Origin of the sequence: Allocatenococcus thiocycli, from assembly GCF_921292965.1 — a bacterium.
GTDB lineage: Bacteria > Pseudomonadota > Gammaproteobacteria > Enterobacterales > Vibrionaceae > Vibrio > Vibrio natriegens.
The window spans coordinates 1-54,738 of the sequence record NZ_CAKLCK010000003.1; the positions used below are offsets into that span (position 1 = coordinate 1).

Here is a 54,738-nt window from a genome sequence, read left to right on the forward strand (position 1 = left end):
CCAGACGCCAAATTTTTACTCGAATCGTATTGCCGCCGGCTTATCAGAAGGTTTATCCAGCGTTGGTTAGTCAGTGCATTATCGTTATGCTCGGCTCTGCCGTCGTATCTCAGATTTCAGTCGAGGAACTGACCTTTGCGGCGAACTTTGTGCAGTCCAGAACCTTTTTAAGTTTTGAATCTTATGCTGTTACTGCACTGATTTACCTTGTCCTTGCGATCTTAATGCGTCAGTTGTTTGCATTGATCAAAGCTCGCGTATTCAAAAACCCAGCGCTGTAGGAGAAGACGATTATGATGCAATTTACAGACTGGGACATTCTGCGCAACTTACTACTTGCAGCACGTTGGACCGTACTGCTATCCATTATTGCCTTTATAGGTGGTGGTTTGGTGGGGCTTGCCCTTACCTTACTCAGAAGTATGAAGAACATTCATCTTGGGAAAGGCATTCAACTTTATGTGGAGCTCTTTCAGGGAACACCACTTCTGATGCAGCTCTTTATGGCGTTTTTCGGTTTATCTCTGTTGGGGATAGAGGTTAGTGCGTGGTCCGCCGCTGCGTTGGCGTTAACGCTATACAGCAGCGCCTATTTTCATGACATTTGGCGCGGTTGTATTGAGGCGTTACCTAAAGGTCAGTGGGAAGCGTGTCGTACTCTGGGTCTCAATTACATGCAGACCATGCGCAATGTCATTATTCCTCAGGCTTATCGAATTGCCATTGCACCGACGATTGGCTTCTCGGTTCAAATTGTTAAAGGCACCGCGCTTGCTTCGATCATCGGTTTTGTCGAGTTAACTAAAGCCGGAACCATGCTGAATAACGCGACATTCCAACCATTTAAAGTGTTTGCCATGGTCGCTGTACTTTACTTTGTTATCTGTTTCCCTCTGTCATTATTGGCTCGTCATTTGGAGAAAAAAACCTATGTCTCTCGTTAGTGTTGATCAAGTACATAAGTACTATGGTGAAAACCATGTTCTCAAAGGTGTGGACATGAAAGTTGAGGCAGGTGAAGTTGTCTCTATTATTGGCCGCAGTGGATCTGGCAAGAGTACGTTACTGCGTTGTATGAATGGCCTGGAAACCTATCAGGATGGCGCGATCATCGTAGACCGTCAGGCCGTAGAAGATGATGACTATAAGCTGCGTCTTCTCAGTCGAAGTGTTGGTATGGTATTCCAAAGTTTCAATCTTTTCCCTCATATGACCGTGGGTGAGAACGTGATGTTGGCGCCAAAACTGGTATTGAAAAAGGACGCTAAAGCCTGTGAAGCTCAAGCGAGAGAGTTACTCGAAAAGGTTGGCTTAGCCGATAAATTTGATGCTTATCCAGCGAACCTATCTGGTGGTCAGCAACAGCGTGTTGCCATCGCGCGTTCTCTAGCTATGAATCCAAAGGTGCTGTTGTGTGATGAAATCACTTCAGCGCTCGATCCAGAGTTAGTTGGTGAAGTATTAAAAGTGCTAGAGCAGCTAAAGAAAGAAGGAATGACGCTGATTCTGGTTACTCACGAGATGAACTTTGCTCGAGAAGTTGGCGATAGAGTCGTGTTCATGAACCAAGGGAAAGTGTGGGAAAGTGGCCCAAGTGAAGTAGTTTTCGATGATCCACAAACCGAAGAACTGCGTAGCTTTTTATCTGCCGTGAAGTAATAAACAGGCTCTATTTTCTAACCCACCAAACAGCGGTTTTGGTGGGTTACCTTCCTTTTAAAAAGCGCTTATCGAAGTGGGCGAGCGTAGGGCTTAATTTCGAACACTAACTATCGTTAAAGAAAGTAGTGGATTGAACAATAATTGTACAAACAAACGGCGATCACAAACAAAGTACTTTGATTTGCATCAAAATGTAATAGTATAACGTTACGTTTGTTTCACTGTTTTTGTCGTGCATTACTTCCATCATCTTAAACTAAAGAAATTGTTGCTTCTTGCGATGCTCTTAATCCCTTTGGGGTTGAGTACGCTCTCGCTTGCGCACTCGATGGAAACGGATCAAAACGTTCACGAACACCATACCTGTGAAATCTACGAAGCAATTTGTCATGCTTTAAGCTCACAATCTTCGCTGAGCATACTCTCTGATAAAGCGCAGTGCTATCAGCGATTCGATATCCAGCTCACGACCCTTACCTCTTCAGAGTTACCCCGAACACGCTCGCCACCTCAACTGGTCTAACGCTTTCTCCTTTTCGGAGAATCCAACACTTTTTAACTTGATACCCCAATAACCTCGCAATTTTTGTCAGGGTGAGTTGATGTCGGCTTGCGCTTGTAAAAAGTTCACGGCGATGCATCAGCTATGTGCAGTTGTTATTTGGGGAAAATAGCGTCTAAAAAATACGTTAGGGATCGTTATGACCGAAATATCTTATGCTTCTATCGCAAAAAAGAAGAAGCTTATTCGTGGCCTGATTTTGGCTTCCGTAGTTGCAGCGGGTGCTGCTATCGCATTAAGTAACCTAGACACATCACCGGCGCAGGTTACACCAAACAAGAGTAATACATTATCGATTAGTGGACCTTGGGAGATCTCCAGCTTAGACCCTTCAAAACAGGGATATATGTTAATTCGTATGCAGGTAGTAGAGACCCTGCTCAACGTTGATGGTAAGGGGATTATTACCTCTGGATTGGCAACCAAATGGCAAAGCAGTGAAGACGGCTTATCCTGGCATTTTACATTGCGCGACAACGTAACGTTTCATGATGGTTCTAAACTGGACGCTGAAGCGGTCGTTCGCAGCCTGGCTATTGCTCAGCGCAAACACGGTACACTCAACAAGGCAGAGATACGCGGTATTTCCGCGATTAGTGACAATGAGATTCTAATCGAATTGAGTCAACCTTACGCTGCATTTGCCTCACTGTTGACCAACTATTCTAACGCTATCTTGTCGCCTGCATCTTACGAGCCTAACGGAGCCGTAAAAACACTTTACGGTACGGGGCCATATCAAATGGAAAGCTTTGCACCGCCGCACAAGTTCTTGGTTAAAAAGTTTGATGGTTACTGGGGGGAAGAAGCAAAAATCGATTTCGCCACATACTTAACGGGCCATCGTGCAGAAAGTCGTTTGCTGCAGGCGAAGTCTGGCGAAGCCGATATCGTATTCAATCTTGAGCCATCCATGTTAGGGCAGCTAAAAAGTGGTAATGAGGTTCAAGTTCACAGTGACCTGATCCCGCGAACCATGTTGGTAAAAGTAAATGCGGGTCATCCATTCCTAAATGAAGCGAGAGCCAGAAAGGCATTAAGTATGGCAATTGATCGAGCGTCGATTGCAAAAAATGTGCTTGGTGTACCGGGTTCGGAAACCACGCAAATCATGCCAAGTTCCATGTCTCAGTGGTTTATTAAAGACGCGAAAAACGACGATTTCGATCTCGATCTGGCGCGCTCAACCTTGGCTGATTTAGGTTGGAAACGCGGAGAAAACGGCACTCTAGAGCGGGATGGTGTGCCGTTCAAACTGACGATGATCACCTATGCCGATCGACCTGAATTGACCACGGTCGCAACCGCGATTCAAGCGCAATGGGCCAAGCTTGGTGTTGACCTAAAAGTCGATGTCACAAACTCAAGTATGATCCCAGCGGGTCATCAGGATGGCTCACTAGAAACGGCATTGATCGCGCGTAATTTTGGTTTCATCGCTGATCCGCTACCTATCATCAGCTCTGACTTTGCGAACGGAGGCGGCGACTGGGGAACGATGAATTGGGAAAACGCAAAGGTAGACAGTACGATTGATCGCTTACTTCACAATCACGATGCGACACGTGCATTTGAGCTAAGCCAGATCGTCGCGCAAGAAATTCATCAGGATGCACCAGTGATTGCGATTTCTAGCTACAGCCAACATACCTCGGTGAATAAACGAGTTAAACACTTTAGGTTTGATCCGTTTGAGCGCAATTACTTCATCAACCAGATGGAAATTAACTGATGCTTCTGAGGATTTTAAGAAAGCGACTTTATCAACTGATTCTGGTGGCTTGGGGAGTCGGTACGCTCACATTTGTACTTATGCGAAGCTTACCGGGAGATATGGCATATCTTATTGCGGCCAGTCGTTATGGGCAGGATAACGTGGATTCCGCAGCGGCTGAGCTGGTGCGTCAAGAGCTCAATTTAGACCAAGGATGGTTCAGTAGTTATGTCAGCTGGTTGGGTGACCTGCTACAGCTTAACTTAGGTAATTCCCTCGTCAGTGGTCTACCAGTGAGTGAAGCGGTTGTACATCAGCTTGGGCACTCTATGCTTCTTGCTGGAGTTGGTATCACGCTATCTGTATTGATAGCGCTTCCGCTAGGAACCTGGTCCGCGAAGAAAGGGAGACTGGTTAATTCTCTTGTCGTGTGGTTCTCGACCTTCACCCGTGCGATGCCTGTGTTTGTATTGGGTCTGTTGATGATCCTCATTTTCGCTATCAGTTGGAAATGGTTCCCTGTTGCGGGTTTTGGTACTTGGCAGCATTTGGTTTTACCAAGTATTACTTTAGCAATTAGTTTAGCGGCAGTCTCGAACCGAGTTGTGCATAACAGTGTACGCAGCGTTCTACGCTCTCCTTTCTATATATTCTCGCGCGTCAAAGGCTTAAGTGAAACGCAGACTTTCTTCCGTCATGGCTTACGTAACATGGCAGTACCAATCGTCGCATTTGTTGGCATTCAACTAGTCAGTGTGATTGAAGGCATCATTATGATTGAGTCGCTCTTCTCGTGGCCGGGTGTTGGCCATGGTCTCGCACACGCGATTTTTGCCCGCGACATTCCGGTGATTCAAGGCTGTGCACTGACGATGGGTATTCTGTTTGTGCTCCTCAATAGCATTATTGACGTGCTGTGCTACTGGATTGACCCAAGAGGTCAGCAAGAAAAATGATGAAACAATTTACATTAAATCAAAAGCTCGGATTATTACTCTTACTGGGCTTGTTTGGCTTTTCTTTGTTTGTGGGATGGCTATCTCCGTACTCTATTGATGAGCAAAACCTTTCGATCCGATTATTGCCGCCAAGCAGTGAACATTGGTTTGGTACCGATCACTTTGGTAGAGATATGATGACACGCCTTGCGAGTGCCATCGGTTTGTCTTTCGCATTGAGTGTGTTTTGTGTCATCAGTTCATCGACTCTGGGCGTTTTGTTAGGTGTGTGTTCTGCATGGGCAGGCGGCCGAGTAGAGCAGGGGCTCGATATTGTCGTCAATATTTTACTCGCGCTACCTGGGTTAGTTTTAGTTCTTCTGTTGTCAGCCATTGCGCCGGGATCATTCTTAGTCATGTATCTGGCGATTTCACTGGTTCAATGGGTTGAGTATTACCGAGTAACAAGAGCGATTACTCGCACTGTCATCGATAGCCCGGAGCGACAAGTGTCGATGATGATGGGATTTGGCAAATGGTATCAATTCAAACGTCATATCTGGCCGGCACTTTCAGCATCAATCTTTACGATGGCGGCGTTTGGCGGAGCAAATGCCATTTTGATGATGGCTTCTATGGGATTCGTTTCCGTGGGTATTCAGCCACCTTTAGCAGAACTTGGCCTAATGAGCGTCGAGCTGTTCCCGTTTTATGTGGATGCGCCTTGGGTTTTAGCTCAGCCATTACTGGTTGTGGCGTTGTTGGTATTGGGCTTTCATTTATTAGCAGGAGCGAGCCGTGAATCTCTTAATTCAACTGACTGATCTGTCTGTCAAAGCGAAAGACATCGAGCTTCTCCAGCCGCTGTCGCTAAAGCTATATCAAGATAAACCGGTAACGATTCTTGGCCAAACGGGCTCAGGTAAAAGTTTGCTAGCTCAGGCAGTGGTAGGTTTATTGCCGAGCTCACTCCAACAATATGGAACAGTAGAAATATTTGGAAAAGACCATGACAGGGATTCTCTCACAAACCTTTGGGGAAAAGAGGTCATTATGTTGCCGCAAGAACCATGGCGGGCGCTTGATCCTCTGATGCCTGCTTATAAGCAAGTTGCCGAAGTTTATGAGTGCCTGCATGGATTGAGTGAGGAGTCTGCCTTTCATCGAGCCATTGACGATTTAGACAATATGGGACTAAAAAGCAGCGCTTATAAACGGCCCGGGCAACTTTCTGGCGGTATGGCACAGCGTTTGGCTGTCGCTGCTGCTACGGCTGGTGGTGCAAAAGTTGTGTTTGCTGATGAACCCACTAAAGGGTTGGATGTCAGCCGCCGCAACGACATCGTTAGACTTTTACTTCAAAGTGCTCAAGGAGGAGGACTGCTGACGATCACTCACGATATCGAAGTTGCGCGTCAGATAGGCGGTGACATCATCGTGATGAAAGAAGGTGTTGTTGTTGAGCAGGGAACGGCGGACCAAGTGTTGAATCATCCCCAGCACGTCTATACGCAAGCTTTGATTGCCGCCGATCCAAAACATTGGGTTGCAAGGGCAAAGTACTTAAGTGAGTCGATGCCCGTGTTAAACGTTGAGAATCTTGCCATAGGACGAAACGGCCATGCTTTATCACGAGAGATTAACTTTACGATACATACGGGTGAAGTGATTGGTGTTGTTGGTGATAGTGGCTGTGGTAAGAGTACTCTGGGAGATACATTACTTGGTTTATTACCACCCGTTGAGGGTAAAGTTGCCAAATTATCTCCGAATACAAAGCCGTATCAATGGTTGAAGCTATTTCAAGATCCTCCGGCTGCGTTTACTTCTAGTGTGACGCTTGGTGTGCTATTGGATGATTTGGTCAAGCTGCACAAAATCGATAGGGACAAAATCGCACCATTAATGAAAAAGCTAAAGTTCGCTCCCGAGTTGTTAGAGAGAAAAAGTACTGAAGTTTCTGGCGGAGAATTGCAGCGCTTTGCCATTCTCAGGGCTTTATTATTGGATCCGATATTCTTGTTCGCAGATGAGCCAACATCAAGGCTCGATCCCATTATTGCTCAAGAGGTGACTGACTTATTGGTAGATTTGGCAAAAGAACAGGGATGTGCGTTGCTGCTCGTCAGTCATGATCCAAACCTGATTGAAAAGTGCTGTGATACCGTTATCGACTTGAACTAATCTGCAAACCTAAATCTTTAATGCGCCTTTTATTCTAAAGGCGCTTAGTATTCACTCTACTTACTTATCCTTTTTTACTCCTTAATTCCCTCACATTGCCTCGTTAATTTGTGTGGCGATAGTTTAAATAATTCTTGTGATGTTTGAGTTTAATTAAGGATGTTTCTTGTGAGCATGCTGATTAAATTTACCCCAAATTGGTAAGTTAAATTAAATATGAAAGCGGTAAAAATCTCGTGTATTAGTTATTTATTGATAACGTCAGCCCAACCTCAAGCTGCTTTGTATCAGGTAATAGAAGTGACGCCCGATACAAGTTACAGCTATGAAAGTGCTTATGGTGTCGCGATTCAACCGTCCACAGTCACCGGTGAAAGTGACAACTGCTTTGAATCATCTTATGTAGAAGGGGATGGGATCTCTTGTTCAGCGTATACATTGGCGGGAGAGACTCGCCTTGTTGAGCCAAGTGAAGGGAAGGCCGTTGATGGATTGAGTTATCGTGAAGAAACGCCATTTGGTATTGATAACCGCTTTATGTATGTCCAGGAACAAGGTGATTTTGAAGACTACTGTGATGCACAGTTACTGTATGGCACCTGTGAATCATGGGCGGCTTTACATTGGGCACAGTGGAGTGACGAGCTAAGCGGTAGCACAGAGCCCAATTCAATCGCGTTTCTCGGTGACTATGATACCGGCACTGCCTACAACGAAAGCTACAACATCGTAATCAACTCCTTAACTGAAGACGCTGAACCAGTGGGTATTCTGCATGACTTGGGAAATGTAACCAGTTATCTGCGTAATTACACCCAAGCTTTAGACGATACAAACCCAATTACGGATTCCTATCTGCAGTCGAGAGCGTGGAAAACAGACGGCGATTACACGGTAGGTAGTGTGTCGACAAGCGCATCAAATGATTACGGTGACTTTTACTCGTCAAAGGCGGCGCTGTGGAGTTCGTCTTTAGGTTCGTTAGTTGAGCTGGATTGGGCAAGTTCGGTGTCTGATACCGCGGTATACAAAAACAGGACTGCACAAGGGAGCCTCCGCGATTTCGTTATTGTTGACAATACGTTATATAGCGTTGGCTACAACACTTACCTACATGATTCTTACTACTATTTCATGGAAGCAACGGTATTTTCTGTTGATTTAGATAGCGATGTTTTTGACGCAGATAACTGGGAAACAAAGAAAATCTCCGGAGCTGGCGTCGAAAGTGACGATGATTATATTTACAGCAATACCTTACTAACTGGTGTCAACAGCAACTTAGTCGCGATTGGTGAATCCAAGCGTTCTGGTAGTTATCCGTACGAAAATGCCGCATCAAACAGAATGTATGTTGTCGATGATATATCAGAGAATTCCCTATCGGCGACCTACTTGAGTGGTGGTATATTCTTTGACGGTGTTGGAGGCAAAGCGCGAGCAATTAATAACTTCAATGAAATTGTTGGACAAGTGGACGCTGAAAATACCAACGAAAGTAGTGGCAAACCAAGACGAAAGCGAGGCTTTATCTACCCATATGATGGAGAAGGCACCAGTGATACACGTAGCGCAAGGTTAAGTGATCAAGCTTGGTGGTTAGATGATTTGACCAATGGCGGAGACTATTCAGACGATAACAACTATTACCGAATTATTGATGCGTCTGGAATAAATGATGCGGGCGTAATATCCGCGACCGCTTTAAAGTGTGAATCCGGATACGATGACACCAGTCACTTCGCCACCTGTGGTGATGAAGAAGAGGATGAACAAGTGGTAGCCGTTAAACTGGTTCCTATCGTTGGCGCTACTGCAGATGATATTGAAGAACGAAGTGATGAAGCGGAAGAGACAACCACAAGCCGTTCCGGAGGAAGCTTAAACTATTTCGGATTGCTTATTCTCTTGGCTTTATTTGGATACCGTACTTTCGCCAACAGGTCATCCCGACGTACTAGAACACAGTAAATATTGTTCCATCTTGTTGCTTGGCTAATTTCATTTTAGCCACTTTAAAGCGAGCTCAACTTTGAGTTCGCTCTTTTTCGTTTCACTGTTTCTGCAAATCAAAGCAGCCAATCTCCCTTGCCCCATTTATTTCGCATTACTCCATAATCTACTCACATTTTCCCGATACATTGAGCGTCGGTTTAATAGGGCAGTCGTACGCATAAATAGTATGAACTGACTAACTGGAGAGAAAACATGAAAAAATTTGTACTAGTCGCAACGACAATATTGATGACTTTCGGCTCATTGTCCGTATTCGCAGACGATCGACCTGCGCCTCCACCGAATGGCGACCGTCCAGAGCCACCATCGTTTAGTGATATTGATACTAACGGTGATGGCGTTTTGACTAAGGACGAGCTTCGAGGTCCGTTCCTTGAAGACTTCGACAAGCTTGATGTTGATGGAAGTGGTTCGCTTACGGAAGATGAATTACCGACGCCACCAGAGCCTCGATAAAAGTCGCTTCGTTAGTTTGACAAGCTAACAGCAGCAAGGTGAGTTACGTGATATCACACTCAGTAATGGTGACTTAAGATAGAATCGGTTATTGTGGAAAAGCATTAAGCGTTGTAACTCACCCATTGAACAAAAGTATTATCATCACATCCCGTAGGTCTGCCGTGCGTATTTCTCTGTTTCAAAAGCTGTTTTCTGCGTTACTCCTAAGTAGTGCTCTGGTTATAGTGATCATGGCACTACAAATTAACGCCAGTTTTAAAGATGGATTTCAGCGGTATTTGAACCAGGAAGAAATAGCCAAAGTGGGATTAATGGCGGAACGCGCAAGCCAATATTATTCTCAATCAAAAGATTGGTCGCGGTTTGAAGATTCTCCCCATTGGTGGGAGGATTTTCTGATGTTGTCTGGTGAAATGCCGCCACCGAGAGACGACATGCTTCCGCCGGGAGATCGCCAACCATCGTTGCATGCAAAGCCCTTTAAAGACCCGATGATGGCACCATTGAGCGCTAGGTTAAATTTGTTAGATGCTGATGAAAGAGTGTTATTTGGTCATTATGAAAACCTGGATGTCAAAGAAGGGATGCATCTACACAAAGTAGAAATTCTCTATGAAGGTAAAGGAGTCGGCTATATTTCTATCTTGCAAAGTGATTCTTTCAACAATCATTTAGCTGATCAATTCTTAAAGTCTCAAACCACGAACCTTATGATCATCAGTGTTGCTGCTATTTTCGTCAGTTTACTTTTTGCTGTTGTGTTTGTGCGTTATCTTTTGACGCCTTTGCGCGCGCTTCATCAAGGTGCGAATGCGGTACGAAATGGCAACCTCAGCTATCAGATTGAGTACCACAGCAATGATGAAATTGCCGATGTAACCCAAGCATTTAATCACTTGGTCGACTCGCTGAAATCTCAAGAAGAGATGCGAGAACGCTGGCTGTCGGATATTTCTCATGAGTTGCGCACACCATTAGCAGTGCTCAGAGGGGAGCTTGAAGCGCTTCAGGATGGCATTCGTCGTCCTGAGCCAGCCTATATTCAATCCCTCCACCAACAAGTACTTACGCTCACTCAGCTCGTGGAAGACTTACGTGCTTCTGCAAAAGCAGACATCACGGTTCGCTTGCAAACGGAGTCTGTGAACGTGAAAAGTGGCGTCGAAAATGTCTTGGTGAGCCATTTAAATCGCTTCGAGAAAAAATCGCTGAGTCTGGATGTGGACTTTGCTATAGATGCAAACTTAAATATCCAAGCCGACAGACAAAAGCTGAGTCAGGTACTGAACAACTTATTGGAAAACAGCTTTCGCTATACAGACTCGGGAGGGCAGGTAAAAATCTATTTAGGGCAGGAACAAAGCTCAGTTTTGCTTGCCATAGAAGATAGCTCACCAGGTGTACCAAACGATGCACTACCAAAACTTTGTGATCGACTTTATCGCGTGGATCAATCGCGTAGTCGAGCTTTTGGTGGTTCAGGACTTGGATTATCAATATGTAAAAGCATCATTCAGGCTCATAACGGTGACCTAAAACTGGAACATTCCAAACTGGGTGGCTTGAAAGTTTCTGTGCGTTTACCAATCGAATAGAGCCCGTTTACCCGTTATACGTCTTTAGGATAAATAAGAAAAACCATGATACTAATTGTTGAAGATGAACCTTCATTGGCAAACGTTGTTTCCGACTATTTAATTCATAACGGATTCGAAACCCATATTATCGGTGACGGCAATCAAGTGATCGAGTGGGTTAAGAAACACAACCCAGAATTGATCTTATTGGATCTGATGTTGCCGAATCGAAACGGGTTAAGTATCTATCGAGAGTTAAGAACCTTCAGCGATATTCCAACCATTATGGCGACGGCGAAAGTCGAAGAGATAGATCGATTACTGGGTTTGGAACTCGGCGCCGATGATTATGTGTGTAAACCATACAGCCCACGCGAGCTGGTGGTACGCGTCCGCAACGTATTACGAAGATACAACGCTATCAATACACCAAAAGGCGACGACGAGGCTGCCCCAATGATCATTGATCAAAGCCAAATGAAAGTGTGGGTAGATGGTGAGTTGATCACGCTAACATCGGTGGAGTTTAAGTTGCTCTCTTATTTTCATCAGCATGAAGGCCAAGTGTTCAGCCGCGAGCAATTGATGAATAAAATCTATAACGATGAGCGGATAGTCACGGACCGTACGATTGATACACATATCAAGAACTTACGCAAAAAGATATTTGCCGTTAACTCCGAGTTGGACTGCATTAAGGCCGTGTATGGTGTGGGCTATCGTTTCGAGATTGCATAAACCTGGCTTAATCTAGGAGAAGGGTAAACTAACCTTGTCGATTATTCGTGCAACGACGTTACGTTATCGTCAGGATTTGGTGAAATCCAATGGCTTGAGCCTGTTTAGACTGTTTCTATCTCAGGCCCGAGTATAAAATTTAATGGATTACATTGGATAAATAAGAGCTAACCATTGAAGACGAAAATAAAAGCAAAAATCTTTGCCTTATCCGCTGCGGCATTGCTGCTTAACGGGTGTGCCAGTTACAGCATCACTGAACGAGATATGAATCAATATCTCCAAGACAAAGCGACAATTAACCAATCCGTTGGGGTTGAAAACGTCATGTATGCAAAAGTGTCAGTCGATGATCTAGAAGTAAAAATTGGCCGAGTAGACAATGACCGTATTTCGGTGTTTGCTAACACAACGGCGGATGTACAGTTTTTAACTCAACGAACGGTAGGCCTAGATCTCGACCTTGAATTTAGCGCGATTCCTAAATACGACCAAAAAACAGGTGAAGTGTTTCTGCAGTCACTTCGTCTGGAGAAGTTTGAAGACAAAAGCAATTTACTGACACCGGAAATTAGCAATCTTATTAAACCCGCTGTTTCGATGATCGGCTACGCACTGTCAAATCAACCAGTCTATAAGCTAGAAAGTGATAAAGTGCAGTCCATACTTCTAAAGTCGGCAAGCCCTAATTTAGTTATCAAAAACAATCAATTAGTGATTGAGTTGTTTGATTAATCTCGCAAACTAACATGATCTGCCGTGACGGTTCTAAAATAAACTGTTACGGCAGTGAGCAAACTTTATTTGTCGTCGCTCTTGCGCAAATTCGTGTCTAATTCAAGACACAGCACTCTCAACGCTTCAATACTTTCTGCCGTCATACTTGAGCGCGACTCTAGCTTTGCGGTCAATTCTTGCGCATCTTCCTGTAGCTGACTGCCTTTGGATGTCAGTGAAATGACTTTCTTACGCTCATCTAACTCAGAAACTTTTCGGGTTAATAAACTCTTTGATTCCAATCGTTTAACAATCGGTGTCAACGTCCCTGAATCCAAATGAGTATCCTGAGAAAGTTCTTTCAAGCTCACGTTGTTTTTACACCAAAGTGAGTGCATCACAATGTACTGAGGATAGGTAAGATCGTATTCGTCGAGCAAAGGACGGAAAGCACGTACCAACGAGTTGGTCGCCGTGTACAAAGCAAAACAAACGTTATCTGATAATTTCTCGGCCATAGATGAGTCCAATTTTGAGCAAGACGACAATATTAACAAATTCTGCGTCATTTAAAATCCATTGTGCACAAATTATTTTTGAGCAAAGTGGTTGCTTTACTCTCGAACTCAAGTTAACTTACTCGCAAATTGTTTGTGCGCAAACTAAATTGCGATGCAATCAATCTGATTATCTAAGAGGTGATAACTGTTTATTACGAACGGTTAAACGCACATTGAAGCAAAAGTAAGAGAGAGCAATATGATCAGCCAACAAATCCATTTAGCATCACGCCCAGTTGGTATGCCAACAAAAGAAAACTTCAAATCTGTTGAAGTAGAGTTACCAGCAATTCAAGAAGGCGAAGTGTTAATTAAAAATACGTGGATGTCTGTTGACCCATACATGCGCGGTCGCATGTACGATAGAGAGTCATACATTCCACCATTTGAAATTGACCAGGTTTTGGAAGGCGGAGCCATTGGTGAAGTCATCGAATCAAGAAATGACAACTTCCCAGTCGGCTCAAAAGTCAGCAACATCAGTGGTTGGCGTACGACTTTTATCAGTGACGGCACCGATTTAACCTTGTTACCAGCAGTTGTTTTGCCAGATCAACACTTCCTAGGTGTTATTGGTATGCCTGGTTTAACGGGTTGGGTAGGTCTGTTTAAAGTCGCTCAACTTAAGCCGACAGATACCGTTTTTGTTTCCGCAGCATCAGGCGCGGTCGGTAGCGTGGTTTGTCAGATTGCCAAACTGCATGGCTGTAGAGTGATTGGTTCAGTAGGCTCAGATGATAAAGCTGAAATGGTAAAAGCAATGGGTGCAGATGCGGTTATCAACTACAAAAAAGTTGACGACTTGACGCAGGCACTACGCGAAGCTGCACCAGAAGGTATTGATGTGTACTTTGAAAATGTGGGTGGTGCGCATTTAGAAGCGGCGCTGGAAGTTATCAACCCATACGGTCGCATTCCGGTCTGTGGCATGATTGCAGACTACAATGCTGACAAGCCTCAACCGGGACCAAGCAACTTACTGCAAATCAACACTAAGAAGCTGACGATGCAAGGCTTCATCGTAATGGATTACTGGGATCTTGCTGGTGAGTTCGTTGAGCAAATGGGTCAGTGGATCAAAGAAGGCAAAGTGAAGTCTGAAGAGACCGTATACGAAGGGCTAGAAAACGCTGCTGAAGCGTTCATCGGTCTATTCGAAGGCAAAAACAAAGGTAAGATGCTGGTTAAAATTTAATTAGCTAAAGTAAAACCACTGTCAATTCACAAAAGCCAGTCAGTAAATCTGACTGGCTTTTTTACATCCACTATTTTTGCTCGGGGCAATGGTTAGCCAGTTGTCGCGTTAATAGCACAAACTACATGAAAAGCTTACAAAGTCACGATATCCTAGCGGGACAATAAAGTAGCCTGTGCTCAGGTTCCGAAAGCCCCCATAGGCATACTAGAAAGTTATGGCAAAAAGTGAATTCGAATGAAGTTTATCCATACCTCAGATTGGCACCTAGGCCGACAGTTCCACAACGTTTCATTACTCGATGATCAGCAAGCGGTTCTCGAACAATTGATCTCCTACATTGATGACAACCCAGTCGACGCAGTCGTCGTGGCGGGAGATGTGTATGACCGCTCTGTTCCGCCTACGGTTGCCATCGAACTTTTGAATCGTGTGGTAAAACGAATTTGTACTGAGCTGAAAACACCGATGATTTTGATTTCTGGTAATCACGATGGTGCAGAGCGTTTGGGGTTTGGCTCTGAACAGATGAAAAACTCGGGTTTGCATATCATCAGTAACTTTGAAGATATGCTTTCGCCTGTGGTGATTACGACCAAAGCGGCTGGTGAGGTGGCACTTTACGGCATGCCTTATAACGATCCTGAGCAGGTCAGGTTTGCTTATAAAGAATCGGTTTCGACCCATGATGAAGCGCACAGATTGCTTGTTGAAAAAATTACAGAGCAGTTTCAACCGCAGCAAAGAAGAGTGCTTATCAGCCACTGTTTCGTTGATGGGGCGATTGAGTCTGACTCGGAACGCCCGCTTTCTATTGGTGGTTCTGATCGTGTAAGCCATGAGCACTTCCTGGATTTCGACTATGTCGCACTTGGCCATTTACATCAGCCGCAGAAGAAGGGTGAAGAATACATTCGTTACTCTGGCTCTTTGATGAAATACAGTTTCGGTGAGCAGAACCAAAAGAAAGGTTTCACGCTGGTGGAAATCAACGAGAGTGGTTTTGCGTCTGCTGAGCATATTGAGCTGACCGCTCCGCATGAGATGCGAATTATTGAAGGTGATTTAGAGCAGGTCATCGAGAAAGGAAAAACGGACCCGAAAAGCGAGGACTATCTACTCGTTCGTCTGATGGATAAACATGCCATTTTAAATCCGATGGAAAAACTTCGTGCGGTCTACCCAAATGTTTTGCACCTAGAGAAACCGGGCATGTTGATCGGGGTTGAACAGGAGATGGCACAAGCCAAACTTGCTCGCAGTGAAATCGATATGTTCCGCGACTTCTTTAGTGAAGCGCAGGACAGTCAGTTGTCGCAAGAACAAGAGCGAGCCGTCAACGATATTATCAAGCAATTATCTCAGCTGTAAGGGCCCCAAATGAAGCCTATCAAACTCACCATGCAAGCTTTTGGTCCATTCGCAAAAACGGAAACCATCGATTTCGAGAAGCTTGGTAATAACCCGCTATTTTTAATTAATGGACCAACGGGTTCAGGTAAAACGTCGATTCTCGATGCGATTTGTTTCGCGCTTTATGGTGAAACTACAGGTAATGAGCGCCAGGGTATTCAGATGCGATGTGATTTGGCCACTGCCGATCTGCCAACCGAAGTTACTCTGGATTTTTCACTGCACGGAAAGGTATACCGAGTTACTCGTTCCCCGGAACAAGAAGCGCCGAAGGCTCGTGGTGATGGTATGACCGTGAAAAAGCACACGGCTTCTCTGTATGAGCTGGGTGATAGCGAAAAACTCATTACCAGCAAAACCACGCAAGTTAAGACCGAAATTACCAATATTATTGGCTTAACAGAAACACAGTTTCGCCAAGTGATGGTACTTCCTCAAGGGAAGTTTCGCGAGTTACTTCTGGCAAGCTCTAAAGAGCGCGAAGAGATTTTCGGCCAGCTGTTCCAGACTGACATTTACAAAAAAATTGAGTATGCGCTCAAAGATAAAGCGAGCGCGATCAGTAAAGCGAAGAATGAGTTTGATAACCAGATTCGCGGCGCTTTGCAGGTTGCGGGAGTAAGTTCAGAAGAGGAATTGATTCAACAGAAAGAATCCGTTTCAGAACAACTGGAACAAGAGAAAAAGAGTGAGCAAGCTTGTCTGGAAAAGCTCAACACCATTAAGTCCGAGTTACAAAAAGCGCAGGCATTGTCTGCTGAGTTTACTCGCCGTGAACAAGCTGAGGCATCGCTGAAGTTACATTTAAAAAATTCAGAAGCAATAGACGCGCGTCAGCAACGATTAGAGAAAGCGAAAAGCGCGAGCAAAATCGAGTTGCATTATGTTGCTTTACAGAACGCTAAGACGCAATCACAAGAGTTAACCCAGAAGATTAGTTCACTTAGCCATAACTTAACTGAAGCGACGAACGTGGCGGAAGGAAAAGAAGCTGAGCTCAAAACCGCGAAGCAGAATGCTGAACAAGTGCCTCAATTGACGCAATTGCAGTTTAACCTCGAAGGAATGAAAGAAAAGCTGATTGAAAAAGTGGACTTGGAAGCAAAAATCGCCAACGGGTTACAAGAGAAACAGCAATTTGAAACAAAACTGCAGCAATACATCGCTTTAAAAGAAAAACTAACGCAAGAAGCACAGCAGGGCCAAAAAACGCTTGATCAAGCCCGTGTTGATGTCGCGTTAGTGGCCAGTGTCGACGCTGAAATTAAGCAAAAGCAACGCCTTTTACAAGATGTTCAAAAACTTTCTGGTTTGAAGCAAGAGCTTGCTAAGCATGATGCTTTGACCTCCAGCAAGCAACAAAACCTTGAGCAAGCTAAACAGGCCTATGTCTTGGCACAACAATCAGCTGATCGCCTGGAGCTAAAATGGCACAACGCGCAAGCGGCAGTTTTAGCCCAAAGGCTGCAAACAGGGGAAGCGTGTCCGGTTTGTGGTAGTTGTGAGCATCCTCATCCTGCACAGTTTAGTGAAGAAGAGGTGACAAAAGAGCAAGTTCAAACGGCTCGTGCTCAAGAGCGTGCTGCGCAAACGTCATACAACCAGCTTAGTAACCAACTGGAGCAACACTATGTTGTTGCTCGACAATATCAAAAGCAACTGGATGACCTCTTAGAAGAGCTTGGTGAACACGCTACGACTGAAGCGGTACAAATTCAGGCAGAACTTCAATCCGCTCATGAAAAATTACAGCGTTTGACAGCCATTGATATCGCTCAGTTAGAGAAAAACGTCGAGCAGCTTAACCAGCGCTGCGTTGTTGGCGAAACAAAGATCAATGAGCTGCAAAATCAAATGGCGGCGAATGAATCAACAATCAAGGCAAATCAAGATCAGCTCAGTAAACTGTTGGCAAACATAGACCCGAAATATGGCTCGGTAGAAGTTTTAGAACAGGAAATTATTCAAACCAAAGAGCAGATTCAGCGCCTTAATAAGAGTCTGGAAAGTGCACAGTCGCAGCTTCAACAAGCGATGTTAGCCAAGTCGAATATTGAAAGTCAGCTAACCACGAACAAGCAATGGTTAGCGGAGTCGGAGCTTAAACTCAACGAGGCAAAATCGAACTGGCAAAAAGCACTGGGCGAAAGCCGCTTTAAGGATGAAGAAAATTATCTTCAAAGCAAAGCGACAGAACAAGAACTGCAATCGTGGCAGCAAGAAATCGATCAATTTAAGCAAACTCAAATCAAGCTTGAGCAAACACTTAGTGATCTTAAACTAGCATTACAAGATATTGAAAAACCAGATATTGAAGTTATTAATGTCAACTTAAACATTCAACAGCAACACTATGTTGAATCGAGAAACAAGCTTGATTCTGTCAGGTCAATTTTTGAACGACTGGAAAAAGTGCGCATTGATATAGCGAGTTTGCATGACAAGAACAGCAAGCTAGAAGATGAGTACAAAGTCTTTGGTACGCTTTACGATGTGGCGAGTGGTAAAACAGGCAGTCGTATCAGTTTGCATCGTTTTGTACTCGGTGTGCTTTTAGACGATGTCTTAATCCAATCCTCGCAACGACTAAGTTTGATGAGTAAGGGCAGATACATTCTGGCACGTAAGACAGAAGGGTTTAAGGGCGCAGCAGGCCGAGGGCTTGATCTCGTCGTTGAAGATGGCTACACCGGTAAAATGCGAGACGTTGCGACGCTGTCTGGTGGAGAGTCTTTCATGGCTGCACTGGCTTTAGCGCTTGGTCTGTCTGACGTGGTGCAGTCATACAGCGGTGGTATTCGCTTGGATACACTGTTCATTGACGAAGGTTTCGGTAGCCTGGATCCTGAATCTTTGGATCTTGCCATTCAGACCTTAGTCGACCTCCAGCAAACAGGGCGCATGATCGGTGTAATTTCTCACGTCTCGGAACTTAAAGAACAGATGGCGCAACGCATTGATGTGGAGCCGTCTCGTGTTGGTTCTACCGTTTCCGTTAAGTCTCACATGGCGTTAGCTGACTAATTACCGTATCAATCCAATCTACAAGTGCTTTGCTGCTAACATAGTCAACAAGCAGCAAGGCACCTCTTCTCTACTCCTCGTTCCATAATTCTTCGTTAGCTAAGACGAATATTCAGTGACGGTTAATTAGTCGATCCAAGAACTATATACAATATTAATGACTTAGAATTCTGCTTGATAAAAATATTAATAAAATATATGCAAATGGTTGTGTCACGCATAATCTGGAACTATATATTATACGTGTTTCATAGCACGTATCTTCCCGATTAAGTAGTCAGATTCGGGTTCATATTTCGCCTGAAAAGGAGCGTAATTATGGCCATCGGCGACGAACTATCCAGCATAGATTTTGAATCTATGATCGGCGGTCCACTCAATGCAGTGGTTCGCGCTCAAGCCCAATCAGCACAAACATCCGTAGACTTTATCAAGTCTGTCGGCTTTGAAGCTGAGAGTAATGAACCAACGATGATCACCTTCAGTTATATGAAGGCGATTGAAGTCAAGAACGAACAGGGTGAAGTCACAGGCACAGAGCCTAAAAAGTACGATCTTACCGTCCCTATCTTAACGATGTTACCTATTCCATTTATTCGCGTGGAAGAAACAACGATTGCATTTAACGCCAAAATTAATTCAGTCCAGCAATCAACGACATCTTCTTCACATGACCTTAATACCAAGCTATCAGTAAAAGCGGGTTGGGGGCCTGTATCGGCCAAGCTTAGTGCGAGTTACTCTTATAAGAAATCCACATCTAGCTCATCAAAAATTGAACGAACTTACAGTATGTCCGTGAATGTTCGTGCCGTTCAAGATGAATTGCCCGCAGGCACAGAGAAGTTGCTCGGTATTCTTGAAAACTCCATCACAGAGGTTGAGTCACAGGCTTAGAACAGTCTATGACGAGTTCGATAACAAATAGGGAGGTTGTATGTCTGAGTTAAGTGAAGTCTTGGGTGCGCTGATGATCAGTCTGGTCCATGCGCGCAGGCTTGCCGATGAGGAAACGGCTGCGGTTGCCGAATATTATAAGGATCATCCTCTGCTAGAAGGAATGAGTCTCCCGCGAGTGCGGGTTCCGGAGCTAACCATTGATATGCCGTTAACCATCGACAAACAGGTCCCTGCGAAAGTTGCAGAGCTCGACAGCCCGCGTGTTTTACACCAAGCGCTGATGGCTCAGCTAACCAAGTCACTAGACGACGAAGACATACTTAGCCGAACTAAAACCTTCCAAAACAACTTCGATAAAGAGCTCAAACTCGCTCTGGAAAATATAGCCGAGCGTCAACGCAGTGGTGACGTTCGGATTACCAAAGAAAGCCTGGTGCGCGCGGTTGATGACGCATTTCAAAAAGCGCTCAAAAAGACAAGCTCTACGCAGGAGATTCCTTTTGACAGGCTTGAATCAGTGAGCAAGCAATTACGTCATCGCATAGCAGCTATCGCGTTAAAATCTCAATCTATCCCAATCACATTAAAGACCAGCGTGGTCAGTTCTGAAGTCAAAGAAAGCGCGACGCCACTCAATGCGATTCGCTTAAACATCACTATACGTGAAGAGGGTCTGGAGTGGGCAACGAGCATTGAAAATGGACGAACCAAAAGCAAGCTTATGCCGGAGTGATTATGGAGTCGGTACTGAAAGAAACCATCATCGCAAGGCTAATGCTGTTACCACAACTGAGTGATAAATACCTCGCGCAAGACCCAAGCTATGTAATGGATGTCGCCCTCTGGCTAAAGCAAACCGAGCAAAAACTTGAGCCACTACGCTGTCCGCTTGTTTCGACTCTAGCATCATTACGCGGATTGTTAGAAGCCTGCGACGATGGTTATCAAGACGATAGGATAATGAATTCAAGCCGGAGTAAGCGCAAAGGGAAGCGCGCGTTGGCTGCGTCATTGTTAACTCGAGCTGATACAATTCTTAACGCGGAGTTGCAACGTATAGACAGCAACTTTGCAGAAGTGAATGAGAAACTGGCGCAGCTTATTGCCTTAGTATTTGCAAATCAGCCTTTGCCTATCGTGCAAAATATTACCTCTGCATACCTAAACTCAATCTGGAAAACACTTGGTGAACATCAGGAAACCAAATCCATGTACTTATACTTGCAAGCGCGTATCAGCGCGACCGACAGGCGCTACCTACTAAGTCATTTGCTAATCAACATGATTCCTGAAACCGATTAGAGCTTTAATACGTGAAATGTACTCCTAATGGAGCCTTGCTGTGAGTGAGCTTATCGGTTCTATTGTAAAACCACTAGTTATTGGCTTTAGCCTCATCATATTGTTGTTGCGCGTTCAAAATGTCACCCAGGTTAGATTCAATCCAGTCGACCAATTGTTCGACTTTGTGTGCGACCTCCGTTCCTTTGTCTGTCAGACAATATTCAACGTGAGGCGGCACGACTGGATGCGCGGTACGTAATACAAATCCATCAGCCTCTAATGCTTGCAAGGTTTGGGAAAGCATTTTCTCGCTGACACCTGTAATTTTTTTTCTAAGTTCACTGAATCGATGTGTTCCACCGAGTAATGCGAACAACACAAGTACGCCCCAACGGCTGGTCACATCTTGCAATATACTGCGAGAAGGGCATTCCTTCGCGAGTACATTTCCTCGGCTAAACTTTTCCGATAGCAAATTACCCATAGTTTCGCTCATAAATTCAATAACCTTTATTGGAAATGTCAAAATAATTCATACTTACTAAAAAGTACGTACTTACCAAAAGTAAGTTAGTGTGGCAGATTATACACAAACAAGCTTTTCATTAACAGACGAGGAAAAGTACAATGATTGCAGTTACAGGCGCTACTGGCCAATTGGGCCAATTGGTCATCAAACATTTATTGAACAAAGTTGAGCCTCAGCAAATAGTCGCTCTAGTTCGAAACATAGAAAAAGCAGCATCACTGACATCTTTGGGTGTCCAGGTTCGTCAGGCCGATTACTCAAAACCTGAGACTTTAGAATCTGCATTAGACGGCGTGGCTAAATTACTATTGATCTCGTCGAGCGAGGTAGGTCAGCGTGCTACTCAACACAAAAATGTTATTGATGCTGCGAAGAAAGCTGGCGTAGAGCTACTTGCATACACCAGTCTTTTGCATGCTGACACTTCGCCACTTGCTTTAGCTGAAGAACACGTAGTGACAGAAGCGTATTTAAAACAAGCTGACGTCCCTCATGTGCTTTTACGCAATGGATGGTATACAGAGAACTACTTAGCTAGCGTTGCACCAGCACTGGCCAATGGTGGCTTTATTGGGTGCGCTCAAGATGGAAAAATTAGCTCTGCGGCTCGCGAAGATTATGCCGAAGCAGCGGCAGCGGTGTTGACCAGTGAAGCTGAGCAAAGTGGTAAAGTATATGAGCTGCCCGGGGATGAAGCTTATACCTTAAGCGAACTGAGCGCGTTAATCAGCAAGAAGTCAGGAAAGGCGATTCCTTACATTAATATGGAAGAAGCGGATTTTGCAAAAGCACTAGAAGGTGCAGGGCTTCCGGCACCATTTGCCGCTGTGTTAGCTAACTCTGATACTGGTGCATCTCAAGGCGCTTTGTACGACGATAGTAAAACGCTCAGCGCGTTGATTGGTCATCCAACCAAGTCATTAGAACAATTGATCGATAATTATCTTAAATAGACAAAGCCTAAAAAGCCCCAGATTAGGGGCTTTCAAGGTTTGAAATCACTGTTCGCAGAATTTCCCTTCGTGTGGTGATTGTGTAATAGAGTAGTCACCATCCAAGTTGCGATAAACGATCGTGTTCCAAACCACACCATCACCCATTTCAAACTCAATCGCGTAATTCACGCCGCTGACGATTTGTGCATGAACATTGATAATTTGTTTGAACGATGAAGCTGAATCCATTTCTGTCAGTACAAAAGCCATCGCCTTTTGAACGTCGGGTGTAGACTTAAACATTTTCCACCCACCTGGCATATTTCCCTGACTACTGCATACGTCTGCCGAGGTTGTTATTTCTGTCGTCTCTTCGGGACTGTTTTGTTGGCAACCAACAAGCAATACCAACAGTGCACAAGCTGACATTGTCTTAAACTTCATAACAATAACCTCAATTTATATCGGGGCGTATTATAAAAGGCTCCTATGAAGAGAAATGTCTATGTTGTGCAAACTTTCGATAGGTAGGACGTCAAATTGCAAAATAAACAACTGAATTTGTAGGAATATTTGTAGGAACGGTACTTTAATGACCAAAAACATAGGTATGATTGTGATATACCTTCATACATAAGCAAATAGGGTTTATGATCCGTTTTGGATCATATTCAGTAAAATCAGTCACTAACTAATATGGGAACTTGCAATGAAATTAATAAAGTCGCTTCTGTTGCTGTCTGTCGCTGTTTTGTTTGGTTGTACCTCGAAGCCCGAAGGTGTTGATCCAGTTCAGAATTTTGAACTGAAACCTTATTTGGGGAAATGGTTTGAAATTGCGCGATTAGACCATTCTTTTGAACGCGGATTATCCAATGTAACCGCTGAATATGAACTTCGTGAAGACGGCGGTGTGACGGTAATAAACCGTGGCTATTCACAAGAAGAACAAAGTTGGAAGCAAGCGGAAGGGAAAGCGTATTTTGTTGATGAACCGTCAACTGGCCATTTAAAAGTTTCTTTCTTTGGCCCATTTTATTCGTCGTATATCATCTTTGAGCTTGGTGAAGATTATGATTACGCATTTATATCTGGCTACAATCGCGACTATCTTTGGTTGCTATCACGTCAGCCGCAAGTGGATTCAGCAACGCTTGAAAGATTCAAACAAGTAGCCCGAGACAAAGGCTTTGCTGTAGACGAGTTAATTCTGGTTGATCAGACTCAATAGCTCAGACGGTAGATAGAATAACCCCCCTTAATCGGGGGGATATGATAGAACTGTTTAACGCTATTTAATCAGGCGAACTAGGAGTGATCCCGCCGCTCGAATCGATTCGACATTATGGCTGATGACGGTGCCTGAAGCAGGAGCAGTGTACCGTTGTATCTCGTCTCCAAAACTATCATATTGGATTGCCACCAGTTGACCTTGCTCCACCGATTGCAAAATATTGACTTGAGGTAGAACGAAACCACCCAGTTCTGCTCGAACGTTTATTATTTCACGGCCTTCCACACAAGACTGAATCGGCGTTGGAGCACCAGAAAGCAATTCGAACTGTTTAAGAATATTGAAGATACCGGTTACCGTGCGGTCGATCAGAGCTTGATCGGTATAACGTCCTGTCCCAACTTCAACCGTGACAGCTGGTACTACCACGTTGTTCCATGCCGTTTCCAATACACCATTTTCGCCCGGATCATCCAAAATAACGTCTGGATTAATATGGCGCGCCATTTTTAACGAGTCCTCAATACGGAAATCTGCGAAGACATAAAGTGGGTAGGCTGCGCCGCTAGTTTGGGTGTGTAAGTCTATTGCTAAGTCAGCATTTGGCTTTAATAACTGATTCCAAAGCGTGTACAAGTAGCGGTTCGCTTCATTACCGAACTCGTTGCCTGGAAAGAAGCGGTTTAGGTTCGCGCGTGCAGCATCCGGGTCAGGAGAACAAAAATCCCGGCTTTTATTCAACATGCCGCTCAAGTTGATCCCCGGTACGATGGTTACTGTACCAGCAAGGTCAGCGCCAATCAGTTCCCTGGCCGTTTTTTGTGCTGCCAATACTCCGTTGTATTCGTCACCATGAACACCAGCGGTAATCATTAATTTCTTACCAGGTTTCTGACCTTTAAACACGAGTACAGGCAGGTGTTGCCATTGCGAAAGTGCATTGGTTGCAATACGAAACCAGAACTTATGTTCACCGGATGGGAGATCTTCCACATCTAGGGCTTGTATTACTTTGTGTCCTTGAATTACGTCATCGGAAAATTGTGTTGCCATTAAGGTGATCACTCCAAAAAGCATTTGTATTGATGCTTGCTTACTGAATTGGATTCTAATAACCGATAGGGTAAAGAGTACTAGGGGAAAGTGCCAGTAGAATTGTGCAAGTTAACTTTATGTCGCCGTAATTTTAGAGTACATCAATATCAATGAGTTAGTTGTTCCGCATAAAACGCAGCCACGTCTTTCAGATCTTCATCATTGAGCATTTTTAATTGGCTTGCCATCATTTCTGCTAAGGGGCCTTGGCGCTCACTGTTTTGATAGGACTTCATTGCGTTAAATAGATACTGAGCGTCCTGGCCTGCGAGGTTAGGGTAAGTTTCATTGACACTGATTCCCGTCGCACCGTGACAATAGACACAACTGGGTGACTTAATTTTACCTTTGGCTGCGTCACCAGAAGGGTTTGCCATAGTGGCGGGAGCAAAAATAACAGAAATAAACAACAGGTACTTTAACATTAGCGAGCTCTTTATGGTGCGTATACTCGCTGTAGATTAAAGCTTCCCCTAAGGGGAAGCTCAATGATCAAAATCAAGTCAGAGAATAGATTTCAACGCAGATAAGAACGTGGCAACATCTTGTTCTGAAATGTCTTTATGGGTCACAAATCGGATAGGATTCCCCGGCGTGATAATGATATCTTGCTGTTTTAGTTTCTCAGCGATGCTCGCGATATCCACTTGAGGCTGTAACTTAGCAAACACAATGTTGGTTTGGACTAAATCAGGATTGACTGAGAACCCAGGAAGTTCTGCCAATCCTTGAGCTAGCGTTTTGGCATTAATATGATCTTGCTTTAACTGGGGGACTTGCTCGGTAATCGCGAGTTTACCTGCAGCGGCTAAGATACCTGCCTGGCGCATTCCTCCGCCAACCATCTTTCTTAAGCGTCGTGCTTTTGCAATGTACTCTTTGCTGCCGAGAAGGAGAGAACCAACAGGTGCGCAGAGTCCTTTTGAAAGACAAATGGTCATTGAGTCAAAATACTGCGCAATTTCTTTAACAGGTACATCGAGCGCCACTGCAGCGTTAAACACGCGTGCACCGTCAAGGTGTAACTTCAGGTTGTGCTGATTAACAAATTCACGAGCTTCTGCAAGATAGGTAAGCGGTAGAACTTTACCATTTATGGTGTTCTCAAGGCTCAGCAAACGCGTTCGAGCGAAGTGCATGTCATCGGGCTTAATTGCAGCTGCGAGTTTATCAAAAGGTAAAGTACCGTCGGGATTATTCTCGATTGGTTGAGGTTGAATGGAGCCTAAAACCGCCGCGCCACCCGCTTCGTATTTGTAGTTGTGCGCTTGTTGGCCGCAAAGGTACTCGTCTCCGCGCTCACAGTGAGCCATCAAACCTAACAAGTTCGCTTGAGTGCCTGATGTAGTAAACAGGGCTGCTTCAAAGCCTGCTAGTTCTGCAGCGTATTGCTCCAGCTCATTCACTGTTGGATCATCACCGTAAACGTCATCCCCAACTGGCGCTGTAAACATGGCTTCGCGCATGGCTTGAGTCGGTTGAGTTACTGTATCTGATCGAAAGTCCATGAATATCTCCTCTTAATCCCTAAATATATCCGCAAAGTCGAGCTTTGCTTAAACAAGCGATAGTTTTAGCATCGGTAATCGTGCCGTCGATAATTTTTTCTTCTAGCTGTTTTAGTGACAGCGTCACCACTTCAATCACTTCGTCTTCATCACATTCATAGCGATGAGTCGCGGTTAACTCCTGTGCGATAAATAAGTATTGGATTTCATCACAGAAGCCAGCTAAAGGCGTAACTTGTCCGAGCGAAATAAATTTTTGTGCGCTAAACCCGGTTTCTTCTTCCAGCTCTCGCTTTGCACATGACAAGGGGTCTTCAACACCTTCGCGTGTTCCTGCCGGCAGTTCAAGCAACCATTTTTTCAGAGAAGGACGAAACTGATTCACAAGTACGACTTCATTGTTCTCCGTTATAGGCAAGATAACCGCAGCTCCAGGGTGATGAATCGTAGTGTGTGTAATGACCTGACCAGTGGGTAGTTCAACGTCTTCTTCTACCAGTGAGATTTGCTTCCATTTATGAATGGTTTTAGTCATGAAGTGGTAATCCAAACTATTAAGGCTTGTATGAACATTAACGATATTCGTCATCAAACAAAAGTAAAAATCTGTTTACAACCCCATAACTTGGAAAGAGTAAACAATTCTATTGTGTGATTTCCTTGAGCTTGTGTCAGCGAGAAATCATTGCGTTCTGTATCTGAAAGCCATTCTAACACTACAAAAGTGTACATATTTTCAGTGATATGCATCTCATAAATGGAAACTTTGATTGCTCGGCGATGTGGTAAGTAAGCATCTGTTATAAGGGGAGGTAGAATAAATTACACTTGTAACAAAGTGATAACAAATGTATAAAAATAAATATACCGCATCAGTCCAGCAGCCGGAGCCCTCATGATACAACCCTCTTTTGCATCTAATGCCGATAAAGCACTTCTTTCCGAGCGTATCAATAAGTTAGCGAAAGCGTTGACTGATGGCGTTTACGAACGTGAACATACCATCAAACTTTGTCTTCTAGCAGCCCTTGCTGGCGAAAGCGTTTTTCTTCTCGGCCCTCCGGGTATTGCGAAAAGCTTGATTGCTAAGCGCTTAATTCAGGCGTTTGATAACAGCAGCTATTTTGAATACTTGATGACTCGATTCTCGACCCCAGAAGAGGTGTTTGGCCCGCTTAGTATCCAAGAATTGAAAGATAACGGCCGTTATGTCCGTTTGACTGAAGGCTACCTTCCGACGGCTCAAGTCGTTTTCTTAGATGAAATTTGGAAAGCTGGTCCAGCAATCCTGAATACTTTGCTGACAGTAGTGAACGAAAAAACATTTAAAAACGGCAGTGACATCGAACGCGTACCAATGCGTTTGTTGGTATCGGCATCGAATGAACTCCCAGACGAAGACAGCGGCTTAGACGCATTGTATGACCGTATGCTGGTACGTGTGTTTGTTAACCGTATTCAGAACAAACAGAATTTTAAGTCAATGCTAACCGTGGGTACTTCTCAGGAAGCAAAAATACCAGAAGGCCTGGCGATTACCGACGACGAGTATCATCAATGGCAACAACAGTTCGATAAATTGTCGCTGACAGATAATGCTTTCGAAAAGCTGTTCCAGCTCAAGACCATGTTAGAAAGCAAGGTTGAAGCTGAGTTTGGTGATATCGCGAATACGGACATGTATGTTTCTGACCGACGCTGGAAAAAAGCGGTGAAGCTACTTAAAGCGAGCACGTTCTTTAATGGCCGAGATGAGATAAACCCGCTCGATCTTTTGCTTCTTCAAGACTGTTTGTGGAATAGCCCTGAATCTCGTGATGTCGTTCGAAATGTCGTCCAGGAATTTGCATTGAAACACGCTTTCGATCAGCAAGATGCAGAACAAGAAATCGAATACTGTCGAGAGTCACTTATCGACGTGCAACACGAGCTCGAAGATACCTACCGCATGACTCTGACATCAGAAGCCGCAACGGGCATTCTGCGTAAAGAAACCATGCGTTTTGATACGTCTAAAGCGAAAAGTTACAAAGTCGGCGCGGCGGTGAACTTAGTAAAACTAGTGATTTTGCAGAGCAACATGTCGGTATCTGAATCTGAGAAAGGTGACAGTCGCTGGGTGTATGTTCCTAAAGACGAACTAGACCGTGTGATTAAAGACGGCCACGGTGATGTGTACGGTTATGTTAACCAAAACACCAATATGTGCCGCTTGCGTTTTGATGTCGATGCAGCCAATAACCTGGTGATTCGTGATATAGCCAATCGAGGTATTCTTGTCGGCCTAGTGACGCAAGAAGGTTTAGATATGGAACGCTACCAAAATTGGCTTGCTCAGAGTGAAAAAGCAGTGAGTCAGTTAAGTGAAGCAGAACATCACATGCGCAAAGTCAAAGCCAACTTTCACGATGCGCTGCCACACAGTTTTGTCGACCCAGAATTGCCGCGTTTAATGGAATCGAGTCTGCAACAGGTTAGCCAAAGGCTTGAATCTATCCAGGGAGAAAGCGAGAAAATTGTTCAGCGCTTTAAGAACTTACAACAGTTTTTCTCGTAAGGAGGCTTCATGTTAGGTGCAGATGGATTCAACTTGGCATTGATGATAGCAGACTCGGGGATCATCGACAGCGCAGTGAACGATCTTATGGCCCGCTCTCAAGTCATGATGATGGCAGAAAACCGAGGAGTAAAATCCTCCGTGAAAAGTCACCTGTTAAAATGGCGTGGCAATGTTAAGAAGCGTATTACTAAGGTATGTGAAACAGAGCGATTTCAGCAAGAACTCGCTTTGTATCAAGAAGTGATTCACTGGAGTGAAGATGAGTTTTTTGATCGCATCGAAGACGTAATCAAAAAGCTCGAATGGCACTCTGCCTTTTACATGCAAGCGCGTCGTATGATGGAGAAGAACAAAGGGGTCAACAACCCGATGTTCCCACACTATTTTTGTGACCAGTGGTACCAGAGCTTGGCGGATGCCATCAAACAAGCTCAGGTGAGTGAACTGGAAGCGAATAAAGAAAAAGTGCTCAACGATCTTTATCAGCGTATGGAAACCATGCGCAATATGGATAAAGTGACCGAGTCTGGTGATGCGGAAAGCGTAGGTCGATTATGGGATATGGCGTCTGCCAAGTTGAGTAAGACCGACCTTACGGTAATGAAGCGTCATGCGGAGTTTTTGAAAAAGCATAAAGGGTTACAAGAGATCGCTGAGCAACTTGGTCGTATGGCAGGGCAGGTGAATGATCCTGATCTAAATCGCGCTCCGGCTGAAGAATTGCAAATGGTTGAGGAAAAGAGTGACGAAGCGACCGACGACATTGTTGGTATTCACGAAAGTGACGATTTAAATAAACTCCTCCCAAATGAAACCATGTTTTTGGCATATCCAGAGCTTGAAGTTGTGTTCTATAAACACCTTGTCGACAAGCGTTTGATGAACTACCGAACTCAGGGTAAATCTCGTACGCTGCGAAAAGTTAAAGCGCATCGCCCTGATAACAAAGCGGTGGATATCGAAAAAGGTCCATTTATTGTCTGTGTAGACGCTTCAGGCTCAATGAGTGGTTTTCCAGAACAATGTGCTAAGGCAATGGCGTACGCACTGATGCAAATTGCGTTAGCAGAGCAACGTGACTGCTACGTCATCATATTTTCTACCGAGCACATTACTTACGAGCTGACTAAACAAGATGGCTTGCGCGAAGCTGCTGATTTCCTGACCTATAGCTTCCATGGCGGCACCGATTTGGAACCGACCTTGATAAAATCCATCGATCTGATGAGTGGTGACAAGTACAAAAACGCCGATATGGTGGTGATTTCGGATTTTATTGCACCAAAGCAGCAGGATGAGCTACTCGAAAAAGTAAATGCACTTAAAGCAAAGAAAAACCGTTTTCATGCGATCAGTTTGTCCAAATACGGTAATCCGGCGTTAATGTCGATGTTTGACCATGTGTGGTCTTATCATCCAAATGTCGTTGGGCGATTACTCAAACGTGTAAGCAACGGTTAGATAAACAATCAAACATAATAAAGCGGCTACTTGAGCCGCTTTATTTTTGTAGAGTTAGCAACGCATAGAAACAAACGAGAGTGCTAATAAATACGCAAATTGCTCGCGTCTTGATCCAACTGACTTAAAAGGAAGCAAACAAACAGGAAATAGTGGATTTATGTTTGACTATCTTTTCTGAATCCGTAAAGTAGCAACCAACGCAAGGGGGGAGACCTCTTAACGCGTTAATGTGACGGCGCCTTGGCAGAGTGGCTATGCAGCGGATTGCAAATCCGTGGACCTCGGTTCGACTCCGGGAGGCGCCTCCATAAATTATTCAGATATGGCTTCATACTTATCAATATTGGTATTAGCGATATCTCGATGCTAAAAGCATCAACATTAAACCAGCGAAAGCTGGTTTTTTTGTATCTGCCGTTTAGGTGGTGTGATTGGTATAAGTGTGACTCTACTTTCAGCACCTGTTACTTAATCCGCCTACAATACGCTCTTCTAAAGGATTTAATGAAGCAGCATGAGAAACACCGACGATTACATCATTTTTTATCATTTGGTCGAGCAGGGCTCGTTTAGTGGTGCGGCTAAGCAAATGGAGCTGACCAAGTCTGTGGTCAGTAAACGCATTGCGAAGCTCGAGCAGGATCTCGGTGTTCAATTGCTCTATCGTACGACACGTACCATAACCCTGAGTGAAGCGGGTCAGTATTTCTTTGAGCACGCAAAATCCGTCTATCAGGCTGTTGCTACTGCGGAAGAATCAATTGTTGGGTTAGGTAAGGATTTATCCGGCAACATCAAAATTACCGTTCCTACTATTTCTGGCGAATTGATTCTGCCTGGTGTTATTGCTGAATTTAATAACAAATACCCTGACATCAAGATCGATATGGAACTTGATAATCGTTTCGTCGACATCGTGAATGAGCGCTTTGATTTGGCGATAAGAACGGGCGTATTGCCAGACTCCAGTCTGATTGCAAGAAAGCTTGTCGACGCAAACTGGATAGTGTGTGCCTCACCTCAATACCTTGCCAGACATGGCATTCCAAAGCAGCCTACTGAGTTAGAAAAACACAACTGTCTCGTTTATTCTTACCAGGAAACGGGCGCGCGCGAATGGGCTTTCAAAGATGGCGAAGACGTGTATCAAGTGACGGTAGATGGCAATCTATGTATTAATAACTCGTCGGTTCTAAGAAATGTCGCACTTTTAGGGCAAGGCTTAATCTACGTTCCCCGCGTTTTGGTTTATGAAGATTTAAAACAAGGCCGATTAATCCAATTGTTCAAAGAGGAAACGGCAAAGTGTCTCGGTATTTACGCTGTGTATCCTTATACAAGGCAGCAGCCAGAAAAGGTTAAAATCTTTATTGACCACTTATACGCCTGCTTTCAAAGCCAGAGCCACCGCTTTTAATTTCTCTATTTTGGAACATAAACGCAACATACCAATGTGTTGAATGGTGTGTTTGTGCTTCGTTTACACCATTTAAATCTCCTTCCTATTTAGCACGTTACGTGGCTAAGCCAAAATATTCACAAACCTAATATCTTGATACTGCGCACACATGTTAACGATTGGTTTTGTTATTGTTTCTTTTGGGAAACAATCTGTTTCTTTCGTTAAATTTTATATAAACCATATCTAACATTATGATAATTAAAAACATTATTGTGATTGTCTGTCGTTGGATTCAGATTGCTCGAATGACATCGATAGACGCAGGAAAATGGACTGCTTATAGTGAGCCAAACTCAATCAACCCAGTTTGAGTGAGTGAAGCAAAATAACTAGAGATACGGATATGAAACAAAAGCAGCTGATAGAAGAATTTAAAACGATAGTCGGTGAAGAAAACGTCCTGACCGATCAAGTTAAAACTAAGTATTACCGTTCAGGTTTTCGCTCTGGTAGCGGTACAGCGCTTGCAGTCGTGTTTCCTAACACATTATTAGAACAGTGGAACATCATCAAACAGTGTGTCGAGGCTAACTGCATCATCATCATGCAAGCGGCGAAGACTGGTCTGACTGAAGGGTCTGCTCCTAGTGGTAACGATTACGACCGCGATGTTGTTGTTATCAATATTACAAAAATTAAGAAAATTCATTTGCTCGATGGTGGCAAGCAGGCGGTCTGTTTACCGGGTGCTAGCTTACACTCATTAGAAAAATCGCTTAAATCGGTCAACCGCGCACCTCATTCTATTATTGGTTCCTCTTCGTTAGGAGCGACTGTGGTGGGCGGTATCGCCAATAACTCTGGTGGCGCGTTAGTTAAGCGAGGCCCGGCATACACGGAACTGGCGATTTATGCTCAGGTGGATAAGCAGGGTAACCTGAACCTCGTTAACCACCTTGGCATTGAAGGCTTGGGTGAAACTCCGGAAGAAATCCTGACAAACTTGCAGGAAGGCAACTTCGATCCTGCCAAGATCATTCATGATGATCGAATGGCTTCGGATAAAGAGTACGATGAGCGTGTTCGTGATGTTACGTCTGATATCCCATCTCGTTTTAATGCCGACGAACGACGACTCTTCGAAGCCAGTGGTTGTGCGGGTAAACTTGGTGTGTTTGCGGTTCGTGTCGACAGCTACCCAGTGCCTGACAAAGAGCAGGTCTTTTATCTTGGTACGAATGATCCAGCAAAATTAACTAAGCTAAGAAAAGATTTTTTATCGACTTTCGAAAACCTGCCAGAAATGGGGGAATATCTACACCGCGATATCTTCAACATGGCAGAAAAGTATGGAAAGGATGTATTTCTCTCCATCGACAAGTTGGGTACGGACAGATTACCTAAAATGTTCGCGCTGAAAGCGAAAGTAGAAAACTTTTTAGAGCGTGTGCCTTTTGTTAGTAAGTATCTGCCAGATTCCATTTTGTATTACGCAAGTAAGCTGTTTCCGCAACACCTACCTGAACGCATGCTGGACTACCGTGACAAGTACGAACATCACTTGATACTAAAAATGAGCGATGGCGGTATTGCAGAAGCTCAAAAATATCTGAAAGAAGTATGGGCGGTTGAAAGCGATTGTGATTTCTTCGAATGTACCCCAGACGAAGGCAAAAAAGCGTTCTTACATCGTTTTGCGGCGGCCGGAGCGGCGATTCGTTATGAGACCATTCATCGTAAAGATGTGGAAGATATTGTTGCGTTAGATATTGCGCTGCGCCGTAATGACGAAGAATGGTTGGAAACCTTGCCAGAAGAAGTGAGCAAGAACTTAGTTCAGTCGCTCTACTACGGTCACTTTATATGTTATGTGTTCCATCAGGATTATGTGTTCAAAAAGGGCACAGATACCAAGCTGATGAAGAAGCTAATGCTAGAGCATCTAAACAGCCGTGGTGCGAAATATCCAGCTGAGCATAATGTAGGGCATTTGTATGAAGCGGAGAACTCGCTGCAGACGTTCTACCATCAATTAGACCCAACTAATACCTTCAACCCGGGTATAGGTAAAATGGATAAATATAAGCGTAACTGTAACTGCTGCGCTTAATCCATTCCGTTTTTAGTGAGGTCGTATAAAAAGTAGAGCCCCTTCACGTGTTGTCGTGGAGGGGCTTTTTGTTTGTGCTGTCTAGCACCCGGCTTTTTAGGCTAAATAGCCCTCACTGCAGCCGCAGCGACAATACCAGCTGCAATTGCAGGCAGCGGTTTTTTGACGATGAACATCACTACAGTAGTAGAAAGCAGTGCCATGCGCGCCCCGATGTCACCTTCAACGGCAATTGGTGCTAAAAGAGCAACTAACACGGAGCCGGACATGGCAGTGATAAAGCGTTGCACGCGTTCGCTAATAGGAATGAATGACATCACAAATACGCCACCCCATCGCGTCGCTAATGTCACTAGCCCCATGGCGAAAATAATAAGAAGCGTACCGCCCAAACTTGTTTCTATGCTCATGTTTTTTTCTCCTTCCAACAAGCGCCAAGTATGCCACCCGCAAAAGCGCCAACCACCACGTGGCTATTTTCAGGTAGATACCAGTAAGCCAGTAAAGAAGACCCAGCTGCGGCTCCCCAAATTGCGAATATACGTAAGTTTTTAGGGCCAACCACAACCATAGACAGTAAGAAGCATCCCATTACCATATCCAATCCAAGGCTTACAGGATCTTTTATTGCGCCACCGAAGTAGATGCCCATCCAGGTACCGACAATCCAAAAGCCCCAAAGTGCCAAGCCACCACCTACGAGTAAGCCGAGACCCGGTTCTTTTTTAGCAAATGCATTCATTGCCATTGCCCAGTTCGCGTCTGACGCAACCAACATGACACCGTAACGTTTAGCGGGTGGTAGTTGACGTAACCACGGGTAAAGTGTTGCCCCCATTAGCAGGTGACGCGCGTTGATCGCGAAGACGGTGATCAGTACTGGAATCAATGGGACTTCGGCTCCCCACATTTCTAACGTCGCAAATTGAGAAGCTCCCGCGAACACGAGGCCACTCATTAACAATGTAGGAAATGCGTCTAAGCCAGTCTGTACTGCCGCTACACCGAACGCGAGACCGAATATGACCACGAATATGGACAGGGGTAATAGTTGTGTAAAGCCGCTCCATACATCCATACGCGTAAATTCGTGCAGCGTACTCGACGGAGTTTGGATATGTTGTTGATTTTCTGTCATAGAAATACCTAGCCAGCGGGAAAGGGAGTTACCCAAGTAAGATGATTGTTATGTTTTTGTAAAGCGTATCTCTATCATCAATTGTGGCGGTTTTCAAACACAAATGGCGTTTATAAGAAGTTCCTATATTTGAAGTGCCAGCATCACATCGACTCGATGAGCCATTGTGGCTGATTGAAAATAAGTTGTGAGGGAATCGAAGTAACTCTGATGAATGAATTGTGTTCAGTTTGCGCGCGGTTTATACCGGTCGGATCGCTTTTTAAGCACTTAAATCAAAAAGATAAAATTTATTGTTGACCAGATAAATTATTCCGTTAAAGTACGCCTCGTTCTCACGGCAAAGCCCTGAAAGAACAAGGCGACACTAGCTCAGTTGGTAGAGCGCAACCTTGCCAAGGTTGAGGTCACGCCTTTTTATTTATGAGCAAGTGAACCTCGTGTGTCGCTCCAAATTTAAAAGATAACGCAGAAGCGGTATCAAAGATGGTGTTTATCGTACTAAACGGCATCGCAAAGAATTGCGTGCCCTGGTGGTGGAATTGGTAGACACAAGGGATTTAAAATCCCTCGGCGTTCGCGCTGTGCCGGTTCAAGTCCGGCCCGGGGCACCATCAAACAACAGATGTGTGGATTTTAAATTCCGCCGTCGAGCTGACCGGCCGAGTGTCGGACCATCAAGCACGGCCCGGGGCACCATCTAATCTCTTTTTACAGAGAACCAAAAAATATTAAAGGCGCCTTGGCAGAGTGGCTATGCAGCGGATTGCAAATCCGTGGACCTCGGTTCGACTCCGGGAGGCGCCTCCACAATTTAGAAAGCCAGTCTCAAGACTGGCTTTCGTCGTTTCGAATTCTCCAAAAACTTTTCCATTCTTACTCTTCTTAGCACGACGCGATAAACAATCTGAGTAATTTTACTATTACACACGCAGTTTTCTTCAAAACTATAAGTTCAATCAATGGCTTGTTTGATATTTATTGGGTTAATGAGTAACCTTTATCTAAGCAAAATTTAGAGGAATAAAAGAATGGAATCTGTTGCTGATGTATTGGTGGTTGCTATTGTGTTCGGTTCTTTGTTTGGCGGCGGGATAGTCAAACTTATCTTGAACCATAAAAAGGAATTAAGAGCGCTAGAGGTCTCTGAGCGTAATGCCATGAGCCAAGAAGACCAGGACAATCTCAAAAAGCAAGTCGTGGAATTAAAACAGCGCGTTGAAGTATTAGAAAAAATCGTTACTGACAGTAAATATCAATTGGATAAAGAAATCGCATCTTTGTAATTTAGATAATACCGATAAGCCGATTGAGTTCGGCTTTTTCAAGCCTTTCACCTTTCGTCAAAGAAGTCCTTATTACGAATATACTTGCTCATCAAATGATAAGAGAAGGGGCGAAATAGCCAACTTATCAATGAGCGCCCTAATCGAATCATGGTCGGCGTATTTTCGTAAATTCTGCCGTTATATAACCAAAGCATTTTGCCAACGTGCCAGTACAGAAAGGGAACGGGTGGCATGAAAGTGACAATATCGATATCACAACAGATTCGATAGGTTTTGTGTCCCAACTGATATCGTTTCTTGAATGTCCAGTCACCAATAGCAGGTTGGCCAAATGTCACGACGCGTTTGATACTTTTGGGATATTTGCTCTCGATATAATCAGCAAAAACACTGCCGATTGCACCACCAGAAGAATGCCCAGTAATAGTAATGCGTTTGCCTTGCAAAATCAGAGGGACAACGGTGTCTTCTAACCGCTCAATTACACTCAAACCTAGCCTGTCTTCATTTCTGCTTGGCATACTTTCTTGGAATAACAGGTGGTAGAAGCCCGCGTGGATACGATATTTCAGACCTAATTGACGACAACTTTTGGTCCACATTGCGAAGTTTAGTAACCAATCAGAAAGGCTATGAGAACCTTTGATTACCACAACGACCTCTTCGCTCTTTTTACTCCAGAGGACACGAATCATGATTTTTCCGTGCTCGTTTTTAATGACTCTCTGACCGTTAGGATCAAATCCGTAACGAGTTTGTTTAAAAACGCGAGGATATGCCAGATTACATAACACGGCGTAACGTTCGTATTGGTATCGTTTTAATGGTTTCACGTTAACGTTCTTATTCTTGCCCAGCTCAATACTTTAGAGTGAGTTTATGAAGAATACGTGAAAAGCCATGTCACAGAGAAACGAGCGCTATTGAACAATGCTTGTTCAAACTCGATACAAATCCAAAGCGGATGATTCCTGAAGGAATTGATGAAACAGTTTTACATCACTCACGACGGTCTGGCGAGTTTGTTTGTGTTGGTTTTTTATCTCATTGATCAGCGCTTTCAGTGCTTTTCTGTCTTCTTTTCGTTTGGCCGAAGTCCTTCTCAGATGAGAGAAAAAAGCGATTTGTGTGGAGGTATCGTTAAAGTTTCCGAGTTTATCTTGCAGTAACTTAAGTTGTTTAACGTTATCTTTATGCTGTTCTTTTGAATAGAGCGCAGAAAAGCATTCAAGGAGGTAGCGAAGCGATTTGCATTTGATTCTCAATGCGTGAATATCGCTATCCTCACTTGTGTCAGAAATTTTGGTGATAGACTTACTCACTCGGCGAAACTGGGTCACGATCTTATTGTTTGCAAAACTTAGCGGATCAATGTGCTCGGATTGATCTTCGCTGCGTAAAGCGCGGCGAAGGCTATTTTCAATCAAAATTGACGTACTAAGGTATCTTCTACTTGTTAACCAATCTGCCACGCGCTGCTGCTCTTCAAATTGATGGTCTTCTATGATGGTAAACATACGCTCTAATGATGCCTTATGCTCTGGGAGCATGGTGACATAGCGTGCTTTATTCATGATGAATACATCTAGATCACGTAACAAGTTCGTTTTTTTCATTACTAGTTTTAAGCTTGGCTTGAGGAGCTTTCGTTCAAATTGCGGTAAGAGTTCTTTTAACAAAAGACTTAGTGAACGCATTCGTCTCAACGTGACACGGTATTGATGGTTAAACTCTGGGTCTTGGTCAAGGATGACGTCTTTTTCTAAGGATCTCGCATAGAAAAATTCGCTGATAAGAAAATTAGGAAGGATAAAGTTAAGATCAGAATCAGAATATAACGGCAAACGAGACGGTGGCCTTTTAGACATAGTCAGAAACTCCCAAACGCAGACGCTTTAGATAGTTAATGGTATACCTAAATGCAAAATTCTTCGAGATTGGGGAGGCGGACCAGGTGAAAAGCTTGCCTACTTACTATGCTCGTGCTTTACCCTAGCTCTTGCGTATAGTCATGATAAATAATGACTTGGTTTCTACCCTGATGTTTCGCGTTGTACAACGCTTTGTCAGCTTCCTCAAGCATAGCTTCAAAGTTGTCTTGCTGATTAAAGGCTGCGATGCCAATACTAACGGTTAAATTGATCAACTTACCATGAGAAACACAGGGGCTCTTCTCAATTAGCACGCGAATTCTGTTCGCAATTTCTTTTGCTTTTTTAGCATCTGTTAGAGGTAAAATAATGGCAAATTCTTCGCCACCTATTCGACCCAAGATATCGGCCTTTCTTAATCCAGTTCGACACACTTGAGTAAAATGCGTCAACGCTTTATCGCCAACACTATGCCCAAACTTGTCATTGATACTTTTAAAGTAGTCGATATCCAAAACCAAAACGGAAAGCCGCTTTTCTTCTAATAGATTGCAGGTATTAAACTCATTGACACCCATCATCATAAAATAGCGTCTATTTTTCACTTTGGTTAAAGAGTCAGTCGTTGCTTCCTCGAACAACTGGCCTTCATACTCTTCTCGACTGACTTGCTCTTTCTTCAAGATATACATCGTCACCGCTGTAATAAGGAAGGCAAACAAAATCGTTATGAGTGTGATTGTTGGGATGATCGCCTTACTAGGAACGTGAGGTTGCCAAGATAGGTAAGCAACTACCTGACCGGAAGGCGAGTAAAGCGTCTTGTAACTGACAAGCCCATCTGCGCTGTTGCTTAAATTGAGCCGGAAAAGTTGATAGTCGTTTTCAAGTTCACTGAGGTAATCGGTATCAATACGTTTTCCTAACGCTAGATAGGTTCCTTCGCGCGCTTGTTTATTCTGCTCACTGATAAAAGGTCCGCCAACGATGTGATACACATCTTGGCCAATACGGAACAAGCCGTTGGTGAGCTTTTTCTCAGTATTTAGCTGCTTGGAGACAGCCATCATCTCTAGAAGTGGCTGCTTTAAATCGTTATAGTTGATGGTTTTAGCATCGCCGCTTTTAATTAGGTAGACTTCTTGATCCCCACGAGTAATGGCAACACTGAAATCAAAGTCATGCTTATCCATGAGATAATCGCCTGAATTTTTTGCGACCCAAGCCAAGTCACGCTCAACCTCTATTTTTTGGTATGCCTCATCCCAAAAAGAATATTCCTCTAGAGAGTCTCTGGCGTTACGCTTCTCAAGTTGCAAAGCTAACTGGACTCTATGGGACAATTCATCGGCTGCAAGGCTATCTAACGAGTTTAAGAAGTAGACAAGACAACCAAACACAGAAACCACCATCACGAATAGTAGCCAGGTAATAGTGCGCATCAATGACCTAGCCGGTAAGAATGTCCGAGTTTGCAGTTTTGTCATATCTATTGGAGTAGTAGTGTTCTGGAGGCGATCGATCATAAGTTGCTACATTAGCACAGCATGATGTTCATTTACCATATTAATCGGGAGGGTATTGTTCATAACATCTCATGATGCGTATAGAAGGTTTGGGGCCATTGTCACAAGCGATAGGGGATTGTCTTAAGCCTTATGGTTTTATCTTGAAAGGTGTTTGGGCGAGTATCCTGAGTACTATTCTTGGCGTTAGTAGCTTATATGGCAACTTGAGAAAACTGAAAGAGCACAAAAGCTTAAAAATGATTACGTTAAGTTAGCACATTACAGGTGCTCTTTCAGCGATACTAGCCCATCTAACGGCCAAGTGTAATACAAACTAAAAATACTAAGCACGCGATGACTAAGAGGATAAGTTCTTTATTACGCAATGTCATAATAGATCCTCCCTATATTTCAAAAGTGACGGACAAAACAGAAAATTATATATAATTCATGTGTTAAACGTAAAATTACCAATCTCTATAATTAATGTTAGTTGAAAAGTGGGTTTTATTTTTTACTTCGGCGAAGAAATTGATTTAAATCAAAGCAGTAGACAATAAATGTTCGAAATATGATGTTGGTTTACCAGTTAGTCAACTGTTAATTGAGATTACCACTGGTAATCCGGATTATTAATTCTTTTAGATTTTATTAAAGTGGCACATTTAATGACTAGATTAATAGGTTTAAATCTTATTTATGGTACTAATGAGGTATAACTCTGATTTATAAGCCATATTTATCGTTATAAACCAATTAACCTTATTACGTAAATTGACTTATGTTAACACGTTGACAATACTTTTTAACAAATTGAAAGAAGTGACTGTTTAATAATAAGTTGTAAATTTATTTATGCATCTAGGGTCATTACTAGTAATGAGATTCCTCGACAAAGTCGTATCTAAAATCCATTACTGATATATGTAACACTAGTGAGGTGTAAACAACTTATTTTCAACACTTTGGAACGGAACACCTTTCATTTTCGCAGAGTAAGGTTGAAAGTGAAGTAAAAGAGATGAAAGAGTTGGCATTCAAACCGCCAAAGAAAGAGCCACTAATACTACCTAATCAACCTAACTTTACTGACGATGGTAACCTTCCAGTTTTGGGAAGTACAGAAGCAAAAATTGCAATCATTGAGTTCTCAGACTTTCAATGCCCTTATTGCAAACGCTTTACGGATACTGCTTTCAAACAGATAAAGGAAAACTTTATTGATACAGGAAAAGTACAGTGTAAAGTACACTATATTGACACAGCTACCTCCATTTAACACAAACGTTACAGGACCACTACCGTTGGTACTAGACGAAACAACATCTACAATTTTATTTATGTAAACATCATTACCGGTAGTTTCAGCAGGCTCAATCTTAATAGTGTAAATAAATTCATCACCTGGTTCTTGACCTGATGACTTGTTTACAGATTTAGTTGAGTTGGGTGGATCTGGTTGAATAAAGATTGGAATGTTATAGTTGTCGTCACAATTACATTTTGATGGTGCGCCAGGAAACGCATCATTACCGTCCTCACAAACTTCATTTTTACCAGGTTGACGCCAGCTTACACAGTTTGGTAGGTTGAGTTGACCATCACCATCAGTATCTTGACAGAGAGTAGTTACTTCCGCTGAATGAGTGACGACTTCTGCTTGTTCTACATCCAAACAAGCGTCAGAATCTAAGTCACTGGCATTCTGCGAATATTGGTTACTTAAAGTATATATATTACAACTGCCATTTAGTGCGTCTGGACCTCCATCGTTTTGAAAATACAAACCAATGTCATAACGTGCACTTGCAGTTGATACAACCTCAAAATCAGCAGTAAAAGTTACAGATTGGTTAGCGACACAGACATTTGTACCAGCATCAACAGGTTGACCACCAATTGCTGTTACTTCGATGTTTGTAGCCTCAGCGATATTAATGTCGTTAGCGGTACAATTTAGGCTTTTGTTGTAAAGATCTTCCATACATACGCTTTGTATTCCGGGATCTTGAGCTAACGCTGTTTGCCCATAAAGACCTGCCGCACTTATGAGTATCGTGCTGAGCAGCCCTTTATGTCGGCTATATATTGAATGTTCCATCATCTACCTTCTTTTTTCATTGAAAGTTGATATAAGGGCGATGTGAGTATCCAATGATGCCAACACTGGATCCGGCATCATTGGACACACTAACTAATGTGCCCCCGTCCCAAGACAGATGCTCCAAAATGATTAGTACATAGTGACAACTCGAAGCTTCTGTCAGTTGCACACTACAGAGCAAGAAACAAACCAAAACATAACTGGCTGATATTTAAGGAATTAGGGTGTTTAAAAGACTGTATTTTTAAGGTTATGGTGAACAGTTTGTTAACCAGTTGTTGAAATGGTTTGGTTGTAAATTCTAAATACGCTTTTGATTCAACCAGTTAGGATAGAGATAAAACATCACATTAAGTAGGTGTACTGAGTGAACAGGTGTACAGTTGGTTTACAGTTTGGCATGCGACTTCTTAAAACAAGAGATCGGAGGTGTTATATCAATTGCAGATTTGCTGGAATACGAAGGTTGCAGATTAAATTCAGAATAGGCATTCAGATTTCTTTATTTAACTATGTTTAATCGTTGTGCGAATTGTTTGACTATTAAGCCGCAAAGATCGCATTTTAATCACTTGAATAAAAAAGATAAATTTTTTGTTGACGGTTAATCTCAATAGGTTAAAGTACGCCTCGTTCTCACGGCGAAGGTCGTAGAGAAGGTGGTGTTGCCATCGCATGATTGCGTTGCCCTGGTGGTGGAATTGGTAGACACAAGGGATTTAAAATCCCTCGGCGTTCGCGCTGTGCCGGTTCAAGTCCGGCCCGGGGCACCATCAAAAAGATGTGTGGATTGAAAATCCCACCGTCGAGCTGACCGGCCGAGTGTCGGACCATCAAGCACGGCCCGGGGCACCATCTAATCAATTTAGAGAACAAACAATTTAGAAAGGCGCCTTGGCAGAGTGGCTATGCAGCGGATTGCAAATCCGTGGACCTCGGTTCGACTCCGGGAGGCGCCTCCAAAATTCTTAGAACCAGTCTTTATGACTGGTTTTTTTGTACCTGCTGTTTTATGCAGGTGTGCAATTATCGAGTAATGACTATCTCAACTTGTCAGTAAGTTAAGTGAGCTCGATAAACGCGACGCCATTCTTGCCATTCTTCTTTATCTCGTACATGGCAGCATCGGCTTTTTGATATATCTCTTCGAAGTTACCCGTACTTGCCTGGAAAATACACACACCAATACTTAATCCAACGTTCAGTGCGTTTTCATAATCTAGATTTATGATGGACTGCATGGTGGAAGGCACGCAGGTCAAAAGCCGGTCACACAACTCACCCAGTTCTTTTCGAGAGGACTCTTTACATAGGATTACGAACTCGTCACCACCGATTCGAGCAATTTGTGCGTCAGTAGGTGTGAGCTCTTTGAGACTGTTCGCAATGCTAATCAATAAACTATCACCCGCGTGGTGACCCAGTTCGTCGTTGACGGTTTTAAAATTATCCACATCGAAAAAGATGAGAGAGCGCTTAATTGATTGGCAAAGGTCCGCATTTTCTTTGAAGCATTTTTCCATGGCACTTCGGTTTAGTAGCCCGGTAAGAGGATCGCTATTGGCAAGTTTTGCCAGTTGCTGCTCGTAGCGTTTTTCATTAGTAATGTCGATGTGGGTACCCATCATACGAAGTGGGGAGCCATCATCTGCGTACTCTACAATCCGGCCTCTGTCAGAAACCCAACTGTCAGTCCCGTCTTTATGCATCATGCGGTGAACGACTTGGTAGAGATCAGTCTTTCCTGCTAGGTGATCCTCAAATGCACCAACAGCGAGATCGTAATCCTCTGGATGCAGGTTGTTTTTCCAGGTTTCGACCGTGGCAGTAAGTTCGTGAGGCTGATAACCCAACATTTTACCCCACTGCATGTTGAATATCGTCAATGTGCCGGAGGGGATATGTTGTTCCCACAAACAAAGGCCATTGTTATCGAGTGCGGCGTTGAGCTTTTCTTCCAGTCGAGCATTTTGACGTCGGAGATCTTCGTTCTCTTTTTCCAATTGCTCTATTCGCTTTAAGTACTCTTCCATGTTCCGGCTATGACGGTTTTCGGTGCATTCAATATACGAAACATATCGAAAGTTTTCTATTCGGTATCATTGAATAAAGTGGAAATATAAGTGAATAGTTTAGAATATGTTGCTAAATTGGCACGAAAAAGTGGGCTGGAAAGATAAGCGCTCCTGGTGCAAAGTTATGGTGTTCCTTTGCACCGGGACAACTGAGGCTAGCGAGTTAGGGCACCACTTTGCTCAGGTTGGTAGGTAACATTGACTATCTCAATGGTTTTTGTTTGTTTATTTGGCATTGGCCAGTCGAGCTTTTGTCCAATAGCTAGTCCGATTAACGCGCTGCCAACCGGAGCGAAAATTGAAATATCGTCGCTGCTTTTTAGGTCTTGCGGATAGACAAGTGTTCTGGTTAACACCTTCTCATCACCAGAGAACTTAAATTCAACAGTAGAATTCATCCGTACAACGTTGTCTGGCATTTCTTCTGGCTCAACAACGATTGCTCTATCAAGTTCTTCTTCCAGTTTTACTAACTCAGCAGCGACACTTGGCATCTTGTCCAGCATAGCTGTGATTCTATTAATATCTATATTTGATATATAGATAGGGTTGCTTTCTGACATTTTCTGACTCCAAAAACAAAAGGCCGCCTCATAAATATGGGACGGCTTTTATATGTCGAATAGGGTATGTATCACATGAATTAACCACATGAATGAAATCTGATTCTAGTCCTTATAATGCTTATTAGCTAGTAAAAGATTTTTATTGATAAGATTGATTTTTATAAAGAAATCAGAAGGTTCATAAGTGTGAAGGGAGATGAAAATTAATGAATTAAATTGTACTTATTACTGTATTTCAATCATCAGTTTTATGTCCTTAAATTACGGTATTTGATTGATAATAAGCGTAAATACAGGTGTCTACCCCTTTAGGGTAGTTTGAAATTGTAATTGATTTACATCATGTATTAATTTTCTTACACAAATGACAATGAGCTCAGTGATAAAAACCTAACCCTTAGGAATTATAATGAGCAAGTTGAAGCTAGTAGTCATCGGTAACGGTATGGTAGGGCATCGTTACATTGAAGACTTAGTCGAGAAAGCGGATGTCTCCGAGTTGGATATCACCGTTTTCTGCGAAGAACCACGAGTTGCCTACGATCGTGTGCACCTTTCCTCTTACTTTTCACATCACACTGCCGACGAACTTTCATTGGTAAAAGAAGGTTTTTACCAGAAACATGGCATCAATATGTTGATCGGCGAACGTGCCATCAACGTTAACCGTGAAAACCGTATTGTGTATTCAAATACAGGCCGTGAAGTTCAATACGACAAGTTGATTCTAGCGACTGGCTCATTTCCTTTTGTTCCACCTATCAAAGGCCATGAAAGTAAAGATTGCTTTGTTTACCGTACTATTGAAGATCTCAAAGCGATTGAAGCACGTGCGAAGAACAGTAAATCTGGTGTGGTCATCGGTGGTGGTTTACTAGGTCTTGAAGCGGCGGGCGCGCTAAAAGCATTAGGTGTGCAAACGCACGTTGTTGAATTCGCCCCAAAACTGATGGCAGAACAACTTGACCTTGCAGGTGGTAATCAACTGCGTCAAAAGATCGAGCGTATGGGTGTGAACGTTCACACCAGCAAGAACACGCTTGAGATTGCTCCGGAAGGGGAAAACGCACGCAATGTGATGCGTTTTGCTGACGGCACAGAGTTAGAGACTGACTTCATTGTTTTCTCTGCGGGTATCCGCCCTCAAGACAAACTTGCTCGTCAAATGGAATTGGAAGTGGGCGCGCGCGGCGGTATCGAAGTCAATGACCACTGTCAGACCTCAGACAAAGACATCTACGCAATCGGTGAATGTGCCTCTTGGAATGGCATGTTCTATGGCCTTGTCGCGCCAGGTTACAAAATGGCAACCGTCGCAGTTGATCACCTGTTAGGTAACACTGAAAGTAAATTCCAGGGCGCAGACATGTCTGCAAAACTGAAACTGCTTGGCGTGAAAGTAGGTTCAATCGGAGATGCGAATGGCCGTACTGAAGGTTGTAAGAGCTACGTTTACCAAAACGAAGAGCAAGAAGTTTACAAACGCCTGATTGTCTCTGCAGATAACAAAAAGCTACTTGGTGCTGTGCTAGTTGGTGATACGTCTGACTACGGCGATCTACTGCAGCTCATGCTAAACGAAATCGACCTACCAGAACATCCGGATGCGCTTATCTTGCCTGCACACGCAGGTGCTGAAAAACCGGCATTAGGTGCTGACGCCCTACCTGAAAGTGCGGTGATCTGTTCATGTTTTGATGTGACAAAAGGCAAAATCGCACAGGCGGTAGCGGATGGTCACCATACATTAGGCGACATTAAAGCCGTCACTGGTGCAGGTACTGGTTGTGGTGGTTGTATTCCTCTTGTGACTTCAGTACTCAACGCAGAGCTTGCGAAGTCTGGTATTGAAGTGAAGAACGACGTATGTGAACACTTTGCTTACTCTCGTCAGGAGCTGTTCCATCTTATTCGCATTGAAGAAATTAAAACGTTCGATGAGCTATTAGAGAAGTATGGTAAAGGCTACGGCTGTGAAGTATGTAAGCCGCTAGCTGGTTCGATTTTAGCGTCTTGCTGGGGTGAGCACATTCTTAAGCCACAACTGGTTAAGTTACACGACACCAACGACAACTTCCTGGGTAACATTCAAAAAGACGGTACTTACTCTGTGATTCCGCGTATGGCTGGCGGTGAAGTAACGCCTCAAGCCTTGGGCTCGCTAGCAGCAGTCGCAGAAGAGTACAACTTATACACCAAAGTGACAGGCGCCCAACGTATCGGTTTGTTTGGTGCTCAAAAAGACGATCTTCCGGAGATCTGGCGCAAGCTAATCGACGCTGGTTTTGAAACCGGTCAAGCGTACGCTAAAGCCCTTCGTATGGCTAAGACGTGTGTGGGTTCTACCTGGTGTCGTTACGGTGTTCAAGATTCGGTTGGTTTGGGTTCATTCATCGAAAACCGCTACAAAGGCATTCGTACTCCGCACAAGATGAAGTTCGGTGTGTCTGGCTGTACTCGTGAGTGTGCCGAAGCGCAGGGTAAAGACCTTGGCATCATCGCAACAGATGCTGGTTGGAACATGTACGTGTGTGGTAACGGCGGTATGAAGCCTCGCCACGCTGATCTGTTAGCAAGCGATCTGGATAAAGAAACACTCATTAAGTATATCGACCGTTTCATGATGTTCTACATCCGTACGGCTGCGCCACTACAGCGTACCTCAGTTTGGATGGAAAACATGGAAGGTGGTGTCGACTACCTACGCGAAGTGATCGTAAACGACAAACTTGGCATTAATGATCAATTAGAAGCAGACGTTGCGAAGCTTGTTGATGAGTACGAGTGTGAATGGACAGCAACCATCAACGACGAATCACAACTGACTCGCTTTGCACACTTTATTAACTCAGATAAACGCGATGAAAACGTTGTGTTTGTACCTGAGCGCGAACAGCACCGCCCGGCGACCTTCACGGAGAAACACCCTGAAGCGAAAGGCGACATCCTACACGTAGCCATGACTGAAGCTTAAGGGAAGGTGGATTATGTCATTTGAAAAAATCTGTCACATCAACGATATCGTACCGGGTACTGGTGTTTGCGCACTGTTTAATGGTCAGCAAGTTGCGGTATTTCGCCCGACTGAAGCGGAAGAAGTGTTGGCAATCAGCAATACCGACCCGTTTTTCCAATCAAACGTGTTATCGCGTGGTTTGATTTGTCAGCACCAAGGCGAGCTTTGGGTAGCAAGTCCGCTTAAAAAGCAACGTTTTAACCTAACAACCGGTATTTGTATGGAAGACGAAGGTTTTAGTGTGAAAGCGTACAAAACACGTGTTACCAATGGTGACGTCGAGATACAAGCTTAGCGAATGTGCCCTCCTCAAACGAGGAGGGCATTGATTGAATCCTTAGATTTAATAGGTAAAGGCTTCCCGGAGGTCGTTTCTGGGAGGACACCGAGAAATGACCACGACAACCGCGAGTCGTAATTGGGAAGCCTTTCTCTATTCAATCTCTAACTTTTAACTTTCATTTTTGAATAAGGACACGTTCATGTCTACAGACTTTAAACCAGCTGAGTTCGTGCAAACTATGATCAACGTTGGTGAAGCAAAAACCAATACCAGCACTCGAGACCTACTGTTACGCGGTACAATGGCAGGTATTATTCTTTCTTTGGCGGTTGTAGTCGCGATAACGACCATCGTACAAACAGGAATGGGTGTAGTAGGGGCTTTGGTCTTCCCTGTAGGTTTTGTCATCCTAAGTGTAATGGGCTACGACCTGGTTACTGGCGTATTCGGCCTTGCTCCGCTGGCTAAGTTTGCAAACCGTCCGGGTATTACTTGGGGGCGTATTTTCCGTTGTTGGGGTCTTGTTGGTTTAGGTAACCTTATCGGCTCTCTTATCGTAGCTTACCTGGTCGCGATTTCTCTTACCGGTAACTTCTCATTAGAACTCAATGCGGTAGCGAAGAAATTTGTCGCGGTATCAACGGCACGTAGCCTTGGCTTTGAAAACATGGGAATGGACGGATGGATCACCTGCTTTGTACGCGGCATCTTCTGTAACCTAATGGTGTGTTTAGGCGTAATTGGTAACATGACTGCGCGCTCTGTATCTGGTCGTGTAGCGATGATGTGGTTCCCAATTTTCATCTTCTTCGCATTAGTGTTCGAGCATACCGTGGTAAATATGTTCCTGTTCCCGCTAGGAATGATTTTGGGTGCTGACTTTGGTATTGCAACTTGGTTGAACTTCAACCTTATCCCAACCATTTTAGGTAACATTGTTGGTGGCTTGGTGATGACATGTCTGCCACTGTACTTAACGCACGCAAAAACTGCACCTTCTCTAACTGCGGAAACAGAAGTAAAAGCAGAGACTGCAATGGCTAAATAATTCGCTTGTTATGGTCCCGCTACTTGATGGGTGGGGCCATTCTTTACTCTTAACTTTCGCTATATATTTTATAGGTTTAGAGATAAAAAGTAATAACTCCTTAGAGTGGTTTTAGCCCTAAGAGCTTAGTGAGAGTGTTACTCTTTATATCTAAATTTTTCAATAGGCCATTTATGACTACCATTAACACCTCATTAAACAGCGGTTTTGTTTCACTTGTTGGCGCAGGACCTGGCGACCCGGATTTACTCACCGTAAAGGGTTGGAAAGCGATTCAATCTGCAGATGTGGTGGTCTATGACCGATTGGTATCTAAAGACATTTTGGCGTTGGCGAATGCGCGAGCAGAAATGATTTACGTGGGGAAAAAGCTAGATTTTCACTGTGTGCCACAAGAGCAAATTAACCAGATTTTGGTACAGAAAGCGCAGGAAGGTAAACGTGTAGTTCGCTTAAAAGGTGGTGATTCGTTCATTTTTGGCCGTGGTGGTGAAGAGTTAGAAGAGCTTGCCGAATACGGAATAAAATACGAAGTGGTACCGGGTATCACAGCGGCGGCTGGCGCAACGGCATACGCTGGTATTCCACTAACGCATCGCGATCATGCGCAAAGCGTTCAATTCATTACTGGTCATGTGCAGAAAGATGGTCGTGAAATTGAGTGGCACTCTTTAGCGCAGTCAAACAACACCTTAGTGTTTTATATGGGGCTCAAACAGAGTGGGTATATCATGGACAAGCTCATTACACATGGTTTAGCACCAGACATGTCATGTGCAATTATTGAAAATGGTACAAGACCAGAGCAGCGTGTTTTTGTTGGCAAACTGAATGAATTATCTCGTATGGCAGCGCAAGCAGAAAGTCCGGCGCTGATCGTGGTTGGAAGCGTTACGCAACTTCATAACAAGTTGGCTTGGTTCCCCCAATAAGTCAACGCTTAAATCTTGCAGGGGCTGCTTTGGCTTTGCATTTCTTGCTTACGCATTGGCATTTCATCAATTAACTCGTTGATGAATTGCCAGTCCGTTTCTGCGCCCCAGCGATACTTTTCCAGGCCATCTTTTCCAAGCAAAATAGCAGTGTATTCACCCTGTTTTACATCATATTTCTTCGATAAAACAGAGATATCCAGTTCCTCTTTTATCCCCTTAGGAAACGTAAAGCCATCTTCGGCAATGACCAAAGTGACGACGTCACGTTCTTCAAGTTCACATTCGTTCATTAGCGTTTCAAGTAGAAACTGTTTTACACGGGCATCGTTCGCTGGCGCGAAGAAAAGTACACTGCGATGCGGCCAGTATTGAGCGTAAGAAGGGTAGCTAAAGGTTGTCGGTGATACCAAGCCTAAAAGTAGTATCAAAATGATTGGTTTACTCATGACTGATCCTTTATATGCTAACACTCTCGCTTATACGTTAAGTTTAGTGGAAATGGCTCATTGTGCTTTTTTGCAAACTGGCTTAGGGTAGGCAGCAAATAAACAACGTATAGAATTAAATGACTTCGGAAAGTAAACAAAAGATAGCGATTCTGGTTGATGTACAGAACGTGTATTACACCTGTCGTGAAGCCTACCGTTGTAACTTCGATTACAACCAGTTTTGGTATGTCGCTACGCAAGGTAAGGACGTTGTCAGCGCGAAGGCTTATGCCATTGCGAGTAATGATCCTAAGCAACGACAGTTTCACCATATCCTTAGAGGTGTTGGTTTTGAGGTAATGTTAAAGCCTTTTATCCAAAGACGTGACGGCAGTGCGAAGGGCGATTGGGACGTCGGTATTACTCTGGATGCAATCGAGATTGCGCCTGATGTCGATACAGTGATTCTTGTTTCTGGCGATGGTGACTTTAGTTTGCTGGTGGAGCGCATTCAACAGCGATACAACAAGAAAGTTACGGTTTATGGCGTTCCGAAATTGACATCGCAAACACTCATTGACTGTGCAGACACTTTCGTTGAAATAGATGAGAATTTTCTGCTTTAAACACTAAGAAACAACAGATTATGGCTGGAGTGCAAGCACCAGACATGAAAAAGACGAGTCATTTCAGGCGTACACTTTGTACAATGACTCGTCTTTATTCAAATAGCAATAACTATGATGGGATGATCATTTGTCCTAATACGTAACCTAAGCAACAAGCACCAATCACGCCAATCAGACCCACCGACATAAATGAGTGGTTGAAATACCATTTACCAATCTTCGTCGTACCCGACGTATCAAAGTTAACGGTTGCGATATCTGAAGGGTAGTTAGGAATGAAGAAGTAACCGTATACTGCAGGCATCAAACCAATCAACAAGGCCGGATCAAGCCCCAAACCTAAGCCAACTGGCAGCATCATACGTGCTGTTGCTGCTTGCGAGTTCACCACTACAGACACGATGAAGAGCGCAAGTGCAAACGTCCACGGATAGTCGGTGACCATCGCCACAATGCCCGTTCTAAACTGAGGCATTGCGTATTGGAAGTATGTGTCTGACATCCAGGCGATACCAAAGATAGCGATGGCAGCCACCATACCCGATTTGAAAACGACACCATCAGGCACTTTACGAGGATCGGTTTTCGTTGCAAGCAGAATAATACCGCCAAAGCAGAGCATCATCATTTGGATCACGACGGCCATGCTGATTGGCTTCTCACCATCGACAATCGTACGAACTTCCGGCCACATCGCGATAACGACAATAACCAAGATAGCCGAAATGAACATAAGCACGGAATTACGAGCGCTAGTCGGAAGCACTTCATCTAAAGATGTCGCGGTTGTGGTTAAGATCTTTTCACGCCACACCGGATCTTTCAGGCGATTTTGGTATTCTTCATCGTCTTCTAGCTCTTTACCACGTTTTAGGCTGTAAAGTGACATAAGCAATGTACCAAATAAGGTAGCTGGCACCGTTACAAGCAGAATTGAAAGCAGAGTGATTTCATGCTGAATATCCGATAACTGCGCTAAGTAGTAAACCACTGCGGCAGAAATTGGAGAAGCCGTAATCGCAATCTGAGAAGCAACAGAGGCCGCTGCCATTGGGCGCTCGGGACGAATACCATTTTTCAGTGCAACGTCACCAATGATCGGCATGATCGAATACACCGCATGGCCAGTACCTAGCAAGAAGGTCATAAAGTAAGTAACAAAGGGAGCAATCAGAGTCACGCGCTTAGGGTTCTTACGCAGCACGCGCTCCGCGACTTGAAGCATGTATTTCAAACCACCCGCAGCTTCTAGAATTGATGCACAAGTAACCACGGCTAGTATGATTAACATTACGGTGACGGGAGGAGAGGTCGGCGGCATCTTAAAAATGAAGACTTCTATCACCAGACCGATACCAGAAACGACCCCAAGGCCGATACCTCCATAGCGTGAGCCGATATAAAGCATCACGAGCAAAAACAGAAACTCTAGATACAGCATGAGCAGATTTCCTTATTCAAAACAATTGCTTCCATTGTTTATCTATTCTCAGGAAAAGTACTTTATGTTGTTCACATTACCTTAGATGACGCAAAGTAATGTTTAAGAACGAGCATTAACTCACGCTACAGACTCCATCTGTTAATGTACGTTTATCGATGTGTATGCATTGTGTTTATTATTTTGACGAGCTAAGGCATAAAAATGCGACGCACTTTAAATATATGTTGTGATTTAGCCTGATTTTTCGTAACCAAGTATGTCTGGATAGTCATTGTCGGGACTCACTTTCATGGAATTCGATGGCTTTATTCGTCAATGATAAAGAGAATGGTTTGCATTTGAATTAATGTTTGAGTATAAAGATACAGCCCATATACCATCAAACGGAATAGTCATGTCCGAATCATTCTTCCCACAACTTTTCCAAGCCACAAATGCGATAACGCCGTACCTGCATGGTGATTTAGGGAGCATAAGCGAAGGCGAGATTCATACTGATAACGACATTAACCCAATCATTCAGGATTTATATCAGCAGCTATCTGAAGCTTTTCCAGAAGCGGGCAGAGCTTACTGGCTGACCAGAACATGGGATTTATTATGTTGGCAACCAGTCTATGTGGCCTTGATATCCATATACCACTTTCATTCACTACCGAACCTGTATGGTATGGCTCAATCCGTTAAACCCTGCTTTGTCAGCGGTTATCGTTTTCAAGATGAATCACTTGTTCAGGGCGATCATCAGACGCTGATAAACACTGCTGGTTCGCAGATAAAATCACTTTTCGACTACTATCAAAATCAAATGAGTGAATGGACCCGTATTCGACCGGGGTTTACCCATCAATTAATCTCAGACGGTATTTTGGTTGGGTTAATGCGATTGCAGCAGCACTTTCCGCAGATGACAAACGCCATGATAAGAGAGCATGCCGTGTTATGGCTTCAGGCGCTTGATCTGGATACCAACAACGCGCTGTCACTTTATGAACCGTCTGTGGCTCTACCATTGAAATTAGTGAGAAAAAGTTGCTGTTTGGTTTATAAATGTGAAGGTAGAAAACTGTGCGATAATTGCCCTAGATTGGCAGAAAACAAAAAGCTAATTGCGGTGAAAAGTGACGAAAATCAACTTAGTTAATGGTTAATTAGTATAAGTTCTTTCTATATAGAAAAGCCGCTATAAGCGGCTTCTTTTATGCTTCGTCACTGACTTGCGTGGTTACGCTCTGTTCAGCTGACTCGGTCACTTGGTTTTGTTCTTCAGCTTCCATTTTGGCTCGCTCAGCCTTTGAAATATAGCGAGGCTTATTGCTCTTATGTAGCTTAGCGTTATGCTTTTTCTGTTTTGCCTTTAAGATTTGATTGATTTTCTTCTTGCGGTTCATGGTGCTGGTCCTTTAATTTAGCGAGGCAGGATAGTGATTTTTCCACTAAGTTACAACTTTAATGGGTTTCTGATTTAAAAAACCTGACCACTGAGCGACCGTCACTAAGTCTATTGAGTATAAATAGATTCTAATATCTAAACGTTTAATTTGGTTAATGTAATGAGTGATATTTTACTCGGCAAACTTGCCACCGAATTTAAAACCGTCAAAGCGATGGTGGAAGTGTATTGTCGGGCTAATCATGGTTCGAAAGGTGAGCTTTGCACTGAGTGCCGTGATTTACTGGATTACGCAGAAATGCGTCTTGATCGGTGTCCTTATGGCGAGAATAAGCCAACTTGCAATAAATGCCCAATCCACTGTTATAAACCTGAGCCGAAAGAACAAATGCGCTTAATAATGCGCTATTCCGGCCCGAGGATGCTGCTGAAACATCCTGTGTTAGCGATCAGACATTTGCTTCACGAAAAGCGAGGCGTTCCAGACAAACCTGCTGCAAATGCATCGAATCGTTACAAGCGGCGGAGTAATTAAAAAACGAGAGCGACTTGCTCTCGTTTTTTGTATTCAGATTTTAGTAATAAATGATCAGAGACCAGCTGCCATTTGTTGTTTGGTTTTACTCGCCGCCAACAACATGTAAATACATGTCGCGACTAAAGTGGCAAATAAGTAACCTAACAAACCATGTACCTGACCCATGAAGCTGTCAGCTACGACAGGGCCTGCTACTGACCCGATGCTGTAGCTAAATAGCATTACTTGAGTCGCTGAAACAATAAAGCGCTCGTCTAGCCCTGCACAGCCTAAGTTGATCGCAACCGGGTATAGAGCGAATGTCGCTGCACCCAATAAGAAAAGCGATGCAGCAAGTACCGCCGTTGACGTTGAAATAAACGTGATACCGATAGAAAACATGCCTAACAGACAGAAAAATGCCATTAGTACTGTACGGCTCATGTACTTATTCAACGCTGTCACTAACGGTTGCACTGCCATACCACCTAGGATCACTAATGCCATTAATGTTCCAATTTCTTGGTGGCTGATTTGACGATTAATCAACTCAAGAGGCATCAGGCCATAAATCGCACCTAGTGTTAAACCAGAAACGATGCAGCCGATGATTGCCGCATGATTAAGCTTCATAATTTGTTTAAATGACAACGCAGTCGATTCGTGGCTGTTTGGTTGTTCACAGTCAACAAACTTAAGTACCAGTATTGCCAT

General features: G+C 43.8%; 51 protein-coding genes and 6 tRNA genes. 39 read left to right on the forward strand and 18 right to left on the reverse strand.

What is annotated here, in order from left to right; all coding sequences use genetic code 11:
* The 12 genes from L9Q40_RS02545 to L9Q40_RS02600 all read left to right on the forward strand — a co-directional run.
* On the forward strand, positions 1-281 hold a 281-nt coding region (locus tag L9Q40_RS02545), incomplete at its 5' end, for an ABC transporter permease subunit (RefSeq protein ID WP_498791830.1).
* A gap of 12 nt (positions 282-293) precedes the next feature.
* Positions 294-944, forward strand: coding sequence for an amino acid ABC transporter permease (locus L9Q40_RS02550; RefSeq protein WP_498791831.1), 651 nt, complete (start codon positions 294-296; stop codon positions 942-944).
* Positions 931-1,659, forward strand: coding sequence for an amino acid ABC transporter ATP-binding protein (locus L9Q40_RS02555; protein WP_014234126.1), 729 nt, complete (start codon positions 931-933; stop codon positions 1,657-1,659). Before L9Q40_RS02550 ends, L9Q40_RS02555 begins: the two co-directional genes overlap by 14 nt.
* Positions 1,660-2,363: 704 nt before the next feature.
* Positions 2,364-3,956 (forward strand): ABC transporter substrate-binding protein, encoded by a 1,593-nt coding sequence (locus tag L9Q40_RS02560; RefSeq protein WP_498791832.1) that lies wholly within the window; start codon positions 2,364-2,366, stop codon positions 3,954-3,956.
* The gene (locus L9Q40_RS02565; protein ID WP_239947032.1) at positions 3,956-4,894 is read left to right on the forward strand and encodes an ABC transporter permease; all 939 of its coding nucleotides are present in this window, start codon (positions 3,956-3,958) and stop codon (positions 4,892-4,894) included. The genes L9Q40_RS02560 and L9Q40_RS02565 overlap by 1 nt, the downstream gene beginning before the upstream one ends.
* Positions 4,891-5,700 (forward strand): ABC transporter permease, encoded by an 810-nt coding sequence (locus tag L9Q40_RS02570; protein WP_498791834.1) that lies wholly within the window; start codon positions 4,891-4,893, stop codon positions 5,698-5,700. The genes L9Q40_RS02565 and L9Q40_RS02570 overlap by 4 nt, the downstream gene beginning before the upstream one ends.
* Positions 5,675-7,060, forward strand: a complete 1,386-nt coding sequence (locus L9Q40_RS02575) for an ABC transporter ATP-binding protein (protein WP_498791836.1) — start codon at positions 5,675-5,677, stop codon at positions 7,058-7,060. The genes L9Q40_RS02570 and L9Q40_RS02575 overlap by 26 nt, the downstream gene beginning before the upstream one ends.
* 216 nt (positions 7,061-7,276) lie before the next feature.
* Positions 7,277-9,031 carry a DUF3466 family protein gene (locus L9Q40_RS02580; RefSeq protein ID WP_498791838.1) on the forward strand — a complete coding sequence of 585 codons (1,755 nt, stop codon included), beginning with the start codon at positions 7,277-7,279 and terminating at the stop codon, positions 9,029-9,031.
* A 237-nt stretch (positions 9,032-9,268) separates the two neighbouring features.
* The gene (locus L9Q40_RS02585) at positions 9,269-9,532 is read left to right on the forward strand and encodes an EF-hand domain-containing protein (RefSeq protein ID WP_014234132.1); all 264 of its coding nucleotides are present in this window, start codon (positions 9,269-9,271) and stop codon (positions 9,530-9,532) included.
* A 164-nt stretch (positions 9,533-9,696) separates the two neighbouring features.
* Positions 9,697-11,130 (forward strand): ATP-binding protein, encoded by a 1,434-nt coding sequence (locus L9Q40_RS02590; protein ID WP_329353218.1) that lies wholly within the window; start codon positions 9,697-9,699, stop codon positions 11,128-11,130.
* Positions 11,131-11,175: 45 nt separating this feature from the next.
* Positions 11,176-11,850 carry a response regulator gene (locus tag L9Q40_RS02595; protein WP_020334800.1) on the forward strand — a complete coding sequence of 225 codons (675 nt, stop codon included), beginning with the start codon at positions 11,176-11,178 and terminating at the stop codon, positions 11,848-11,850.
* Between the two features lie 174 nt (positions 11,851-12,024).
* Complete coding sequence (locus L9Q40_RS02600; protein WP_498791841.1) at positions 12,025-12,585, forward strand: YceB family lipoprotein; 561 nt, start codon at positions 12,025-12,027, stop codon at positions 12,583-12,585.
* Positions 12,586-12,650: 65 nt separating this feature from the next.
* Here L9Q40_RS02600 and L9Q40_RS02605 read toward each other — a convergent pair whose 3' ends face one another.
* A complete protein-coding gene (locus L9Q40_RS02605) occupies positions 12,651-13,085 on the reverse strand; it encodes a MarR family winged helix-turn-helix transcriptional regulator (protein ID WP_498791843.1) in 435 nt (144 codons plus the stop codon).
* 241 nt (positions 13,086-13,326) lie between these two features.
* Here L9Q40_RS02605 and L9Q40_RS02610 point away from each other — a divergent pair, with 241 nt between their 5' ends.
* The 6 genes from L9Q40_RS02610 to L9Q40_RS02635 all read left to right on the forward strand — a co-directional run bounded on the left by L9Q40_RS02610 (position 13,327) and on the right by L9Q40_RS02635 (position 20,961).
* Positions 13,327-14,322 (forward strand): NADP-dependent oxidoreductase, encoded by a 996-nt coding sequence (locus L9Q40_RS02610; RefSeq protein ID WP_498791845.1) that lies wholly within the window; start codon positions 13,327-13,329, stop codon positions 14,320-14,322.
* A gap of 237 nt (positions 14,323-14,559) precedes the next feature.
* A complete protein-coding gene (locus L9Q40_RS02615; protein WP_498791849.1) occupies positions 14,560-15,693 on the forward strand; it encodes an exonuclease SbcCD subunit D in 1,134 nt (377 codons plus the stop codon).
* Between the two features lie 9 nt (positions 15,694-15,702).
* On the forward strand, positions 15,703-18,759 hold the full coding sequence (locus tag L9Q40_RS02620; protein ID WP_498791852.1) for an AAA family ATPase: 3,057 nt from the start codon (positions 15,703-15,705) through the stop codon (positions 18,757-18,759).
* A 318-nt stretch (positions 18,760-19,077) separates the two neighbouring features.
* Entirely contained in the window at positions 19,078-19,656 is a 579-nt protein-coding gene (locus tag L9Q40_RS02625; protein ID WP_014234140.1) for a DUF2589 domain-containing protein, read from the forward strand.
* 40 nt (positions 19,657-19,696) lie between these two features.
* Positions 19,697-20,392, forward strand: coding sequence for an amidase (locus tag L9Q40_RS02630; protein ID WP_498791854.1), 696 nt, complete (start codon positions 19,697-19,699; stop codon positions 20,390-20,392).
* A 2-nt stretch (positions 20,393-20,394) separates the two neighbouring features.
* On the forward strand, positions 20,395-20,961 hold the full coding sequence (locus L9Q40_RS02635; RefSeq protein ID WP_020334806.1) for a hypothetical protein: 567 nt from the start codon (positions 20,395-20,397) through the stop codon (positions 20,959-20,961).
* A 73-nt stretch (positions 20,962-21,034) separates the two neighbouring features.
* On the opposite strand, the gene L9Q40_RS02640 is transcribed toward L9Q40_RS02635, so the two are convergent.
* Positions 21,035-21,439: a winged helix-turn-helix transcriptional regulator gene (locus tag L9Q40_RS02640; protein WP_041170400.1), complete on the reverse strand. Its 405-nt coding sequence runs from the start codon at positions 21,437-21,439 to the stop codon at positions 21,035-21,037.
* 131 nt (positions 21,440-21,570) lie between these two features.
* On the opposite strand from L9Q40_RS02640, the gene L9Q40_RS02645 reads away from it, so the two are divergent.
* Positions 21,571-22,425, forward strand: a complete 855-nt coding sequence (locus tag L9Q40_RS02645) for an SDR family oxidoreductase (RefSeq protein ID WP_498791858.1) — start codon at positions 21,571-21,573, stop codon at positions 22,423-22,425.
* A 45-nt stretch (positions 22,426-22,470) separates the two neighbouring features.
* Here the strand turns inward: L9Q40_RS02645 and L9Q40_RS02650 are convergent, their stop codons facing one another.
* Complete coding sequence (locus L9Q40_RS02650) at positions 22,471-22,851, reverse strand: cystatin domain-containing protein (protein ID WP_065298690.1); 381 nt, start codon at positions 22,849-22,851, stop codon at positions 22,471-22,473.
* A 265-nt stretch (positions 22,852-23,116) separates the two neighbouring features.
* On the opposite strand from L9Q40_RS02650, the gene L9Q40_RS02655 reads away from it, so the two are divergent.
* Positions 23,117-23,638 carry a lipocalin family protein gene (locus L9Q40_RS02655; protein WP_065298689.1) on the forward strand — a complete coding sequence of 174 codons (522 nt, stop codon included), beginning with the start codon at positions 23,117-23,119 and terminating at the stop codon, positions 23,636-23,638.
* Positions 23,639-23,698: 60 nt separating this feature from the next.
* Here the strand turns inward: L9Q40_RS02655 and L9Q40_RS02660 are convergent, their stop codons facing one another.
* From L9Q40_RS02660 to L9Q40_RS02675, 4 genes are all read right to left on the reverse strand, one after another.
* On the reverse strand, positions 23,699-24,694 hold the full coding sequence (locus tag L9Q40_RS02660; protein ID WP_498791861.1) for a succinylglutamate desuccinylase/aspartoacylase family protein: 996 nt from the start codon (positions 24,692-24,694) through the stop codon (positions 23,699-23,701).
* Positions 24,695-24,843: 149 nt separating this feature from the next.
* Complete coding sequence (locus tag L9Q40_RS02665; RefSeq protein WP_498791863.1) at positions 24,844-25,161, reverse strand: c-type cytochrome; 318 nt, start codon at positions 25,159-25,161, stop codon at positions 24,844-24,846.
* Between the two features lie 78 nt (positions 25,162-25,239).
* Positions 25,240-26,244, reverse strand: a complete 1,005-nt coding sequence (gene ltaE, locus L9Q40_RS02670; protein ID WP_498791865.1) for a low-specificity L-threonine aldolase — start codon at positions 26,242-26,244, stop codon at positions 25,240-25,242.
* Positions 26,245-26,263: 19 nt separating this feature from the next.
* On the reverse strand, positions 26,264-26,779 hold the full coding sequence (locus L9Q40_RS02675; RefSeq protein WP_162889741.1) for an NUDIX hydrolase: 516 nt from the start codon (positions 26,777-26,779) through the stop codon (positions 26,264-26,266).
* Between the two features lie 360 nt (positions 26,780-27,139).
* On the opposite strand from L9Q40_RS02675, the gene L9Q40_RS02680 reads away from it, so the two are divergent.
* The 5 genes from L9Q40_RS02680 (at position 27,140) to dld (ending at position 33,780) form a co-directional block, all read left to right on the forward strand.
* A complete protein-coding gene (locus L9Q40_RS02680) occupies positions 27,140-28,801 on the forward strand; it encodes an ATPase RavA domain-containing protein (RefSeq protein WP_498791867.1) in 1,662 nt (553 codons plus the stop codon).
* A 9-nt stretch (positions 28,802-28,810) separates the two neighbouring features.
* Entirely contained in the window at positions 28,811-30,265 is a 1,455-nt protein-coding gene (gene viaA / locus L9Q40_RS02685; protein WP_014234160.1) for an ATPase RavA stimulator ViaA, read from the forward strand.
* A 237-nt stretch (positions 30,266-30,502) separates the two neighbouring features.
* A tRNA-Cys gene (locus L9Q40_RS02690) sits at positions 30,503-30,576 on the forward strand.
* A gap of 206 nt (positions 30,577-30,782) precedes the next feature.
* Entirely contained in the window at positions 30,783-31,685 is a 903-nt protein-coding gene (locus L9Q40_RS02695; protein ID WP_065301128.1) for a LysR family transcriptional regulator, read from the forward strand.
* Between the two features lie 388 nt (positions 31,686-32,073).
* Positions 32,074-33,780: a D-lactate dehydrogenase gene (gene dld / locus L9Q40_RS02700; protein WP_498791873.1), complete on the forward strand. Its 1,707-nt coding sequence runs from the start codon at positions 32,074-32,076 to the stop codon at positions 33,778-33,780.
* Between the two features lie 101 nt (positions 33,781-33,881).
* On the opposite strand, the gene L9Q40_RS02705 is transcribed toward dld, so the two are convergent.
* Together L9Q40_RS02705 and L9Q40_RS02710 are read right to left on the reverse strand one after the other, a co-directional pair.
* Positions 33,882-34,190 (reverse strand): AzlD family protein, encoded by a 309-nt coding sequence (locus L9Q40_RS02705; protein ID WP_498791877.1) that lies wholly within the window; start codon positions 34,188-34,190, stop codon positions 33,882-33,884.
* Complete coding sequence (locus L9Q40_RS02710; protein WP_498791879.1) at positions 34,187-34,918, reverse strand: AzlC family ABC transporter permease; 732 nt, start codon at positions 34,916-34,918, stop codon at positions 34,187-34,189. Before L9Q40_RS02710 ends, L9Q40_RS02705 begins: the two co-directional genes overlap by 4 nt.
* Positions 34,919-35,279: 361 nt before the next feature.
* Here L9Q40_RS02710 and L9Q40_RS02715 point away from each other — a divergent pair.
* The 4 genes from L9Q40_RS02715 (at position 35,280) to L9Q40_RS02730 (ending at position 36,204) form a co-directional block, all read left to right on the forward strand.
* A tRNA-Gly gene (locus tag L9Q40_RS02715) sits at positions 35,280-35,371 on the forward strand.
* 74 nt (positions 35,372-35,445) lie between these two features.
* A tRNA-Leu gene (locus L9Q40_RS02720) sits at positions 35,446-35,532 on the forward strand.
* A gap of 122 nt (positions 35,533-35,654) precedes the next feature.
* A tRNA-Cys gene (locus L9Q40_RS02725) sits at positions 35,655-35,728 on the forward strand.
* Between the two features lie 221 nt (positions 35,729-35,949).
* Positions 35,950-36,204: a hypothetical protein gene (locus L9Q40_RS02730; RefSeq protein WP_014234165.1), complete on the forward strand. Its 255-nt coding sequence runs from the start codon at positions 35,950-35,952 to the stop codon at positions 36,202-36,204.
* Between the two features lie 47 nt (positions 36,205-36,251).
* Here the strand turns inward: L9Q40_RS02730 and L9Q40_RS02735 are convergent, their stop codons facing one another.
* The 3 genes from L9Q40_RS02735 to L9Q40_RS02745 form a co-directional block, all read right to left on the reverse strand.
* The gene (locus L9Q40_RS02735) at positions 36,252-37,040 is read right to left on the reverse strand and encodes a lipase family protein (RefSeq protein WP_118120119.1); all 789 of its coding nucleotides are present in this window, start codon (positions 37,038-37,040) and stop codon (positions 36,252-36,254) included.
* Positions 37,041-37,145: 105 nt separating this feature from the next.
* Positions 37,146-38,075: a CHAD domain-containing protein gene (locus tag L9Q40_RS02740; RefSeq protein ID WP_498791881.1), complete on the reverse strand. Its 930-nt coding sequence runs from the start codon at positions 38,073-38,075 to the stop codon at positions 37,146-37,148.
* A 119-nt stretch (positions 38,076-38,194) separates the two neighbouring features.
* Complete coding sequence (locus L9Q40_RS02745) at positions 38,195-39,604, reverse strand: sensor domain-containing diguanylate cyclase (RefSeq protein WP_498791884.1); 1,410 nt, start codon at positions 39,602-39,604, stop codon at positions 38,195-38,197.
* Positions 39,605-40,607: 1,003 nt separating this feature from the next.
* Here L9Q40_RS02745 and L9Q40_RS02750 point away from each other — a divergent pair.
* The 3 genes from L9Q40_RS02750 to L9Q40_RS02760 all read left to right on the forward strand — a co-directional run bounded on the left by L9Q40_RS02750 (position 40,608) and on the right by L9Q40_RS02760 (position 42,652).
* Entirely contained in the window at positions 40,608-40,865 is a 258-nt protein-coding gene (locus L9Q40_RS02750) for a thioredoxin domain-containing protein (RefSeq protein WP_498791886.1), read from the forward strand.
* A gap of 1,511 nt (positions 40,866-42,376) precedes the next feature.
* Positions 42,377-42,463 (forward strand) — tRNA-Leu (locus L9Q40_RS02755).
* A gap of 115 nt (positions 42,464-42,578) precedes the next feature.
* Positions 42,579-42,652: transfer RNA gene (locus L9Q40_RS02760), tRNA-Cys, on the forward strand.
* 99 nt (positions 42,653-42,751) lie between these two features.
* On the opposite strand, the gene L9Q40_RS02765 is transcribed toward L9Q40_RS02760, so the two are convergent.
* Together L9Q40_RS02765 and rnk are read right to left on the reverse strand one after the other, a co-directional pair.
* On the reverse strand, positions 42,752-43,723 hold the full coding sequence (locus L9Q40_RS02765; protein ID WP_498791888.1) for a sensor domain-containing diguanylate cyclase: 972 nt from the start codon (positions 43,721-43,723) through the stop codon (positions 42,752-42,754).
* 197 nt (positions 43,724-43,920) lie between these two features.
* Positions 43,921-44,328 (reverse strand): nucleoside diphosphate kinase regulator, encoded by a 408-nt coding sequence (gene rnk / locus L9Q40_RS02770; protein ID WP_014234174.1) that lies wholly within the window; start codon positions 44,326-44,328, stop codon positions 43,921-43,923.
* Positions 44,329-44,740: 412 nt separating this feature from the next.
* Between rnk and nirB the strand changes: the two genes are divergently transcribed.
* From nirB to cobA, 4 genes are all read left to right on the forward strand, one after another.
* On the forward strand, positions 44,741-47,305 hold the full coding sequence (gene nirB / locus L9Q40_RS02775; RefSeq protein ID WP_498791889.1) for a nitrite reductase large subunit NirB: 2,565 nt from the start codon (positions 44,741-44,743) through the stop codon (positions 47,303-47,305).
* A 13-nt stretch (positions 47,306-47,318) separates the two neighbouring features.
* Positions 47,319-47,642 (forward strand): nitrite reductase small subunit NirD, encoded by a 324-nt coding sequence (gene nirD / locus L9Q40_RS02780; protein ID WP_498791892.1) that lies wholly within the window; start codon positions 47,319-47,321, stop codon positions 47,640-47,642.
* A 187-nt stretch (positions 47,643-47,829) separates the two neighbouring features.
* Positions 47,830-48,678, forward strand: coding sequence for a formate/nitrite transporter family protein (locus L9Q40_RS02785; protein WP_065301137.1), 849 nt, complete (start codon positions 47,830-47,832; stop codon positions 48,676-48,678).
* 173 nt (positions 48,679-48,851) lie between these two features.
* The gene (gene cobA / locus L9Q40_RS02790) at positions 48,852-49,610 is read left to right on the forward strand and encodes a uroporphyrinogen-III C-methyltransferase (RefSeq protein WP_498791894.1); all 759 of its coding nucleotides are present in this window, start codon (positions 48,852-48,854) and stop codon (positions 49,608-49,610) included.
* An 8-nt stretch (positions 49,611-49,618) separates the two neighbouring features.
* Here the strand turns inward: cobA and L9Q40_RS02795 are convergent, their stop codons facing one another.
* The gene (locus tag L9Q40_RS02795) at positions 49,619-50,059 is read right to left on the reverse strand and encodes a DUF4174 domain-containing protein (protein WP_498791896.1); all 441 of its coding nucleotides are present in this window, start codon (positions 50,057-50,059) and stop codon (positions 49,619-49,621) included.
* 119 nt (positions 50,060-50,178) lie between these two features.
* Here L9Q40_RS02795 and L9Q40_RS02800 point away from each other — a divergent pair, with 119 nt between their 5' ends.
* The gene (locus L9Q40_RS02800; RefSeq protein WP_014234180.1) at positions 50,179-50,667 is read left to right on the forward strand and encodes a LabA-like NYN domain-containing protein; all 489 of its coding nucleotides are present in this window, start codon (positions 50,179-50,181) and stop codon (positions 50,665-50,667) included.
* A 112-nt stretch (positions 50,668-50,779) separates the two neighbouring features.
* On the opposite strand, the gene L9Q40_RS02805 is transcribed toward L9Q40_RS02800, so the two are convergent.
* The gene (locus L9Q40_RS02805; protein WP_014234181.1) at positions 50,780-52,111 is read right to left on the reverse strand and encodes an anaerobic C4-dicarboxylate transporter; all 1,332 of its coding nucleotides are present in this window, start codon (positions 52,109-52,111) and stop codon (positions 50,780-50,782) included.
* 397 nt (positions 52,112-52,508) lie between these two features.
* Between L9Q40_RS02805 and L9Q40_RS02810 the strand changes: the two genes are divergently transcribed.
* The gene (locus L9Q40_RS02810; RefSeq protein WP_330469710.1) at positions 52,509-53,258 is read left to right on the forward strand and encodes a siderophore ferric iron reductase; all 750 of its coding nucleotides are present in this window, start codon (positions 52,509-52,511) and stop codon (positions 53,256-53,258) included.
* Positions 53,259-53,313: 55 nt separating this feature from the next.
* Here the strand turns inward: L9Q40_RS02810 and L9Q40_RS02815 are convergent, their stop codons facing one another.
* Positions 53,314-53,505 (reverse strand): DUF2986 domain-containing protein, encoded by a 192-nt coding sequence (locus tag L9Q40_RS02815; RefSeq protein WP_065301140.1) that lies wholly within the window; start codon positions 53,503-53,505, stop codon positions 53,314-53,316.
* A 162-nt stretch (positions 53,506-53,667) separates the two neighbouring features.
* Here L9Q40_RS02815 and L9Q40_RS02820 point away from each other — a divergent pair, with 162 nt between their 5' ends.
* Complete coding sequence (locus tag L9Q40_RS02820) at positions 53,668-54,042, forward strand: nitrous oxide-stimulated promoter family protein (RefSeq protein ID WP_020334839.1); 375 nt, start codon at positions 53,668-53,670, stop codon at positions 54,040-54,042.
* 54 nt (positions 54,043-54,096) lie between these two features.
* Here the strand turns inward: L9Q40_RS02820 and L9Q40_RS02825 are convergent.
* The coding region (locus L9Q40_RS02825; protein ID WP_498791900.1) for an MFS transporter at positions 54,097-54,738 on the reverse strand (642 nt) is incomplete at its 5' end.

Coding starts and splice junctions, on each gene's coding strand:
- L9Q40_RS02625 (WP_014234140.1), top strand. CDS start 19,078: ATGGCCATCGGCGACGAACTATCCAGCATAGATTTTGAATCTATGATC.
- cobA (WP_498791894.1), top strand. CDS start 48,852: ATGACTACCATTAACACCTCATTAAACAGCGGTTTTGTTTCACTTGTT.
- L9Q40_RS02800 (WP_014234180.1), top strand. CDS start 50,179: ATGACTTCGGAAAGTAAACAAAAGATAGCGATTCTGGTTGATGTACAG.
- L9Q40_RS02595 (WP_020334800.1), top strand. CDS start 11,176: ATGATACTAATTGTTGAAGATGAACCTTCATTGGCAAACGTTGTTTCC.
- L9Q40_RS02570 (WP_498791834.1), top strand. CDS start 4,891: ATGATGAAACAATTTACATTAAATCAAAAGCTCGGATTATTACTCTTA.
- L9Q40_RS02555 (WP_014234126.1), top strand. CDS start 931: ATGTCTCTCGTTAGTGTTGATCAAGTACATAAGTACTATGGTGAAAAC.
- L9Q40_RS02745 (WP_498791884.1), bottom strand. CDS start 39,604: ATGATCGATCGCCTCCAGAACACTACTACTCCAATAGATATGACAAAA.
- L9Q40_RS02730 (WP_014234165.1), top strand. CDS start 35,950: ATGGAATCTGTTGCTGATGTATTGGTGGTTGCTATTGTGTTCGGTTCT.
- L9Q40_RS02815 (WP_065301140.1), bottom strand. CDS start 53,505: ATGAACCGCAAGAAGAAAATCAATCAAATCTTAAAGGCAAAACAGAAA.
- nirD (WP_498791892.1), top strand. CDS start 47,319: ATGTCATTTGAAAAAATCTGTCACATCAACGATATCGTACCGGGTACT.
- L9Q40_RS02820 (WP_020334839.1), top strand. CDS start 53,668: ATGAGTGATATTTTACTCGGCAAACTTGCCACCGAATTTAAAACCGTC.
- L9Q40_RS02710 (WP_498791879.1), bottom strand. CDS start 34,918: ATGACAGAAAATCAACAACATATCCAAACTCCGTCGAGTACGCTGCAC.
- L9Q40_RS02640 (WP_041170400.1), bottom strand. CDS start 21,439: ATGAGCGAAACTATGGGTAATTTGCTATCGGAAAAGTTTAGCCGAGGA.
- L9Q40_RS02610 (WP_498791845.1), top strand. CDS start 13,327: ATGATCAGCCAACAAATCCATTTAGCATCACGCCCAGTTGGTATGCCA.
- L9Q40_RS02740 (WP_498791881.1), bottom strand. CDS start 38,075: ATGTCTAAAAGGCCACCGTCTCGTTTGCCGTTATATTCTGATTCTGAT.
- L9Q40_RS02795 (WP_498791896.1), bottom strand. CDS start 50,059: ATGAGTAAACCAATCATTTTGATACTACTTTTAGGCTTGGTATCACCG.
- ltaE (WP_498791865.1), bottom strand. CDS start 26,244: ATGGACTTTCGATCAGATACAGTAACTCAACCGACTCAAGCCATGCGC.
- L9Q40_RS02665 (WP_498791863.1), bottom strand. CDS start 25,161: ATGTTAAAGTACCTGTTGTTTATTTCTGTTATTTTTGCTCCCGCCACT.
- L9Q40_RS02605 (WP_498791843.1), bottom strand. CDS start 13,085: ATGGCCGAGAAATTATCAGATAACGTTTGTTTTGCTTTGTACACGGCG.
- L9Q40_RS02705 (WP_498791877.1), bottom strand. CDS start 34,190: ATGAGCATAGAAACAAGTTTGGGCGGTACGCTTCTTATTATTTTCGCC.
- L9Q40_RS02620 (WP_498791852.1), top strand. CDS start 15,703: ATGAAGCCTATCAAACTCACCATGCAAGCTTTTGGTCCATTCGCAAAA.
- L9Q40_RS02675 (WP_162889741.1), bottom strand. CDS start 26,779: ATGACTAAAACCATTCATAAATGGAAGCAAATCTCACTGGTAGAAGAA.
- L9Q40_RS02785 (WP_065301137.1), top strand. CDS start 47,830: ATGTCTACAGACTTTAAACCAGCTGAGTTCGTGCAAACTATGATCAAC.
- L9Q40_RS02660 (WP_498791861.1), bottom strand. CDS start 24,694: ATGGCAACACAATTTTCCGATGACGTAATTCAAGGACACAAAGTAATA.
- L9Q40_RS02805 (WP_014234181.1), bottom strand. CDS start 52,111: ATGCTGTATCTAGAGTTTCTGTTTTTGCTCGTGATGCTTTATATCGGC.
- viaA (WP_014234160.1), top strand. CDS start 28,811: ATGTTAGGTGCAGATGGATTCAACTTGGCATTGATGATAGCAGACTCG.
- L9Q40_RS02580 (WP_498791838.1), top strand. CDS start 7,277: ATGAAAGCGGTAAAAATCTCGTGTATTAGTTATTTATTGATAACGTCA.
- L9Q40_RS02810 (WP_330469710.1), top strand. CDS start 52,509: ATGTCCGAATCATTCTTCCCACAACTTTTCCAAGCCACAAATGCGATA.
- dld (WP_498791873.1), top strand. CDS start 32,074: ATGAAACAAAAGCAGCTGATAGAAGAATTTAAAACGATAGTCGGTGAA.
- L9Q40_RS02630 (WP_498791854.1), top strand. CDS start 19,697: ATGTCTGAGTTAAGTGAAGTCTTGGGTGCGCTGATGATCAGTCTGGTC.
- L9Q40_RS02615 (WP_498791849.1), top strand. CDS start 14,560: ATGAAGTTTATCCATACCTCAGATTGGCACCTAGGCCGACAGTTCCAC.
- L9Q40_RS02635 (WP_020334806.1), top strand. CDS start 20,395: ATGGAGTCGGTACTGAAAGAAACCATCATCGCAAGGCTAATGCTGTTA.
- L9Q40_RS02655 (WP_065298689.1), top strand. CDS start 23,117: ATGAAATTAATAAAGTCGCTTCTGTTGCTGTCTGTCGCTGTTTTGTTT.
- L9Q40_RS02650 (WP_065298690.1), bottom strand. CDS start 22,851: ATGAAGTTTAAGACAATGTCAGCTTGTGCACTGTTGGTATTGCTTGTT.
- L9Q40_RS02565 (WP_239947032.1), top strand. CDS start 3,956: ATGCTTCTGAGGATTTTAAGAAAGCGACTTTATCAACTGATTCTGGTG.
- L9Q40_RS02680 (WP_498791867.1), top strand. CDS start 27,140: ATGATACAACCCTCTTTTGCATCTAATGCCGATAAAGCACTTCTTTCC.
- L9Q40_RS02585 (WP_014234132.1), top strand. CDS start 9,269: ATGAAAAAATTTGTACTAGTCGCAACGACAATATTGATGACTTTCGGC.
- L9Q40_RS02695 (WP_065301128.1), top strand. CDS start 30,783: ATGAGAAACACCGACGATTACATCATTTTTTATCATTTGGTCGAGCAG.
- L9Q40_RS02560 (WP_498791832.1), top strand. CDS start 2,364: ATGACCGAAATATCTTATGCTTCTATCGCAAAAAAGAAGAAGCTTATT.
- L9Q40_RS02645 (WP_498791858.1), top strand. CDS start 21,571: ATGATTGCAGTTACAGGCGCTACTGGCCAATTGGGCCAATTGGTCATC.
- nirB (WP_498791889.1), top strand. CDS start 44,741: ATGAGCAAGTTGAAGCTAGTAGTCATCGGTAACGGTATGGTAGGGCAT.
- L9Q40_RS02750 (WP_498791886.1), top strand. CDS start 40,608: ATGAAAGAGTTGGCATTCAAACCGCCAAAGAAAGAGCCACTAATACTA.
- L9Q40_RS02550 (WP_498791831.1), top strand. CDS start 294: ATGATGCAATTTACAGACTGGGACATTCTGCGCAACTTACTACTTGCA.
- rnk (WP_014234174.1), bottom strand. CDS start 44,328: ATGTCAGAAAGCAACCCTATCTATATATCAAATATAGATATTAATAGA.
- L9Q40_RS02765 (WP_498791888.1), bottom strand. CDS start 43,723: ATGGAAGAGTACTTAAAGCGAATAGAGCAATTGGAAAAAGAGAACGAA.